Below are 57671 nucleotides of genomic sequence, written 5' to 3' on the forward strand. Positions count from 1 at the left end.
GGTTTGCTCAAATCGGGGCTCAACGGACATCGGTTGGTCTCCAGCGTGAGTGGATACAGCAACCTCACTCTGCCAGAGAGTGGACCGCTATCCACCCCCATAGGATCTGTAGTGCTAGTCGGCAGCGCCATAACGATTGCGGTCGCAATCCTGGGCTTCGCGGCAATCGCGCAGCAGACGGGCTCGGACGGCAATCAGCCGCCCGCCGCAACGCCGCCGTCACCGGCACCTCCCGCAAACGGATCACAGCCGCAGGTCGACGAATCCGCTTTGCGCTATTTTGCATCGCAGGGCGACACTCGCCGCGTGAATGCGGAAATCGCACGGTTGCGGGCGCTCTATCCCAACTGGTCTCCCCCGAGTGACCTATCGCAGCTCTCGGGCAATCCCGGGGCCGCGGCACCCGACCCGCTCATCGAGCGGCTGTGGAACCTCTATCGCGAAGACCGGATCGCCGAGGTCCGCGCTGCCATCGCCGAGCGTCAGACCTCCGATTCGAACTGGAAGCCCCCCGAGGAGCTGATCGCCGCTCTCGAGACGGTCGAGGCGCGCCGCCGCCTGACCAATGCGTCGGACACGGGCCAGTGGCGCACGGTTCTGCAGGTCGCCACGGAAGCGCCCAGTCTTCTCACCTGCGTCAATGTGGACGTGCTCTGGCGAGTGGCGGAAGCTTTCGCCCGAACCGACCAGGTGAACAGGACGAGGGACGTCTACACCTATCTCCTGCAGAATTGCGCCAATCCGGGCGAACGCCTGGCCACCCTGCAGAAGGCCCTGACCCTGCTTCCCGAGGCCCAGGTGGCCGCTCTGCTCCAGTTCGAGCGCAAGACCGGGGAGGCACCGGACGATTTCAGCTCCATCCGCGACGAACTGGCCCGTCGCCGTGTCGAGCGAGCCTCCCTCGACAGCAAGATGACAGCCTCGGCCGAGGACCTCGCCGTGGTGGAGAGGCTGATCCAGAATTCGAGCGATGCCGGCCCTGTGCTGATCCTCGGGTGGTACAATTACCACCACGGCAACCCCGCGCGTGCCCTGGAACTGTTCAAGACGGCCCTTGGCCGGAACGGCGGAACCAAGGCGGCGGAAGGCTATGCCATGACGCTGCGGGCCCTTGAGCGGATCTCGGATGCGGAAGCCTTCGCCTATGAATGGCGGGAGCGCGCGCCCGAGAACATGAAGATCTATCTCGACGTGGCCACGGCTCTCCTCAGCCAGGATCCGCCTCCACGCCTCGAACCGCAGGTGCTTGCACGGATCGTCCCGGTCGTCACGGCGCAGCGCTTCCCCGACGCGGCCCAGTCCCTGGGCTGGTATTCCTACAACACCCAGCAGATCCGCACGGCGCGGGACTGGTTCCGGACGGCCCTGACCTGGAAGGCCGACGACGAGCCCTCCGCCTATGGATTGGCCCTTACGACCCAGCGTCTCAACGACCGGGCGGGCTTCAACGCCGTGGTCGCTCAATGGCGGAGCCGCTCGCAGCGGATCGCGGACCTTGCGGACGGGATCGGCACACCCGGACGACAGCCTGCCGCCACGCCCGTGGTCGCTGCACCCATTCCGATGGCGCAGCCTGGCGAGACCACTCTGCCGACCGTTCAGCCCCGGCCGGCGTTGCGTCAGGTGACGGTCGAACAGGTCGAGACCGAGCAGACCTTCGCCCGGACCGAAGTCAATGTCCGACGCCGGCAGACCCAGGCCCGCTCAGCCCTCGGGCGCAACTGCGCCATGACGCGCAATCCCGCCGGGCTGACCGGCGACAGCGCCCTCAGCGGCTGGTGCCTCATGGAGATCAACCGACCCATGGAGGCCGTAGCCGCCTTCGATCAGGCCCTCTCCACCGGCAGCAGCCGCACCCGCGAGGAGGCTGCCTACGGCAAGTCCCTCGCATACCTGCGCAAGAACCTGACGTCCGAAGCGGCCATCGCTGCCGCCGAGGCCCCGCAGACGCGGGAGCGCCGCGCTGAACTCGGCGCCTCGATCCTGACGCAGCGGGCGTTGGCGGCCTACCGTGACGGTCGTTATGTGGAAACCCTCCTCGCCCTGAGCGAGCGGGCCCGGATCGTTCCGGAACAGAACGATCTTCTGCTCATTCGAGGCTGGTCCTATCTCAAGCTCGGTCGCTACGACGACGCGGAGAAGGTTTTCCGTGCCGTTCAGCAAACGGGCTATTCCGAGGAAGCTGCCGCCGGACTGAATGCCATCGCCGAAGTGACCGGCCAGATGCGCTATTAGAGCATCGGACGGGCCCAGAGGGCCGCGCCAGTGAAAAGTGGATCCGGTTTTCGCTGGCGCGGCCCGCTGGGTCCGTTCTGACCGATGCTCTCATTCAAGAAGAATGCATCGGATGGATCCCAAAAGTGCAAGTCCACTTTTGGGTCCGATGCTTTAGAGGGTTAGGCGCAGGCGGTTGTCTGGCCGAGGTTTGCGCCTATCTAACGGTCGAATGGGCTCTCGGCCCCCTCATCCTTCCCTCATCGATCCGAATCCATGGCGAACCCGCAGATCATCCTGTTCGACGTATGTGGCACCGCGTGTGCCCTGGACCGGACCGCTGCACGCGAGTTCCTGCCGCTGCCGCACCTGTGGCGCCCACCGGTCCTGCCTCGCCCGGTGGCCGGATTCTTCAACCTGGGCGGCCATGCGGTTCCCGTACTCCACCTTGGCGTCCTGTTCGGACTTCAGCCCGTTGACGATGGCCAAGAGGCGGATCTTTATCGACATCTGATCCTGATCGACCGGCTCGGTGCATCCGGGGGAACGGCGCTCCTCGTCGATCGGGTTCTCGATGTGGCCAGCGTGGATACGTCCCAGTTCTCACCCGTCCGGGAAGAAGGCTCCCTCAACGGCTGCGTCGAGGCGGAGGTCATGTGGGATGGGCGCCTCGTCCATCTGCTTTCGGTCGATCGCATCCTCCTTGCCGAGGAGCAGCAGGTTCTGGCGGAGCTCGGACGCCAGGCCCAGAACCGGCTCGCGCAATGGGTGGTTCCGGCCTGATGGCCGCACGCGCTTCTGCCGTCCCGCCGATCGATGCCGGCTTTCCTGAACTGAAAAGCCGTATCATCGAGCGCACGGGGCATTTCTACTACCAGGACAAGGACGAGCTGCTCTGGGAGCGCGTCCGCAAGCGCCTGCGCGCCACGGGGCTCCCCGATTCAGGTCAGTATCTGAACCTCCTGGACGATGCCATCTCCGGCTCTGCCGAATGGGCCAAGCTGGAAATCGAGATCACCATCGGGGAAACCTTCTTCTTCCGCTACGCGGAACAGTTTGCGGCCCTGCGCGAGACGATCCTGCCCGAGATCATCGGGAGGAAAACCGCCACGCGGCGGCTGAGGATCTGGAGCGCTGGCTGCTCGACCGGGGCGGAACCCTATTCCCTTGCCATCCTCGTCAACGAGATTCTCGGCGAGAACCTTGGGACCTGGCGTGTCAGTATCGTCGGCACGGACATCAACGACAGCTTCCTCACCCTGGCCAGGCAGGCGAAGTTCGGCAAATGGGCGCTTCGGTCGATGCCGGCTCCCGAGCGGGAACGCTACTTCCTGGACGCCGGAAAGGACCAGTGGCAGGTGCGGCCTGAATTCCGCTCCCTGGTCCGGTTCGAAAAGCACAATCTGCTGAGCCTTCTCGACGGCACCTCGCCCCTGGAACTGACCGATTTCGACCTGATCCTCTGCCGCAATGTCCTGATCTACTTTCATCCGGATACCGTGATCCGGGTCGTCGAAGCCCTGCGCGACCGCCTCTCTGAGGAAGGTTGGATGCTGCTGGGTCACGCGGAGCCGAATCCGTCGTTCTCGGTCATGATGCAGGCCCTGAATCTGCCCGGGACGGTGGCCTACCGGCCCCGCTCAGGCGACACGCCTCCGTCGCCGTCTGCGTCCGAGCCGGTTCTGAAGGATTGGGTGCCGCTCCTCCCGGCTCCGAAACCCGCCGAACAGCCGAAACGGCAGCCCCCGCCACGCCCCGTCCCAACGCCATCGACACACCCAGCACCACCTGCGGTCCCGGCCCCGGGAGCCCTGCTGGACGAGATCCGAGCCCTGGCCGACGGCGGTGCCTTCGCGGCAGCCGATGCCCTGTGCAGGCAAACCCTCGCCTCTCAGCCCCTGAACGCTGCCCTCCACTTCTATCAGGGTCTCGTCCTGCAGGCGCTGAGACGACCCGATGCGGCCGAGAAGAGCTTTCTTAAATGCATCTACCTCGCTAAAAGCTTTGCCATGGCTCACTACCATCTCGGACTGCTGCTGCTCGCGGAGGGGCGATCCGATCCCGCCCGGCGTGCCCTGACCAATGCCGCCCGCATCGCGGCGGCGATGCCCGATGATCGGCGGCTCGAGGAGGCGGACGGCCTCACCGCTCTGGAGCTGCGGAATCTGGTCCGCACCCATCTCGACGCGGCAAGGCCGCCCAGGCCCCGGAGATGAGCATGGCGAGATCGGTGCGTCGCAAGCTGAGGCAGATCGAACGGGCCCGGGTCCGAACCGTTGAGGAGCGCACGCAGCAGATCTTGGACGAGCGGACGGAACGTCTTGCGGCCCGACGGGACGCCGCGGATGCCCAGACGGAAGCTTTCCACCGCGTCCTGCTCTGCGGCGCGGGCCGGGAACTCTTCGGTCTTCCGATCGATGCCGTAGCGGAGGTTCTGCCGCCCCAAAACTGCATGCCCGCTCCTGACGGACCGCCGGCTCTGTTCGGCTTGTTCGGGCGGAGCGGCAGGCTCGTGAGCGTGATCGATCTCGGCCTGGCGCTAGGCCTTGAACAAGCCTCCCCGGATCACGAGAACCATCATTTCGTCCTGCTGCGTCGGGAACACCCGCAAGTCGCCCTCCGGGTCGAGCGGGCCCATGCCGTGGCGGACGTTCTTCCCCTAATGGGAGAGGAGGCTGCAAGCTTCCGCAACGACGCCGTCACCGGGTACGGAAAGGTCCGGTCCGGGGATGCAGATCGTGAGGAAACGCTCTCTCTTCTCGATCTCGAGGGCCTTTTGCGCCCCTTCCTGCCTACAGCTTCTGTTCCTGGAGTCTAACGTGACGATCTCGATCGCCAACCGCATTCTTCTCGGCTTCGCCGTCATCGTCGCGCTGATGGTCGGCCTCGGCATCTATGCCATCAATCAGCTCGACGACGTCCGACAATCGACGGAGACGATCGTGACACGCGATCTCGCCGTGATGCGTCAGATCGAAGATCTCGGCGATCTTCAGAACAACATGCGTGGACTGCGAGAGGAAATCCTCTCCCGCTTCTACCTGCGCTCCCTCGGACAGCAGCAGGCCGCCGGGGACGATCTGGCGCGCTCCTGGGAGCAGCAGGCCGCCGCGACCGAAGCCTCCATGGCGCAGGCGCTTGCGACCGTGAGCGATTTCGCTGCGCGCTCGATCACCTCCCAGAGAGCGGAAGCCTGGCGTCGCATCACCGAGATCCTCAACCGCGCCAGCGGAGACCTGCGCCAGCTCCGCTCATCGACGGAGAGGCAGTTCGCAGCGGAGCAGAGCAATGATCTCGCAGGGGTGGCGGCGACTCAGAACGCTCTGAACGCCAGTCGCGAGTCCTGGAACAGAAACCTGGTCCAGGCCCGCAGCGTGCTGGGCGAAGCGATCACGATCGGACAGAGGCGGATTGGTGAAGTCTACGAGCAGAGCCGGATGTCCATCATCCTGGCCGTGGCGGGCGCGGCCCTTCTCAGCATCCTCATCACCTACGCCCTGCGCTCGTCCATCACAGGTCCGCTCGGCGCGTTCATGAACTTCGTCGAGCGGGTTGGGCGCGGCGAACTGGGCGGCCAGATGGCCGTCACAGGCAAGGACGAGATCGGACATCTCGGCGCAACCCTCAACGGCATGGTCGAGGGCCTGCGCCAGCTCGCCCAGCAGAGCCGTGAGGCGACAGAGAACCTGAACGCGGCCGCTGCGGAGATCCGAGCCTCGACCCAGGAGCAGGCCGCCTCCGTCGAAGAGCAGTTGGCAGCCGTTCAGGAAACCGCCGCGACCGTGGACGAGATCACGCATTCGGGCACCCAGATCGGCAAGCGTGCGCAGGAGGTCATCGCATCCGCGCAGGCTGCTGCGCAGACCAGCATCTCAGGATTGCAGGCCGTGGAGGAAACCGCACGTGCAATGGATGCCATCCGCGAGCAGGCGGAGGCTGTGGCGGAAAACATCGTTGCCTTGAGCGAGAAGACGCAGGCGGTCGGCGAGATCATCGCATCGGTCAATGACATTTCCGAACGCACGCATCTTCTCGCCCTCAATGCAGCCATCGAGGCTGCTGCAGCGGGAGAGAACGGCCGCAGCTTCGCAGTGGTGGCGTCTGAGATGAAGACGCTTGCCGATCAGGCCAAGGACGCGACCCTGCAGGTGCGCTCGATTCTGGGCGACATTCAGCGCGGCATCAACTCGTCCGTCATGCTCACGGAGGAGGCGGTTAAGCGCGTTGCGGCCGGCAAGGAGCGGACGGACATCACCCAGCAAACCATTACTGGAATCTCCGGCCAGATCCAGGAGAGCGTCCAGACCTTCCAGCAGATCATCGCCTCGACGAACCAGCAGCAACTCGGCATCGAACAGGTGATGGGGGCTCTCCAGAACATCCGCCAGGCCAGCCAGCAGACCGCCGCCGGCACCCGCCAGCTCGACACGGCGGCCGCCAACCTGTCCAGCCTTGCGCAGCAACTGCTCGGCCTCGCCGAGCGCTACCGTCTGTAACCGGCCGAGCGATGGCGAGGCCCGTATCGTGACGGATATCCGCAAGCAGCTGCTGGCAGCCTTCGAAGTGGAGCACCGCGAGCATCTTCAGGCGATCCGGAGATCCCTCGACCACATGGGCGGCGGGGAGATCGACCTGACGGATGTCTTCCGCCGGGCGCAAGCCTCAAGGGCGCCGCCCGCGCCGTCGACCTGCCGGCCGTGGAGGAGGTCGCCCACCAACTTGAAGCGCTCTTCTCCCACGTGCTCGACGGGCAGCAATCCCTGGACGAACCGACCGTCGCGACGGTGCGGCAGAACCTCGATCTCATCGAGGACCTCGTTGCGGACGTCCTCAAGCCGGAGCCGACACGACCTCTGTCGGCTCCGGGGCCGAAACCGGCACCACCCGGAGCCGACTCGAGAGCTCCTGCGACAGACACCGCCGATGCCGGGTCAGGATCTTATCTTCGCGTCGGCGCCGAACAGATGGAGGAACTCTCCGATTCCATGCACCAGCTTCTGTCAGAGCTACAAGCCGATGCGGGAATCGACGACGCGTTGCGGCAGATCGAACTGGAGATCCGCGGCCTGAGGAGAAGCTGGGATCACCTTCACGCACAGGTGAACGCCCTGCCATCTCCTATGGGGCAGAGCCGCAGCAAACCATCATTCCTCCCACGCCTGCGCGATTTCGATCAAGATCTGAAAGCGTTATTTCGCAAGGTGTCTGCGCTTTCGCGCGACAGGCGGCAATCCAGCTGGTCGATCGAACAGGCCGCCCGTCAGGTCCGCGACAATATCGACCGGGTCTCCCTGGTCTCGGCGGAGACGGTCTTCGGCGGATTCGGCCATATGGTGCGCGAGATCGCGCGCAAGGCCGGCCGGGATGTGAACGTGCGCAGCATCGGCCTCGACGTCCAAGTGGACCGGCAGGTGCTTCAGGCCCTCAAGGATCCCGTGATGCACCTCCTGCGCAATGCGGTGAGCCACGGGGCCGAGCCGCCCGACGAGCGAAGAGCCGCAGGTAAGGCGGAACGGGCCGAGGTGACCCTGGAACTCGCCTCCCGTGGCGGACGGCTCGCCATCAGCATCCGTGACGACGGACGCGGCCCGGATCTCCGTCGGATTGAGCGGGTCGCGGTCGATCGCGGGCTGCTCCAAGCCCGCGATCCAGGCCAACCTCCTCCCATGATCGACCAGTTGCTGTCCCTCGTCTTCACGCCTGGCTTCTCGACTGCGGACGAAGTCGATCGGTTGTCAGGCCGGGGGATCGGTCTCTCCGTCGTTGCGGAGGCTGTCCGAAAGCTGCAGGGTTCCGTTCTCCTCAGGCCGCGCTATCCCCATGGAACGGAGGTTCTGCTGAACGTGCCCCTCACGGCAGCGCGCCAGCCTCTTCTCCTCTTGGAAGCCGAGGGGCGGATGTTCGGCCTGCCCTCCCATGCGGTGGAGCGCCTCCTGCGGCTGCCCGCCAATGCGCTGGAAAGTGTGGAGGGCCGCCCCACGGCGCGAATCGAGATCGGGGGGCAGGACGTTGTCGTTCCAGTCGTCACCCTGGCCGCCCTGACAGGATCCCCGAATGCCCCCCTCCCCTCCGAGGCAGGACACGTGAAGGCCGTGCTCGTCCGCCATGGTTCGCGCACCTGCGCGCTCGCCGTCAATGCCTTCCACGATGTCCGTACGATGCTGGTCAGCGATGTCCAGGCGATCGGGCTGTCCGAACTGGTCTCAGGCACCACGTTTCTTGACGATGAGCTGCCGGCTCTCGTCCTGAGCCCGGACAGGTTGGTCGAGCACTGGATCCGCAACGAGAGCAGGCTTGCCGCGGGCGGTCTGGGGATCGCCCACCGGGCTCCCGAGGAGGAGCGCCGGGCAAGGACCATTCTCGTGGTCGACGATTCCATCACGACGCGCACCCTTGAGAAGAGTATCCTGGAAGCTCAGGGCTATGAGGTTCTCCTCAGCGTTGACGGAATCGATGCCCTTCACGTGCTGCGCTCGGGTGAGGCCATGATCGATCTCGTGATCGCCGATGTGGAAATGCCCCGCATGGACGGGTTCGGTCTGCTGCAGGCGATCAAGAACGATCCGCGGTTCTCCACCCTTCCCGTAATCCTCATGACGTCGCGCGCGGACCCCGAAGACGTCCGCAGGGGTCTCGATCTGGGCGCGAGCGCCTATATTACCAAGCAGAAGTTCGATCAGCGCGAGCTTTTGGCGACGATCGGGCAGGTATTGTGAGTGTCAGGCGATGAGTATGGCGCCTCCTTCGCGGATCCGGGTGATGGTTGTCGAGGATTCCCTCGTCGTCCGGCAGCTGCTCGTCCATATCATCGCCAGCGATCCTCGCCTCGTGGTCGCCGCTGCCGTCGGCTCCGCCGAGGAGGCGCTGCGGGAAATCGGACGCGTGCAGCCTGACGTTGTATCGATGGATATCCGCCTTCCGGGGATGGATGGGCTGGAGGCAACGCGCCGGATCATGTCGGAGCACCCGACGCCGATCGTCGTCATCGCCGACAGCATCGAGGATTCCTCCCTCAAGATCTCGATGAACGCGCTCCGGGCCGGCGCACTCACGGTCGTGGAGAAGCCTGTCGGTCTTTCGAGCGACGGCTATGCCGGAATTGCCAGCACCATCTGCACCCAGCTTTACATCATGAGCCAGGTGCCTGTGGTCCGGCAGCGCTCGTTCGCACCCTGGCGGGAGAGGAGCACCGCCTCCGCTCCCGGGCGCGATCCCGAATGGAGTGCGATGCGCCCGAGCATCATGGGGATCGCCGCCTCCACAGGCGGTCCGCCCGCTCTTGCCAAAGTCCTGGGTGCTCTCCCTGAGGACTTTCCACTGCCGATCCTCCTCGTCCAGCACATGGGGGCTCCGTTCATGGAGGGCTTCGCCTCCTGGCTGAACGGGCTGATGCCTCTGAAAGTCCGCTTGGCGCAGGACCAGGAGATCCCGACGGCCGGCCATGTCTATGTGGCCCCCGGCGACCGCCATCTGCTGCTGTCTCCTGCCGGCACCCTGAGGGTGAGCGTCGAGCCGCCTCTCGGCAATCAGCGGCCGTCCGCCACCATGCTGTTCCGGTCGATGGCGAGATCGGCAGGCCGACGGGGGCTCGGGGTCATTCTCACCGGCATGGGTGAAGACGGCGCGCAGGGCCTCGTCGAGTTGCGTCAGGCGGGAGGCTATGGGCTGGCGGAGGATGAGAGCACCGCCGTCGTCTATGGCATGCCGGCCGCTGCGGCCCGGATGGGCGGCGCCAATGTGAGCCTGCCCCTCGACCTGATCGCCCCCCGGATTCTAAGGCTCGCGCGAGGACAGGGCGAATGAGCACGGGATCCCTTGCGCAGGCCGCCGCGATCCTCCTGGTGGAGGATTCCGAGACTCAAGCCCTGCAGCTGCGCCACATGCTCGAGACGAACGGCTTCAGCGTGTCCTGGCGTTCCACGGCCGAAGCAGCCCTCGACAGTCTGAACGAGAAGCTGCCCGACCTCGTCATCGCCGATTATCATCTGCCCGGCATGAATGGGGACGAGTTGACCCGCCAGATGCGCCTCAACGTGCGCACGCGGGCGATTCCTGTGATCATGCTGACCGAAGCGCGGGAACGGGGCGTCGAGCGTCAAGGCCTGGAAAGCGGGGCGGATGCCTACATCTCGAAATCCGCCGAGCAGGAGTTGATCATCCTGCGGATCAAGGCATTGCTGCGCCGGCGCTCATCCCCCCTGAGCGATGCCAGAGACGAGCGGGAATCGCCGAGCTTCGGCACCTTTCGCCGGGCTTGCATCCTGATCATCGACGACAGCCTGACACAGCGGACCTACCTTCAGAACATGCTGGCCCATGAAGGTTATGCCGTGACTCCGGCCACGGAGCCGGCCGAGACCCTCCGTCTGGTTCGCGCGCCGAATGCCACATGGGACTGCATTCTGGTCAATCTGCTGAGCCCAGGCTTCGATGGGGTCGAATTGTGCCGTCAGCTCAACCTCTATCGCGGTCTCGCGCCGCTTCCGGGCACGGATGCACCGAGCTTTGCCATTGTCGGCTTAGGCAATGAAGAGGGCGGGGATCTGCTTGCGCGTGCCTTTGCGGCCGGCGTGGACGATATCGTTCCCTCGACGGTGGAAGCCGATGTGATGCGGGTGCGCATCCGCGCGCTCGTCCGGCGCAAACTGATGCAGGACGAGAATTGGCGGATCGAGGCGGAGCTAAGCGAGCGGGAGCTGGCTCTCGCAAAGGCGCGGGCGGAGGCCGCCTCGGCGGAAGCGCTGGCCAAAGCCAACAGTGAGCTTGCCGAAGCCAACGATCTCCTGAAAGGCACCCAGGCACAGCTGGTTCAGGCCGCCAAGATGGCCTCCCTCGGGGAACTGGTGGCGGGAATCGCCCATGAGATCAACAATCCGCTTGCCTTCATTCAGGCGCATCAGGGAACCGTCGAGAGGCTTCTTGCCGAGATCGCCGCGAAACTCCCTCCAGAGGCAGGACTGGAGCGGCAGGTGCAGAAGTCGCGCGATCGGGTAGCCGCGATGAAGCTCGGCCTTGCCCGCATCCAGGAGCTCGTGCTCAATTTAAGACGATTTTCCCGCCTGGATGAGGGCGACTTCCAGACCGTCAATGTTCCGGAGTCCATCGAGACCGTCCTGGCCCTCCTGGGGCACAAGCTTGGCACCCGGATCGACGTGCGGCGCCATTACGATGCCGTCCCCGACCTGTATTGCTCGCCGGCTCTTCTGAACCAGGTCGTCATGAACATCGTCGGCAATGCTGCCGATGCGATCAAGGGAACCGGCGGCATAGACATTGAAACTGAGAGCAACGAGACAACCTATACCATCAAGATCAGCGATACGGGGCCGGGCATTCCGGGGGAATTGCGGGAGCGCATCTTCGAACCGTTCTTCACCACCAAGCCCGTCGGGTCTGGAACTGGACTCGGCCTGGCGATCGCATATAGCGTCGTTCAGGCCCACAAAGGGTCGATTGCGGTGGATTCTGGCTCCCTGGGAGGCGCCCGCTTCACGATCACGATCCCGAGGCATACTGTTTGATGACCTTGCCGAGCGAGATGACTTCAACCCATGGCACGATTCTGGTCGTCGACGACGAGCCGGACATCCTGATCGCGCTCGAAGATCTGTTCGAGAACGACTACCGGGTCCTGACGGCCTCGTCGCCGGTCCAGGCGCTCGACATCATCCGGCAGGAGCCTGACATCGCCATCATTATCTCGGATCAGCGTATGCCCGAGATGCAGGGTGACGAGTTCCTGGCCAAGGCCCGGCACGAGACCGATGCGGATGCGATCCTTCTCACCGGCTATGCGGATCTCAAAGCGGTGATCGGTGCGGTGAACAAGGGTCGAATCATGGCTTATGTTCCAAAGCCCTGGGATCCAGCCGCCCTCTCGAACATGGTCGCTGCGGCCTACCAGCGGCGCGTGCTGGCCCGCAAGCTCGATACGGAGCGCGCACTCCTGCGCGGGCTGATGGAAAGCACCGGCGACCTCATCTCGTTCAAGGATCTGGACGGGCGTTTCGTCCGCCTCAACGCCAGCAAGGCACGAAGCCTCGGCTGCCATTCGGAAGACTGCCTAGGGCGCAAGGAGCGGGACTACGTGGCACCGGAACGGGCCACGATGATCGAGGAGGCGGAGCGGCGAGCGATCGCAGCACGAATTCCCGATGAAGTGATCGAGGAGCGGATTGCTCCCGACGGTACGACGCAATGGTTCCTGATCAATCACATCCCGATCCTCGACGAGGCGGGACATGTGACCAATCTCGCGACCATCGAGCGCGACGTCACCGAGCGCAAGCTGATGGAGATGCGTTTGCGGCAGGCGGACAAGATGCAGGCCCTGGGAACGCTTGCCGGCGGCGTCGCGCACGATTTCAACAACCTCCTGATGGCCGTCCTCGGCAGTCTGGATCTCGCCTCGCGCCGTGCACCCGACGACCCCCGGCTGACCCGCCTGCTGCAGAATGCCACCTATGCGGCGGAGCGCGGCGCCTCCCTGACCCAGCGGCTGCTCAGCTTCAGCCGCCAGCGCGACCTGCGGTTGCAGACCGTGGACGTGAACCAAGTCATCACCGGCATGAACGACTTGCTGACGCGAACCCTCGGCGGCGTCATCCGGATCGAGCGGCGCCTTCAAGACGGTCTGTGGACCGCCATGGTCGATCCGGATCAACTCGAACTCGCGATTCTCAACCTGTGCATCAACGCCCGTGATGCCATGGCTGAAAACGGGGTTCTTACGCTCTCGACCCGCAACGAGACATTGGACGAAGGACGGATCCCCGAATTGAGCGGAGGCGAGTATGTGGTGATCTCCGTCACGGACACCGGAAGCGGGATTCCACCGGAGGTGCTGACCAGGGTGCTCGAGCCGTTCTTCACCACCAAGGAGGTCGGCAAAGGAACAGGTCTCGGTCTCCCGATGGTCTATGGACTGGCCCAGCAATCCGGCGGCACCGTCACGATTCGAAGCACGGTCGGAGAAGGGACGACCGTCGAGCTTTTCCTGTCCCGGGCGGTTGTCGAGCCTGAGGAGGGAGCCCGCGAGGAAGAAGCTGTTGCGGCGGATTCCCCTAGGGTGCGCATCCTGCTCGTCGATGACGATGCGGAAGTAAGAACCGTGACTGCCGCCTATTTGACCGAATTGGGACACCGTGTCGTTGAGGCCGCCGACGGATCATCGGCCCTCGACATCCTCAAGGCGGACAATCGGCTCGACCTCCTCATCGCCGATTTCGCAATGCCCGGCATGACCGGAACCGACTTGGCCGATCAGGCACGCGGGATTCGGCCCGACTTGGGCATCCTGCTCGTGACCGGGTATGCCGATCCCAAACGGCTTCCGGAGAGCTATCTGCGGCTCCACAAGCCCTTCAGCCGCGCCGACTTGGCGCTGAAGGTGGCCGAAGCGGCCCGTCTGGGGCGGGATGGAAGCGCAACAGCCTGAGGGATGCTCGGGCGGATTGTGCAAAGTCGCTCTTGAGCCAATTCGACCGAAAACAGACCAAAATCGCGGAAATTTGACGCTCTGGCGTTCGATTCCGGCTGCCGTCACGGCAGAAAATGGTTAATTTTCTTTAAAAGTTATCCATTGTTGCATGGACAGATTGACATTATCGGGGCTTCGCACCTTAACTCCGTCACAGAACGGCCACGAGTAGAGCCGTCTCAGAGGACTAGGTAATGAAAAAATCAGCCCTTTTCGCAGCCATCTGCGTTCCGGCCTTCTTGGCCGGCGCTCCGCTGGCCGCCAAAACCCTCGTCTACTGCTCCGAGGGCAGCCCGGAAAACTTCTATCCCGGCATCAACACCACCGGCACGTCGTTCGACGTGAACGAGCACATCTACGACAACATCGTGGATTTCGAGCGCGGCGGCACCCAGGTGGTTCCCGGCCTCGCCGAGAAATGGGACATTTCGGCTGACGGCACGGTCTACACCTTCCACCTGCGCAAGAACGCGAAGTTCCATTCCAACAAGAACTTCAAGCCGACCCGCAACCTGAACGCCGACGACATCGTGTTCATGATCGAGCGTCAGTGGAAGGAAGACAATCCTTACTTCAAGGTCACGAGCCCGAACCATTCCTACTTCACCGACATGGGCATGCCGTCCCTGCTGAAGTCGGTGGAGAAGGTCGACGACTACACCGTCCGCATCACGCTCAACCGGCCTGAGGCCCCCTTCCTGTCGAACCTGGCCATGCAGTGGGCCGGCGTCCAGTCGAAGGAATACGCCGACGCCATGATGAAGGCCGGCACTCCGGAGAAGATCGACCAAGAGCCGATCGGCTCGGGCCCGTTCTATCTGGTCCAGTACCAGAAGGATGCCATCGTCCGCTTCAAGGCCTTCCCGGAATATTGGGGCGGCAAGGCGAAGCTCGACGATCTCGTGTTCGCGATCACCCCGGACGCCTCCGTCCGCTGGGCGAAGCTCCAGAAGGGCGAATGCCACGTCATGCCGTATCCGAACCCGGCTGACCTCGAGGCCATGAAGAAGGATCCGAACGTCACGGTCATGGAGCAGGCCGGCCTCAACATCGGCTACCTCGCTTACCAGACCACGAAGAAGCCGTTCGACGATGTTCGCGTCCGCAAGGCCTTCAACATGGCCATGAACAAGAAGGCGATCGTCGACGCTGTGTTCCTCGGCTCGGGCGTTCCCGCCACGAACCCGATCCCGCCTTCCATGTGGTCGTACAACAAGTCCATCAAGGACGACGAGTACAACCCTGAAGCGGCCAAGAAGCTCCTGGCCGAAGCTGGCTATCCCAACGGTCTCGAGACCGATCTCTGGGCCATGCCGGTTCAGCGCCCCTACAACCCGAATGCGCGCCGCATCGCCGAGCTCATGCAGGCCGACCTCGCCAAGATCGGCGTGAAGGCCGAGATCAAGAGCTTCGAATGGGGCGAGTACCGCAAGCGGGCCCAGGCCGGCGAGCACCAGATGGCTCAGCTCGGCTGGACCGGCGACAACGGCGACCCGGACAACTTCCTGCACACCCTGCTCGGCTGCGCCTCGGCCCAGAGCGCTTCGGGTTCGAACATCGCCAAGTGGTGCTACAAGCCGTTCGACGATCTCGTCACGAAGGCGAAGGTCGTGACCAACCAGGCCGAGCGCACCAAGCTCTACGAAGAAGCTCAGAAGATCTTCAAGGAGCAGGCTCCCTGGTTCACGATCGCTCACGCCGTGCAGCTGAAGCCGGTCCGCAAGGAAGTCGTGGATTTCAAGCTCTCGCCGTTCGGCCGCCACACCTTCTACGGCGTGGACCTCAAAGGCAAGTAAGCTAATCCCTTCAACCCTATGGCGGAGCGGCTTCTCGAGCCGCTCCGCCTTTTTACGTTCAGACGATGCTCAGATTCATTTTGACCCGCGTCAGCCTGATCATTCCGACCTTCATCGGGATCACGCTGCTGGCCTTCTTCCTGATCCGCCTGGTGCCGGGCGACCCGATCGAAACACTCGCCGGCGAGCGCGGCATCGACCCCGCCCGCCACGAACAGCTCCGTAAGGAATACGGCTTCGACAAGCCGATCATCGTTCAGTACGGTATCTATCTCACGCGTGTCCTGCAGGGCGATCTCGGCAAGTCGATGATCACGCAGGAACCCGTCATCAACGAGTTTTCGTCCCTGTTTCCGGCAACCGTCGAGCTGGCGCTCTGCGCCATCATCTTCGCTCTCGTGTTCGGTCTGCCGGCAGGCATCATCGCGGCCATCCGACGAAATTCGATCTTCGATCACGGGGTGATGGGCATCTCGCTGACCGGCTATTCCATGCCGATCTTCTGGTGGGGCCTCATCCTCATCCTCGTGTTCTCGGTGCAGTTCGACCTGACGCCCGTCTCGGGCCGGATCGACGTCCTCTATTACATCGAGCCGATCACGGGCTTCCTGCTGATCGACACGCTGCTCTCCGACGAGCCGGAGGCCTTCTGGTCGGCGGTGAACCACCTGATCCTGCCCACCATCGTCCTCGGCACCGTCCCCCTGGCCGTGATCGCCCGCATGACCCGCTCGGCCATGCTGGAGGTGCTCGGCGAAGACTACATCCGCACCGCCAAGGCCAAGGGCCTCCCGCGGCTCCGGATCGTGGCTCTGCATGCCCTGCGCAACGCCCTCATTCCGGTCGTGACGGTGATCGGCCTGCAGGTGGGCGTGCTGTTTACCGGCGCTATCCTGACGGAAACCATCTTTTCCTGGCCCGGGGTCGGCAAATGGCTCATCGATGCCATCTTCCGGCGCGATTATCCGGTGCTGCAGGGCGGCGCCCTTCTGCTCGGCGTTGTCGTCATGAGCGTGAATCTTCTCGTCGACCTTGCCTACGGGCTCATCAATCCTCGCATCAGGCATACGCGATGACCACTGAAACCATGGAAGCCCCGGCCGTCGCCGCTCCCACGGCCACCCCTCCCCACCCTCTCCGCGAGTTCTGGAGCTACTTCAGCGCCAATCACGGGGCCGTCGCCGGCCTCGTGGTGATCGTCGCTGTCGTGCTCGTGGCGCTCCTCGCCGACGTGCTCGCGCCTCACTCGCCGTACCTTACGGACACATCCATCGCCCTGAAGCCTCCGTTCTGGCAGGAGGGCGGCTCGCTGACCTATCCGCTCGGGACGGACCCCATCGGCCGGGACATTCTCTCGCGCATGATCTACGGGGCGCGGCTGTCCCTCCTCATCGGCATCGTGGTGGTGGCGGTCTCCATCGTCCTGGGAACGGTGCTCGGCCTCGTGGCGGGCTTCTTCCGGGGCCTGACCGAGATCTTCATCATGCGCCTGATGGACATCGTCCTCACCCTGCCGAGCCTCCTGCTCGCCATCGTGATCGTGGCGGTGCTGGGTCCGGGCCTGATGAACGCCATGCTGGCGGTGGCCCTGGTGATCCTGCCGCATTACGTGCGTCTGGCCCGTGCGGCGGTGATCACCGAGACTTCGAAGGACTATGTGACGGCAGCCCGCGTCAGCGGCGCGGGAACGTTGCGCCTGATGTCAAGGAGGTGCTGCCGAACTGTACCGCTCCGCTGATCGTGCAGGCGTCGCTCGGCATCTCGACCGCCATTCTGGACGCGGCGGCGCTCGGGTTTCTCGGCCTTGGCGCGCAGCCCCCGTCTCCGGAATGGGGAACCATGCTGGCGGATGCCCGCGAATTCGTGCTCCGCGCCTGGTGGGTCGTGACCTTCCCGGGACTGGCCATCCTCATCACGGTGCTTGCCTTCAATCTTCTGGGCGACGGGTTGCGCGACGCCCTGGATCCGAAACTGAAAAGGTCCTGATCATGGCACTTCTCGAAATCGAGAATCTCGTCGTCGAGTTCCAGACTTCGGCCGGCATGTTCCGGGCAGTCGACGGCGTCTCGCTCAAGGTCGACGAGCGCGAGGTTCTGGCCATCGTCGGCGAATCCGGCTCGGGCAAGTCCGTTTCCATGCTCGCCGTCATGGGGCTCCTGCCGTGGACGGCCAAGGTGACCGCCGACAAGATGGCGTTCAATGGCCGCGATCTTCTGCGGATGTCGGATTCCGAGCGCCGCAAGATCGTCGGCAAGGATATTGCGATGATCTTCCAGGAGCCGGTCGCAAGCCTCAATCCTTGCTACACGGTCGGCTTCCAGATCGAGGAGGTGCTGCGTTTCCACCTTGGTCTCGGACGATCGCAGCGGCGTGCGCGGGCCATCGAACTGCTGACGGCGGTCGGTATTCCCAATCCTGCCGAGCGGCTGAACTCGTTCCCGCATCAGATGTCGGGCGGCCAGTGCCAGCGCGTGATGATCGCCATGGCGATCGCATGCAATCCGAAGCTGTTGATCGCCGATGAACCGACCACGGCCCTCGACGTCACGATCCAGAAGCAGATCCTCGACCTGCTCGTGAAGCTTCAGGCCGAGCACGGCATGGGCATGATCATGATCACTCACAACATGGGCGTGGTCGCAGAAACGGCCGATCGCGTCGTGGTCCAGTACAAGGGGCGCAAGATGGAAGAGGCCGACGTGCTGTCGCTGTTCGAGAATCCGCGAAGCAACTACACGAAGGCTCTCATGGCCGCGCTGCCGGACAATGCGACGGGCGACCGTCTGCCGACCATCGCCGATTATTTCAAGGACGGAACCGAGATCGCCGGAGCGGCCGTATCATGAGTGTTGTTCTCGAAGCTCGAAACATCGTCCGGGACTATCATGTCGCCGGCAGCCTCTTCTCCAAGGGCAGGACCGTTCACGCGGTCAAAGGCGTGAGCTTCACGGTGGACAAGGGCAAAACCCTCGCCATCGTCGGGGAGAGCGGCTGTGGGAAATCGACGCTCGCACGCATTCTCACCCTGATCGATCCGGCCACCTCCGGTGATCTCTTCATCCAGGGGAAGAAGGTCGATATCGCGAAGGGCGACCTCACGAAGGACCTTCGGCGCGAAGTGCAGATCGTGTTCCAGAATCCCTATGGCTCGCTCAACCCCCGCCAGAAGATCGGCGACGTGCTGGGCGCTCCGCTGGTGATCCACGGCAACGTCCCGGCGGGCGAGCGGCGGGACCGGGCCATGGCCATGCTGAAAAAGGTCGGACTCGGCGAAGAGCATTACAACCGCTATCCGCACATGTTCTCCGGCGGTCAGCGCCAGCGCATCGCGATCGCCCGGGCCCTGATGCTCAATCCGAGCCTGCTCGTTCTCGACGAGCCGGTTTCGGCCCTCGATCTTTCGGTCCAGGCTCAGGTATTGAACCTGCTGGCGGATCTCCAGGACGAGTTCAACCTCACCTATGTCTTCATCAGCCACGACCTTTCGGTGGTCCGCTACATCGCCGACGAGGTGATGGTGATGTATTTCGGCGAGGCGGTCGAATACGGCACGCGCGACGAGGTGTTCTCCGATCCGAAGCACGACTACACCAAGACGCTCTTCGCGGCGACGCCGCGGGCGGATCCCGCGAGCATCAAGGCGCGGCTGGCGCGCAAGCGGGCCGCCTGAGAGCGATCACGCCGGCAGCGGCAGCCGCCTGGCTGCCGTTGCCTCTTCGACGGCGGACGTATTGGCCCCCTCCGGCACCTTTTCCTCGCCGCTCGCCACTTTCAGGCACTGCACCACTGCATCCCTCAGCGACGAGACATAGTAGTCGGCGCCGAGCGTGGCGCGCATCGTCTCGCTTTTCAGCACCGCGTCCTCCGCCGGCCAGAGACCGACCAGGGTCGGGGCTTTCGCCTTTTGCTTCAGGCGCCGCAGCAGATAGCGCAGATGGGCCGGCGTTCCGCTGATCTCCAGATAGCTGATGCACACCATCTGCACGTCTGTCATGTCGAGGTTGAAGATCTCCCGGCGTGACACGGCCGAATGCGGCACGACCCGGGTGCCGAGCCCATGCTTGCTCAGGAGCTGCGCGAGCATCTCGGAGGCGGCCTCGTCGAGCGGCCCGCGGCCGGCAACGCACAGGACGGCCCCATCGGCCCGCCAAGCCTCGGGGATATGTCCCTCCGGCGGCATCGGCGGCACCACCGCCGGCTCCTTGATGGCAGGCTTCTCGCTGGCGGGCGCCGCGACCGGATCGTCCTTCGTCTCGCGCGGATGAGGATCCACATCGTCGTGGGGAGCGAGATCCTGCACGAGGGCCCGGATCACGTCCTTGACCTGATCGAGCTGGCGCTGGGTGAGAACCCCGCGCGTCGCATCGTTTGCGGCGAGCTGAAGCCCTCTTAACGCGACCTCGTCGTAGTAGGAGGTCAGGGAACGCTCCTTCAGCAGGAGCTCCGCCGAATCCAGCGCCGTCCGGATCGCCGGCCAGCATGCGCTGGTACAGGTTCTCGGCCGGCGTCAGAGCGGGCCTGTCGCCCAGAAGGACATCGAGAAATTCCAAGCGCTCCACATGCCGGCCCAGGACCACGAGGCAAAGGGTCAAGGGCGTGGCGATGAGAAGGCCCACGGGCCCCCAGAGCCAAGTCCAGAAGATCGCCGAGATCACGACCGAGAAGGGCGAGAGACCCGTGCTTTGCCCATAGACGACGGGCTCGATCACATGGCCCATGAGGGGTTCGCCGATCAGGAACAGGGCCATGGCCATCAGCGCCATGGACCAGCCGGGATCGACGGCAGCGGCCAGGAGGATGGGCGGCAGGGCTGCGACGAACGACCCGATATAGGGCACGAACCGCATCAGCGCGGCGAAGACGCCCCACAGGATCGGGCTCGGCACGCCGATGGCCCAGAGGCCCAGGGCCGCCACGACGCCGAAGGAGGCGTTCAAGGCGAGCTGGGTCAGGAAGTACCGGCTGAGCCGGCGCGCAGCATCGTCCATGGCCACCGTCGTCCGGTGGAGGTCGCTCGCCCCGAACAGGCGAATCATCCGGTCGCGCAGATCTTCCCGCTGCATGAGGATGAAGACCAGGACCACGAACACGATGCCCGTCGTGGCCAACGGCTCGAGCACCGGAAGCAAGACGTCCCGGGCCATCTGCATCGGTGTGGGCTCGGGTTCATGGACCTCGACCGGAAGGGGGCCGGCGTCCTGAGGCTCCTGTGCCGGTGCCGCCGTAGGAGCCGGCGACGCGGGCGCCTGGCCGGGCGGCGGCTCCGCAACGGCCCGGTCGAAGCGACGGCCGAAATCTTTCAAGAGGCTCGGCAGCTTTCCGAGCGTTCCCTCGCGCAGGGACCCGATCTTCGATTCGATCGTGGTCTGATAGCGCGGCAGGTCGCTGGCGAGACCCGCCAGCTGGAAGCCGATGACGGTGCCGAGGGAGATGATGATTCCAAGGGCGACCAGCACCGCGATGATGACGGACGGGACGCGTCCGAGGCGCCACCGGCGCAGCACCTCGACGAAGGGCGCCAGCACGAACGCGAGGAGGATCGCCATCACGACAGGCAGGAAGACGTCCTGTCCCACATAGAGCGCAGCCAGCACCACGACCCCGACGGCCAGGGTCATGAGGCCGGAGAGGCCTGGGACGCCGGGAGGTTCGATCTCCGTCTCCGTGGGGGGCGTGGTGTTGGGGCCAGGGCGCATTCGAGGGATCTCTGCTGAGTCGCGAGACACTCTCGCCGACGTGCAAACAACGCCCTCGGCGGCCAAACGATCCTTGAGCGTAGCAATATGGCCCGACGGCTGGCGGGACGCTGGGACCTTTTGCCATCTGAAAGCACGGGGATCCGGTCCCCATCTCAACGGAACCCCATCGGATCCCCGACCCTCGACATCCATGCCGCTCACCCGACGCAATCTCCTGATCGGTGCAGCCCTGGCTGCCTCTCCGACCGCCCACGCCCTCCAAAGCAAGCCCAGCGAAATGCCCGTCATCACCCAGCGAAACAGTTTCAAGAGCGGCGGCAAGGCCATTGCCGTCGAAAACTTCCAGATGGATGGGACCGCCTCCCGCCCGGCCGTTCTCATGCTGCATGGCGCAGACGGCCTGAGCTATAACGGCCAATATCGTGAGGGTGCGCGGGACGTCGCGGCCGCCGGCTATCAGGTTCATCTCGTCCATTATCTCGACCGCACCGGCGAAAGGCGGGCCTCGTTCGGCACCCTGTTTCAGAACTTCATGCCCTGGATGAGCACGGTTCAGGATGCGCTCGCCTTCGCGTCGGGTCATCAGGGTGCCGACCCACACCGGATCGGCATCGTCGGGATCTCGCTCGGAGCCGCGCTGGGCCTTGCGGTCGCGAGCACGGATCCGCGCGTGAAGGTCCTTGTGAACTATTTCGGACCGCTGCCGCAGGGTGCGATCGCCACGACGTCCCGGCTGCCGCCGACCCTGGTCCTGCATGGCTCCGCCGATCCGATCGTCCCGGTGGCGAACGCCTATGCGGTCGAGGCGCTTCTGCGCCAGCAGAACGTGCCATACGAGATCAAGGTCTATCCCGGACAGGGCCACGGCTTCAGGGGTGCGGCGCATGACGACGCGACGGCGCGATCCCTGGCGTTCCTCCGGCGGCATCTCGCCGGCACGACGGCTCCGGCGGACACCGGCCCTCTTCCCGCAGACGGATGACGCAATTAAGACTAGAGCATCTTGAAGCGGCGTATCGTTCGGGGCGGACCCAGAGGGCCGCACGATGCGCTAGACCCTCGATTCAAAGACAGGAGCGATCATGACGGCTTCAGACGCGGCACTCGCGGGCAACCCCCTTCTCACGCAGTGGACCACGCCCTTCGGCCTTCCTCCGTTCGAGAGCATCGCGCCGGAGCATTACAAACCTGCCTTCGATGCCGCGCTGGCCGAACAGCAGGCACAGATCGCCGCCATTGCGGACAATGCGGAGGAGCCCACCTTCGCCAACACCATCGAAGCCCTGGAGACGAGCGGGCGGACGCTGAAGAAGGTCGGCGGCGTGTTCTTCAATCTGGCGGGCTCGCACACCAACGACGCGATTCAGGCGGTGGAGCGCGAGATGGCGCCGATTCTCGCCAAGCACCGCAACAGCATCTTCATGAACGAGGCGCTCTACAGGCGCGTGGCGGCGCTCTACGAGAAACGCGACAGCCTCGGGCTCTCGGCCGAGCAGGCTCGTGTCCTCGACCGCTACCACACCATCTTCGTGCGCGCCGGAGCAAGGCTCGAGCCTGACGAGAAGAAGCGGCTCGCCGCCATCACCGAGCGGCTCGCGAGTCTCGGCACGCAGTTCTCGCAGAACGTCCTGGCCGATGAAAAATCCTACCAGCTCGTCCTCGACGGCGAGGCCGATCTCGAAGGCCTGCCCTCCTTCCTGCGCGAGGCGGCCGCGCAGGCTGCCGAGGAGCGCGGGCTGAAGGGCAAGCATGTGATCACCCTCTCCCGGTCGAGCATTGAGCCGTTCCTGCAATTCTCCAAGCGGCGCGACCTGCGCGAGCAGGCCTTCAAGGCCTGGGCGGCGCGCGGCGACAACGGCGGTGCGACCGACAACAAGGCGATCATCGCCGAGACGGCGGCCCTGCGGGCCGAACGCGCGAAGCTCCTCGGCTACGAGACGTTCTCCGACTTCAAGCTCGCCGACACCATGGCCAAGACGCCCGACAACGTGCAGAAGCTCCTGAACGACGTCTGGTCGCCGGCGATCGCCCGCGCCAACGCGGAGCGGGACGATCTGCAGGCCCAAGCTCAGGCGATCGGCGACAACATCGTCATCGAACCCTGGGACTGGCGCTACTATGCCGATCAGGTCCGCATGGCCCGCCACAACCTCGATGAGGCGACCATCAAGCCCTATTTCCAGCTCGACCGGATCATCGAGGCGTCCTTCGAGACGGCGCAGCGCCTCTTCGGTCTCAGCTTCCAGGAGCTGAAAGACTTCCCGCGCTACCACCCGGACATCCGCGCCTGGCAGGTCGTGGATGCAGGCGGCCGCCCGATCGGCACCTTCATCGGGGATTACTTCGCACGGCCTTCGAAGCGCAGCGGCGCCTGGATGAGCGCCTTCCGGTCGCAGGAAAAGCTTACCGGCGATGTTCGGCCGATCATCGTCAACGTGATGAACTTCGCCAAGGGCGCTCCCGGCGAGCCGTCGCTCCTGAGCTTCGACGATGCCCGCACGCTGTTCCATGAATTCGGCCACGGCCTGCACGGCCTGCTCTCGGACGTGACCTATCCGCTGCTCGCGGGCACGGCGGTATCGACGGATTTCGTCGAGCTGCCGTCGCAGCTCTACGAGCACTGGCTCTCGCATCCAGGGATCCTTCGCCGCTACGCGACCCATTACCGGACCGGCGAGCCGCTCCCCGAGGAGCTGCTCGAGCGCCTCATGGCCGCGCGCAACTTCAACCAGGGCTTTGCCACGGTGGAGTACCTGGCCTCGGCCTTCGTCGATCTCGCGCTTCACCGGCGCCGGGATCTGAGCAACCTCGACGTCTCGGCTTTCGAGGCGGAGACGCTGAAATCTATCGGCATGCCGCGCGAGATCATCATGCGCCACCGCACGCCGCACTTCACGCACGTGTTCTCCGGCGACGGCTATTCCTCGGGCTATTACAGCTATCTCTGGTCGGAGGTTCTGGATGCGGACGCCTTCATGGCCTTCGAGGAGACGGGAGACGCCTTCGACTGGGACATGGCGGCCAAGCTGAAGCGTTTCATCTACGCGGCCGGAAACCTGCGCGATCCGGCCGAGGCCTATATGGCCTTCCGCGGGCGCCTGCCCACGGCGGACGCTCTTCTCGCCAAGCGCGGATTGGCTCCGGTGGTCGAAGATGCGTGATCGTGGCCGACGGGCCTGAAAAGGCCCGTCACACCGACCCTGCTGTGAGTTCTTTCGACCGTCTCAGGGCGTAGAAGCGGATCTTGACGATGCGGGACGCCTCCCTGGGAGGCGCCTGAGGGGTCGGGACAGGACGCAGAACGCTCTTCAGGAAAGCCGCTCCCTTCGGATCGATCTCCAGGGCTTTCGCATCGAGCACCGGCATGAGGGACTGTCCCTTCTTGGTTCGTGTCGGACCGGAAACGCAACGCCTACAAAGAAGAACAATTCTGTTACAGCAAAGTTCCCGTCATCAGCCGACAAACCGGAGTTCGCTCACCTGCCGGGACACCTGGCCGGGCGGCAGGATAGACGATGGAAAATGGGCTTTATTGGGGCTGTCGGGGAAACGCTGCGGCTCCAGGCAGAGCCCGCCATGGCGCCCGTACCGGGCACCGTCCAGTCCCTGGACCGGGAGGTCGATGAGATGGCCGTCATAGAACTGGACGCCGGGCTCCGTCGTCCACAATTCCATGGCGAGACCGTTCCGGCGTGAAGCGAGGGTCGCGGCATGGCGAAGCTCGCCATAGGGTCCGCGCAGAACGTAGTTGATGTCGTAGAGGGTGTGCTGATTCCCGTGGACCGGCCTCGGAGCCGTGAAATCGTAGTCGGTCCCGGCAACGGCCGTGATCTCCCCCGTCGGAATGAGATCGGGCCGGGTGGGCGTGATGAAATCCCCTGCGATCGTCAACTCGTGCGAGGAAATGTCCGGGCTGCCGTCGAGATTGAAATAACCGTGCGTGGTCAAATTGACCGGGGTGGGCTTGTCGCTCGTCGCCTCGAGGGCGATCCGGAGGCGCGATCCAGGCAGGAGCATATAGGTGCAGGTCGCCACGAGGCGGCCCGGATAGCCCATGTCGCCATCGTCGGAGACGAGGCCGAGGGTCAGGCTGCCCGCTCCGTGATCGAGGATGCTCCACAGGCGCGTGCCGAATCCCATCGTGCCGCCGTGAAGCTGGTTCTCGCCTTCGTTCGCATCGAGCCGGCAGGTCTCGCCGTTCAGGGTGAATTGCGCCTTCCCGATGCGGTTGCCATAGCGCCCGACGATGGCGCCGAAATAGGGAGAATGGGCGACGTAATCCTCGATGGAATTGAGGCCCAGCACCACGCGCTGGGAGCCTCCCGCCAGGGGCACCGTCAGGTCCCGCACCACGGCGCCCCATGTGAGGACCTTCATGCCTATGCCGTCGGGTCCCTGCAGAGAGACCTGGAAAACATCTTGGCCGTCGAGGGTGCCGAAACGTTCGATCGTCATGATTCCTACCCCTCGAAGAGATGAGCCTGCAGGCCGCGGATCCCGGTCTCGACCTTGAAGAGGTGGCCGGCCATCACGTCGATATGCGGATCGCGGCCGATGGAGGCCGTCGTGATGTACAGGGTGGTCAGGTCCGGCCCGCCGAAGGCGCATTTCGTCACCTGGGCGGTCGGAACCGGTACGATGCGCTCGATGGACCCGTCCGGCGCGAAGCGCGTGACGCGCGAGGCGCCCCAATGGCAGACCCAGACATGGCCCTCTGCATCCACCGCCATGCCGTCCGGATGGGCCCAGCCCTCCTCGAAGCGGACGAAGGGGCGCGGCTCGCCGATCCGCCCTCTCTCCGCGTCCAGGACATACACCGTCCCGTCGATCGTATCGGTCGCATAGAGCCTCCGCCCGTCGGGGCTGAAGGCCGGTCCGTTGGTGACGATGATGCCGGAATGGAACTGGGTCAGTTCCTTGCCGTCCCAGCGCCAGAAGGCGCCGGAGCCCTCCTTCTCCTCGTCGTCCATGGTGCCGAAATAGATGGCGCCGTCCGGCCCCACGTGACCGTCGTTGATGCGGTTGTTCGGCTTGTCGCTGTCGGGGGACACGAGGGGCTGCACATCGCCGGTCCTGAGGTTGAACCGGGCAAGGCCCGACTTGAAGCCCGCGATGACCACGTCCTCATCGGGCGTCAGCGCGATGAAGCCCACCCGCTCGGGCGCGTCGACGCGGAAATGCTCCTTTGTTTCGGGATGGTAGCGCCAGACGCCCGGGTTCTTGATGTCGACCCAGAAGAGCGTGTTCGAGCGGTGGTCCCAGACCGGCCCCTCGCCCAGGACGCAGGCGCTCGCGACCGCCACATGGGGCGTTTCCGGATGAACGGCTGGATGTGTCATGATTTTCCCCTTGTGAGGCGGTGTGTGCTTCCCGGCTCCTGCCGGTAACTCCGGCCGCGCGGGATGGGTCCCGTCAGTCGGCTGCGCCGTCCGCGATTCGCTGCGCCAGAGTGACGAGGCTCATGTCGGAACCGGCGGGCCCCATGAGGGACAGCCCCAGCGGGGCACCCGAGCGGGAGGCCAGTGGAATCGACACCTGGGGCAGGCCCGACAGGACCGACAGGCAGAGCAGATTCAGGGCGTTGTTGCGATAGTCGTTCAGCGCCTCGTCGCTCTCCGAGAGCAGCGGCGCGACATCCGGCATGGTCGGCAGGATCAACACCGCATCGGGGGCGAGGAGCGCGCCGAACCGCTTGCGGAAGGCCGCCCGGATCACCTGGGCTTCCGTCACCTGGACGTCGGTCACGGCCTGCGAGAACGCGAACCGGTCGGCCACGCCCGGACCAAGAGGCGGCCTGTAGCGCTCGATCATCGGACCGTCGACGGTCCAGGCTTCCCGGCTCTGGATGTAGCGCATCGTCCAGTAGAGCGCCGTGAAACCTTCCGTCGCCGCCTCGACCGGCTCGGGGGTGCCCAGCACGGCCTCCGTCCGGCGCAGGGCCGGCGCCAGGGCGTCCTGGACCTCTCTGCCGAGCAGAGCGAACGCATCCCGGGCCAGGAGCACCCGCGGGCTCTGCGGCAGGGGATGGCGGTCGGGGCCGAGCAGGACCTCGCCGACTCTGGCGAATGTGGCGCCGTCGCGGGTGAAATAACCGCAGGTGTCGAAGGAAGGCGCCAGATCATGACAGCCCTCGAGGCTCACCCGCCCGTGGGTGGGACGGATGCCGAAAAGACCGCAATGGCTCGCCGGTGCCCGGACCGAGCCTCCGGTGTCGGTGCCGAGGGCAAAGTCGCACAATCCGTTCGAGACGGCCGCGGCCGATCCCGAGGACGAGCCGCCGGGAATGCGATCGGGCGCCCCGCCGTTCACCGGAGTGCCGAAATGGGCATTCTTGCCGCTCATGGAAAAGGCAAGTTCGTCCGTGATGGTCTTGCCGACGAGACGGGCGCCCGAATCAAGGAGCGTCTGCACCGTGGGGGCCGTCCGGGTCTTGATGCCCGACATGGCGAGCATGTGGGGCGATCCCGCGCTGGTGGGATAGCCCGCCACGTCGAACAGGTCCTTGGCCGCGAAGGTCAGACCCGACAGCGGCCCGCTAGGGGCGTGGGGGACTGGAACGGCCGGATAAGGCATGAAAGCCCGGGCAGGGTCGCGGTCAAGGAGCATGGGACCTGTCGATGTTCAAGGAACGAAGGCGGCGAATGTGTCATTGCTCCCCGGGCTCGAGCAAGGCAGGAATTCACGGAGCTTGGCAATTTGGTCTTTCTTCGAACCTGGATTGGCCCTAAATCCACGCAGGCTCTCGATGGCAAGGAACACGCAATGGTGAAGATTTCCGCGATTCGCTGGCTGGCGCTCGGCGCAGTGCTCGCGCTCGGAGCACCGGCGGTCCACGCGCAACAGGCTCCGATCAAGATCGGCGAGCTGAATTCCTACGCCCGGCAGGCGGCCTTTACCGTCCCCTACCGCAATGGCTGGCAGCTCGCCCTCGACGAGATCAACGCCAAAGGCGGCGTTCTCGGCCGCAAGATCGAAATCGTCTCCCGGGAGGACGGCGCCACCACCGGCGACGCCACCCGCGTGGCCGACGAGCTCGTGACCCGCGAGGGTGCGATTCTCCTTTTCGGCTCGTTCCTGTCCAATGTCGGCGTCGCGATGGCCGATTATGCCAACCAGAAGAAGATCGTCTACATCGCGGCCGAGCCCCTGACCGATGCCATCACGATGGCGCAGGGCAACCGCTACACCTTCCGCATCCGGCCCAACAACACCATGCAGGTAGGCATGCTGGTCGATCAGGCGAAGGCCTCGGGGGCAAAGCGCTGGGCCATCGTGGCGCCCAATTACGAGTATGGCCAGTCGGCCGCGCAGGCGTTCAAGCGTCTCATCCAGGAGCGCGTGCCCGGCGCGCAGATCGTCGTCGAACAATATCCGGCGCTCGGCAAGATCGAGGCCGGCGCGACCGTCTCCGCCATCGAACAGGCCAAGCCCGACGGCATCTTCAACGTGCTCTTCGGCCCGGATCTCACCCAGTTCGTCCGCGAGGGCAACACCCGCGGGCTCTTCGAGGGCGCAACGGTCCTCTCGCTCCTCACGGGGGAGCCCGAATGGCTCCTGCCCCTGAAGGACGAGGTGCCGGAAGGCTGGACCGTGACCGGCTATCCCTGGGACCAGATCACGGAGCCGAAGCACAAGGCCTTCGTCGACGCCTACCGGGCCAAGTACAACGACACGCCCCGCCTCGGCTCGCTCCTCGGCTACATGGTCGTGTACATGATCCGCGACGCCGTCGAGCGGGCGGGCTCGACGGACACCGAGGCGATCATCAAGGCGCTGGAAGATGCGAAGTTCGACACGGTCATCGGCCCTGTCACCATGCGCGGCATCGACAACCAGTCCAGCATGGGCGCCTGGGTCGGCAAGCTTGTGCTCAAGGGCGCCGCCGGCGGCATGGCGGACTGGGCCTACAAGGACGGCACGTCGTTCATGCCGACCGAGGCCGAGGTGAAGGCGGTGCGGAAGGACTAGAGGATTGCTGGCGCTGGATCCCTCCTTTCTCGCCGTCCAGGCCCTGAGCGGCCTTTCCAGCGCTTCATCGCTCTTCATCGCGGCCTGCGGCCTGACCATCGTGTTCGGCGTCACGCGGATCGTGAACTTCGCGCATGGTTCGCTCTACATGATCGGCGCCTACACGGCCGCCACCCTGATACCGCGCCTGCTCGATCTCTCCTTCGGGCCCATGACCTTCTGGGCCGGCATCCTGGCATCGGCCCTGATCGTCGGCCTCATCGGCGTCATCATCGAGGTCCTGCTCCTGCGCCGCATCTACGGCGCGCCGGAACTCTTCCAGCTGCTTGCCACCTTCGGGGTCGTTCTGGTGGTGCAGGATCTCGTGGTGCAGGTCTTCGGGCCCGAGGACATTCTCGGACCCCGAGCCCCGGGCCTGCGCGCCCCCGTTGAAATTCTCGGCAGGCGCTTCCCGTCCTACGAGCTCGTGCTGATCGCGGCCGGCCCCGTCGTCCTCGGGCTCGTGTGGCTCCTCCTGCGCAGGACGCGGTTCGGCGTGCTGGTGCGGGCGGCCACTCAGGATCGGGACATGGTGGCGTCGCTCGGCGTCAACCAGGCGATGCTGTTTACCGGCACGCTGTTCCTCGGCGCCTTCCTGGCCGGCCTTGGCGGCGCGCTGCAGATCCCGCGCGTCTCGGCCCATACCGGCATGGACCTGTCCATCATCGCCGAGGCTTTCGTCGTCACCGTGGTCGGCGGCATGGGCAGCGTGCCCGGCGCGTTCCTGGCCGCGCTCATCATCGGGCAGCTGCAGGCCTTCGGCATCCTGATCGTTCCGAAGAGCACCCTCGTGGTGGTGTTCCTGCTCATGGCCGTGGTGCTGGCGATCCGGCCCTACGGCTTCTTCGGGCGCGCCGAGGTCGTCGGCGGGTCCCATGCGGTGGGAATCGCCAGCCGCAAACCCTTGCCTGGCCGCTTCGCCATGCTGCTCGCCGTCGTGGCGGGGCTCGCCTGTCTCCCGCTCGTGGCCGACGCCTATCTGCTGAAGGTCGCGACCGAAATCCTGATCTTCGCGCTCTTCGCCTTCAGCCTGCAGCTCCTCATCGGCGTCGGCGGTGTCGTGAGCTTCGGCCACGCGGCCTTCTTCGGTCTTGGCGCCTACGGCGCAGCGCTCGCCGTGAAGTGGTTCGGCCTGTCCATGGAGGCCGCCCTTCCCGCCGGGCTCGCCCTGGCCGCTTTGGGCGCCGGACTGATCGGCGCTTTCGTGGTCCGCCTGTCCGGCATCTATCTCGCCATGATGACGCTCGCCGCCGCGCAGATCCTCTATGCGGTCGCGTTCCAATGGGTGGAGGTGACCGGCGGCGATAACGGCATCGTCGGCGTCTGGCCGGCGAGCTGGGCCGGCGGACCGGTGCCCTACTATCTCTTGACCGCCGCGCTGACCGTCGTGGCCGTGCTGCTCCTGAGACGGATCATCGACGCGCCCTTCGGCTATGCCCTGCGGGCCGCTCGCGACTCGGAAGCCCGCGCGGAGGCGATCGGCCTGACGATCCGCCGGCACCGTTGGCTCGCCTTCATGATCGCCGGCGCGGCAGCCGGGCTCGCGGGCGGGCTCTATGCCTTCTCCCGCGGCTCGGTGGATCCGAGCCTGCTCGGGATCTCGACCTCCGTCGATGCGCTCACCATGCTGCTCCTCGGCGGCATCCAGACCGTCATGGGCCCGCTCGTCGGGGCGGCCGTCCTGCACGCCTTGCGAGACTGGGTCATGCCGCTCACGTCGCTCTGGCGCCTGATGCTGGGCCTGAGCATCATCGCCATGGTGCTGATCTTTCCGCGCGGCCTCGTCGGCACGGTTCGGGATTGGTGGGAGGCGCGCGAATGACGCTTCTTTCCGTGAGCGGCCTGCAGAAATCCTTCGGCGGCGTGGTGGCGGCCCGCGACGTGGAATTCACCGTCGCGCGCGGCGAGATGCTCGCCGTCATCGGCCCCAACGGCGCGGGCAAATCCACCGTGTTCAACATGGTCGGCGGCCAGCTGCGTCCGGATCGCGGCCGGGTTCTGCTCGACGGTCATGACATCACCCATGCCTCGCCGCAGAAGCGCTTCCGCCGCGGTGTGGGACGCACCTTCCAGGTAGCCCAGACCTTCCTGTCGATGAGTGCCGCGGAAAACATCCAGATGGCCCTGATCAGCTGCCGGCGGCAAAGCGGCGGCCTCTGGTCGCCGGCCCGGGAGCGTCACCGCGAGAAGGCGGTCCAGCTCCTCGCCCGGGTCGGGATGGCGGAGGCCGCGGATGTCCCCTGCTCGGCCCTGGCCTATGGCGACGTGAAGCGGGTGGAACTCGCCATCGCGCTGGCCGGAGAGCCCAAGCTCCTTCTGATGGACGAGCCCACGGCCGGCATGGCGCCCCGCGAGCGGACGGAACTGATGGATCTCACCGCGTCCATTGCCGACACGCAGGGGATCGGCGTCCTGTTCACGGAGCACGACATGGACGTGGTCTTCGGCCATGCGGCCCGGGTTCTCGTGCTTCTGCGCGGCCGGATCATCGCAGCCGGCGCGCCCGACGAGATCCGCCGGAACGAGGAGGTCAAGCGGGCCTATCTCGGGGACGAGCATGCCCTGGAGCGACCAAAGGGAGCAAGGACCGCATGAGCAAGCCGCTGCTCGAGATCTGGAATCTCTGCGCCTTCTATGGCCGCGCCCAGGTCCTCTTCGACGTGACGTTCCGGCTTCATCCCGGCGAGGTCATGGCCCTGGTCGGCCGCAATGGGGCCGGCAAGACCACGACCTTGAAGGCGATCATGGGGCTGGTTTCGGCCTCAGCCAAGCAGGCTACCTTCAAGGGGCACTCCCTCGACCGGCTGCCGACCTACAGAATCGCCCGCCTGGGGCTCGGCTACGTGCCAGAGGACCGGCGCATCTTCACGGATCTCACCGTCGAGGAGAACCTGGAGACGGGACGGCGCCCCGCCGGGGCCGGCCGCTCGCCCTGGACGCCGGAGCGGCTCTTCCGCCTGTTTCCCAATCTCGCCGAGATGCGGGGACGGCGCGGCAACCAGATGTCGGGGGGCGAGCAGCAGATGCTGTCCATCGCCCGCACGCTCATGGGCAACCCGGACGCGATCCTGCTCGACGAGCCCTCCGAGGGCATCGCGCCGGTCATCGTCCAGACGATGGCCGAGGCGGTCCGGGCCATGAAGGCGGAGGGGGTGGCGGTCCTCCTGTCCGAGCAGAACTGGGCCTTCGCGGCCGGCATCAGCGACCGCGCCTGTGTCATCGAGCGCGGCGAGATCCGCTTCCAGGGCTCCATGGCCGAGCTCATGGCCGATGAGGCCCTGCGGGCGGAAACCCTCGGGGTTTGATGCCCTAAACCGTTGACGGAGCGGGCCGAAAGGACGATATCAGCCCATCCGGCGCAGCCCCTTCCGCGCCCCATCCCAGATTACACGCAAGAGGAATTCCCGCTTCATGGGCGTCATCCATGTGACCGACCGGGCCGGCCAGCGCCACACCCTCGAGGCCATCGAGGGCTGGCGGGTGATGGAGATCATCCGGGACTGGGGCCTGCCCATCGAGGGCCTGTGCGGCGGGGCCTGCGAATGCGCGACCTGCCACGTCTTCGTCGCCGAAGAATGGCTCGGCAGGCTCTATCCGCCCACCGAGGAGGAAGAGGACCAGCTCGACACCGTGATGACGCAGCCCAATTCGCGCCTCTCCTGTCAGATCCTCTGGACTCCCGAACTCGACGGCCTGGAGGTCACCCTCGCGCCGACCGGGGCCTGACCGTCACCCTGCCACATTGCCAAAGCTGAAGAGACCGTGTTTCGAAAGGGTCTCTCGAAGGAGCCTGTTCATGACCGACCATATCGAAACGGACGTCGTCATCATCGGTGCCGGGCCCGTGGGCCTGTTCGCCGTGTTCGAACTGGGCCTCCTCGACATCAAATGCCACCTCATCGACATCTTGCCCAAGGTGGGCGGGCAATGCGCCGAACTCTATCCGGAAAAGCCGATCTACGACATCCCCGGCTTCCCGATGGTGACGGGCCAGGGCCTCGTCGACAACCTGATGGCGCAGATCGAACCGTTCCATCCGACCTTCCACCTGAACGAGATGGTGGAGAGCCTGGAATCCATCGGCACCCCCGAGGCGCCCCTGTTCCGGGTCAGGACGTCCGAGAACGGCACCACCTTCACCTGCAAGGCCGTGATCATCGCGGCCGGCGGCGGCTCGTTCCAGCCCAAGAAGCCGCCGATCGAGAACATCGAGGCCTATGAGGGCACCGGCGTGTACTACGCCGTGCGCAAGATGGAGATGTTCCGCAACAAGAAGGTGCTCATCGTGGGCGGCGGCGATTCCGCCCTCGACTGGACGGTGAACCTCCAGCCCATCGCCAAGCGCCTGACCCTCCTGCACCGCCGCGACGCCTTCCGGGCCGCGCCGCACACGGTGGAGAAGATGCGCTCTCTCGTGGCCTCCGGCGACATGGATCTCCATCTCGGCCAGGTGACCTCTCTCAAGGGCGAGGAGCCCGTCCTGGAAGGCGCGGTGATCCGAAAGGACGACGGCTCGGAGTTCACGGTCGATTGCGACGTGATGCTGCCGTTCTTCGGGCTGACCATGAAGCTCGGTCCGATCGCCGACTGGGGTCTGAACCTGCACGAGAACCTGATCCCGGTCGATACGGAGAAGTTCGAGACCAACGTGCCCGGCATCTTCGCCATCGGCGACATCAACACCTATCCGGGCAAGCTTAAGCTCATCCTCTCGGGCTTCCACGAAGGCGCGCTGGCAGCCCAGAAAGTGCACCGCTACGTGTATCCGGAGAAGAAACTCCTGTTCCAATACACGACCTCGTCCACGAGCCTGCAAAAGAAGCTCGGCGTCGCGGCCTGAGGCCTTTCACGCCGCGTTTCGCCGACAGATTCTGCATGTCATGGCCGGGCTCGTCCCGGCCATCCCGATCGGGAAGCGTTGCGCTTCACGCCATCCGGATCGCCGACACGGGGCCGGCGAGGCAATCGCTCTTCCTCTTGCGAAGCAGGCCGGTTCCTGAAACTCTCCGGTCCATGACCAGCACGACAGATCTCACCCTCGGCCGCCGCGTGATGGCGATGATCGAGGATCTCGCCCAGCATACGGACGAACCCGGCCGCCTCACCCGCCTCTATCTCTCCGACGCCCATCGCCGGGCGGCGGACGCCACGCTCCGCCTGATGCGGGAAGCCGGTCTGAACGCCCATATCGATGCTCTCGGCTCCGTCATCGGGCGGATCGAGGGCACCGATCCGGAAGCCCCTGCCCTCCTCATCGGCTCCCATATCGACTCCGTGGTCGATGCCGGCCGCTACGACGGCAATCTCGGGGTCGTGCTCGGCATCGCCGTGGTCGAAGCCTTGCGGCGGCAGAACCTCGCCCCCTCCTGCCCCATCGAGGTCGTCGCCTTCGGTGACGAGGAGAATGTGCGCTTTCCGAGCAACCTCTCCACGTCCCAGGCGCTTGCGGGCCGCTTCAACCGGGCCTGGCTCGACGGCCGGGACCGGGACGGGATCACCTTCCGCGAGGCGCTGATCCGCTTCGGCGGCGACCCGGATGGAATCGCGGCGCTTGCCCGCGACCCGGCGCGGTACCGCGGGTACCTGGAGGTGCATATCGAGCAGGGACCGCTTCTGGAAGCAAAGGACCTTCCAGTGGGCATCGTGTCGGCGATCAACGGCATCACGCGGGCGCGCTGCAGCGTGATCGGTGAAGCGGGCCATGCGGGCACCGTACCGATGACCATGCGCCGCGATGCGCTCGCGGCCGTGGCCGAGATGATCGGCATCGTCGAGCGCGCAGGCTCGACACGCACCGACACGGTGGCGACCGTGGGCGCGGCGCAGGTGCAGCCCGGCGCGATCAACGTCATTCCGGCGCGGGTCGATTTCACCCTCGATGCCCGGTCCCCGGACGATGCGGTGCGGCTTGCGATGATGCAGGACATCGTGACCGAGTGCCAGGCCGCCGCGCAGAGGCGGGGTGTGGCGTTCACCATCGAGCCGTTCATGGAATCGCCCGCGACGCCCATGGACAAGGGTTTGGCCGGGGAACTCGAAGAGGCCGTGAGGAGCCTCGGCCTCGAGCCGCTGCATCTCTCCTCGGGCGCCGGTCACGACGCGGTCGCGATGGCCGGACTCTGCCCGTCCGCCATGCTCTTCGTGCGCTGCAAGGGCGGCATCAGCCACAACCCGGCGGAGTCGATCACCGTCGAAGACGCGGATGTGGCGGCCCGCGTGCTGATGGACACGGTCAAGCGGGTTGCCGCGTGAGATCCGCGTGATGAAACAGGTTCCGACAATCGCGTTCGTCGACGATGCCTCCGCGCTGCATCCGATCGTCCTGGAGGGCGTGCGGGACTTCAACAGAACTCTCTTCACCGGCCTTCCACCGGGCCGCGATCTCGCCATCGCCCTCCGGGATCCCGACAGCAACGAGCCTGTCGGGGGGCTCTGCGGCCGCATGAACGGCGGCTGGCTCGCCATCGAGCTCCTTTTCGTGCCCGCGGCCTTCCGCGGCATGGGCCTTGCCACGCGGCTGATCGCGATGGCCGAGGACGAGGCCCGAAGCAAGGGCTGCCACTCGGCCTGGATCGACACGCTCAACCCCAAGGCGCTCGAACTCTATCGGCGCCTCGGATACGAGATCTTCGGCGAACTCGAGAATTATCCCGTCGGCGGCAGCCGCTTCTTCCTGCAGAAGAAGCTCGGGCCCGTGACCTGACGCGGATCATCCGCGCCACTCATCCGCGAGCACGGCCCAGCGCTCGTGATCGCGCCATTCCCCGTTGATCTTGAGATAGCGCGGTGAATAGCCTTCCTGGCGAAAGCCGAGCCGCGTGACGAGCGCTCGGGACGGTCCGTTGCCCGGCTGGATGTTGGCTTCGATGCGATGCAGGCCGAGTTCGCCGAAGGCATGCGAGACGACGAGTCCCACCGCCTGGCTCATGAGCCCGCGCCCGCTCATGCCGGCCATGCCGTAATAGCCCATATAGGCGCTCTGAAAAAAGCCCCGCACGATCTCGCTCAGATTCACCACGCCGACGATTTTGCCGCTCGCCCGCTCACGGGCGATGAAGCCGATGGAGCGGTCGCCGTCGCAGCGGTTGAGATAGCCGAGGAAGCTCGCATGATCGCGGCAGGGAGAGACCCAGGGTTCATGCAGGTCGATGCTGGCGAGATTCCCGGCAACCAGCTCGGCCGCGTCGGAGACGTGAACGGGACGGATCATAACGCGTGACGACATGAGGTTCATTCCAGCTTCAGGAACCATGGCATACACACATCGTTGTCGTCAGCCCCTCCTCACAACATAAGGAATGGTCCATGCGAGCCATCATTCTCCCCGCCTTTGCCCTTGTCCTCGGCGCCGGCTTCCTTGCTGCACCGCAAGAGGCGCAGGCCCGTTTCGGCGCCGAGCAGCTGCAGGCGCCGACCCTTGTGGACAATGTGCAGTGCGTCACGCGCCGCGTCCGCACCGTTCTCCCGAACGGCCGGGTGGTCTTCCGGACCGTGCGGGATTGCGGCGTGCGGCCGGGCTGGGGCCGGGTCGATCGCTGCCGCACGGTGCGCGAGCGCGTGGTGCGGCCCAATGGACGCATCGTGTACCGCGAGGTTCGCCGCTGCCGCTGATCAAGCGCAGCACCGATGAATCGAGGGCCCGGTCGCACCGGGCCCTTTTTCCTTACTCGAGTTCGCCGACGGCGCTCTCGACGGCTTCGACCACCGCGCCGGACCGTACCAGGTCGAGCGCCTGGCGCATCTCGGTCGCGTACCAGCGATCGCCTTCGAGCGCCGGCGGAATCACGGCCCGTATGGCCTCCATGGCGGCGCGCGAGCCCTTGCCGAGCGGATGATCCGTCGCGAGCGGCTCCACGAGCGTGAGCGCCTGCGCGGCCATCAGCAATTCGCCGGCCACGATCTGCTCCACGTTCTCGACGACAATACGCGCCTTGCGCCCGCACCAGGTCGAGTTGGAGACGTGATCCTCGGCATTCGACTTGCCGGGAATGGAGTCGACCGAGCCCGGCGTCGCCAGCCCGCGGTTCTCCATCACCAGCGCCGACAGGGAGCACTGCACGGTCGCAAATCCCGTGTTGAGACCGCGCTTGCCGGCGAGCAGGTTGCGCGGCAGCCCGTAGGACATGGTAGGGTCGATCAGGCGCGCGAGGCGCCGCTCGGAGATCGCCCCGAGATCCGCCATGGCGATGGCGAGGAAGTCCATCGCCTGCGCCATGTACTGACCATGGAAGTGCCCGCCCGAGATCGACACGTAGCCGCCCTGGCCGTCGTCGAAGATCAGCGGGTTGTCGGTGGCAGAGTTCATCTCCGTGCCGATGATGCGCTCCACGTATTCCACCGCCTCGATGGCGGGCCCGTGAACCTGCGGCGTGCAGCGCAGGGAATAGACGTCCTGCACGCGGGGAGCCGCCGGGGCTCCGGGCTGACGCGGCTCGTCGGGAAACACGACGTCGCGCGCGGCCTGCGAGCAGCGCTTCGTGCCGTCGAGGATGCGCAGCAGGTTGCGGGCCACGCGGGCCTGTCCCGGATGAGGACGCGCCCTGTGCACGCGGGGATCGAAGGCCGCGAGCTCGCCGCGCATGGCCTCGAGCGACAGGCACATGGCGATGTCGGCCTGCTTCAGCAGGCGGCGCGCGTCGTGCGTGGCCAGCGCCCCGAGGGCGAGCGACGTGGTCGAGCCGTTGATGAGAGCGGAGGCATCCTTCGCGCCGAGTTCGAAATCGGGATCGAAGCCGGCCGCCCGGATGGCCTCGCGGGCCGGCATCCGGCGGCCGCGATAGATCATCTCGGCCTCCTCGAAGCCGCAGACCGCGCCGGCCATGTGGGCGAGCGGCGCAAGATCGCCCGACGCGCCGACGGAGCCTTTTTGCGGAATGACCGGATGCAGGCCCGCGTTGACGAACGCGATGAGGCGCTCGACCAGTTCGACGCGCGGGCCGGAATAGTTCGACGCGAACGCATTGGCCCGCAGGAGCATCATGGCGCGGGTCACGTCCTCGGCGAACGGCTCCCCGACCCCGGTGGCGTGGGCATAGACCGTCTTGCGCTGGTAGGCCGCCATGTCGCTGATGAGGACGCGCTGGTCCTTGAACAGGCCGACGCCCGTGTTGAAGGCATACATGAGCGGCGCGTCATCGTGCATCCAGGTGCGGTCGATGTAGTCCCGTGTCGCCGCAATGCGCTCGCGCGCCTCCGGCGCCAGGGTGGCGGGCGCAAAGGCTCCGCTGGCATCGGGGCGCGCCACGCGCACCACATCCTGAATGCCGAGAGTGGCGCCGTCGAGCTTGACCGTCATCGCTGTTCCTCACGTTGAAGGAAAAGGGATACCCAGGCTTCGAACGCCGTGCAACCGCCTCGACGTCGTCACCGGGACAGGCCCGGTGATGGCGTGGAGGGTGAACACCCGGTCCGGCACTGACACCCTCCGCACGTCATGGCCGGGCTTGTCCCGGCCATCCCGATCCGAAAAGCGCGGCGTTCCAAGTCATCGGGATCACCGGCACGAGGCCGGTGATGACGTTGAGGGCCAGCCATGACGTGGAGCGTGCCAGCACGCGCCGAGGAAGCCGGTCCCGTGGCGCGCAACCGACGCCCCTGGCCATTACCCTTCCCTCCGGGGCGCACGGGTGCCATCCTTCGGGACGGGCCTGCGGCCCGCCTCGCGATGAGGGTGGAGACGGGGCGAGGGGCATGACGGCGCCCGCACGGCGAAAGGGCCCCGAGCTCAAAGCCCGGGGCCCCTGGTCTCCATGACGGCCGGCTCGGCGGCCGGGAGGTCAGGCCTTGCCGAGACGGCGGGTGGTCTGGGGGTCGAAGAGATGGACGTTGGCCGGGTCGACCGACAGGGTCAGCCGGCGGGTCTCGGCCGGGATCTGACCGGTGGAGGCCTGAACGACGAAGTCGGCGCCCGCGACCTTGCCGTGGAAGAGCTGGGTCGCGCCGAGTTCCTCCACGAAGTCCACATCCATGGAGAGAGAGCTCGAGCCGGCGCCGCCCGCCTGGACGTCCTCCGGACGCAGGCCCACCTCGATGGCAGAGCCCGGCGTAAGGCCGTCGCGCATGTCCGTGACCGTGATCACCTGTCCGCCGACCGACACCCGGCCGGGCCCCTCGACCTTGCCGGGCAGGATGTTCATGGGCGGCGAGCCGATGAAGGTGGCGACGAACCGGGTCTCGGGCCGGCGGTAGACGTCCGACGGGGTGCCGACCTGCTCGATCTGACCGCCGGACATCACCACGAGCTTGTCGGAGAGCGTCATCGCCTCGACCTGGTCGTGGGTCACGTAGATCGACGTCACGCCGAGAGCCTTCTGCAGGCGCTTGATCTCGACCCGCATCTGCACACGCAGCTTGGCGTCGAGATTCGAGAGCGGCTCGTCGAACAGGAACACCTGGGGCTTGCGCACGATGGCGCGGCCCATGGCGACGCGCTGGCGCTGGCCGCCGGAGAGCTGTCGCGGCTTGCGGGTGAGGAAGGATTCGATGGCCAGGATGCGGGCCGCTTCCTTCACGCGCTTCTCGATCTCGTCCTTCGGCGTGCCGCGGTTCTTCAGGCCATAGGCCATGTTGTCGTAGACGGTCATATGCGGGTAGAGCGCATAGTTCTGGAACACCATGGCGATGTCGCGATCGGCCGGCTCGACCTGGTTCACGACCCGGTCGCCGATCTTCACCTCTCCGTCGGAAATCGTCTCGAGGCCCGCGATCATCCGGAGCAGCGTGGACTTGCCGCAGCCGGACGGGCCGACGAGGACGCAGAAGGAGCCGTCCTCGATTCCGAGAGAGACGCCCTTCACGGCCTCCACATTGCCCGCATAGATCTTCCTGACGGTATCGAGTGTGACCCCTGCCATCGTTTCGTTCCTTTTATCGTTGCCCGCGCCGCCCTGGGCCGCAGGCGAAAATTTCGATGATGTGAGAAGGAGCCCCTCCGCCGAAACGGAAGGGCCCTGCGCGTTTCCCGCGTCACTTCTCCGTTTCGACCAGACCCTTCACGAAGAGCCTCTGCATGAAGATGACGACCAGCACCGGCGGCACCATCGCCAGCACGGCCGTCGTCATGGCGATGTTCCACTCCGTGAGCGCATCGGTGGTCGTGATCATCTTCTTGATGCCGATGACGATGGTCTGCATCGAGCTTTTCGTGGTGATCAGCAGCGGCCAGAGATACTGGTTCCATCCATAGATGAACTGAATCACGAAGAGTGCCGCGATCGTTGTCATGGAAAGCGGAAGCAGCGTGTCCTTGAAGAAGCGGAACGCGCCCGCGCCGTCGATCTTCGAGGCTTCCAGAAGCTCCTCGGGAATGGTCATGAAGAACTGCCGGAACAGGAGCGTGCCGGTCGCCGACGCGATGAGCGGCAGGATGAGACCGGAATAGGTGTCAAGGAGGCCCAGATCCGCGACGATCTTGTAGGTCGGATAGATACGCACTTCGACCGGAAGCATCAGGGTGATGAAGATGACCCAGAACGCCGTCCTGCGGAACGGGAACCTGAAATACACCACCGCATAGGCCGACAGGATCGAGATCAGGATCTTCCCGAATGCGATTCCCAGCGCGACGATCATGGAATTGATCATCATGCCCATCACCGGCTCGCGAGCCGTCTTGCCCCCGTAGAACAGCGCCCGGGAGTAGTTTTCCAGCGTCTGATCGCCCGGGGTCAGCGGCATGTTGCCGTTGATGATGGTGGCGGTGTCGAAGGTCGACGCCATGATCGCGAGATAGACCGGAAAGGCCACCAGGATGACGCCGATGACCAGCGTCAGATAGGCCATGAAGTCTCTAAAGGGACGGTTCTCGACCATCAGTACTGTACCTTGCGTTCGACATAGCGGAACTGGATGGCGGTCAGCGCGATCACGATGACCATGAGGACCACCGACTGGGCGGCCGACAGGCCGAGATCGCCACCCGACCGGCCGTCCGCATAGACCTTGTAGACGAGGGTCGTGGTCGTTCCGGCCGGACCGCCGCCCGTCACGGCATCGATGATGCCGAACGTCTCGAAGAACACGTACACGATGGTCACGACGAGAAGGAAGAAGGTAGTCGGCGACAGCAGCGGGAAGATGATCGTCCAGAAGCGGCGTATGGGCCCTGCGCCGTCGATGGCGCCAGCTTCGATCACGCTTTTCGGAATCGCCTGCAGGCCGGCGAGGAAGAAGAGGAAGTTGTAGCTGACATGCTTCCAGGTGGCGGAGAGCACGAGCAGGATCATGGCGTCCTTGCCGTCGAGCATGGGATTCCAGTTGAATCCCATGATGTTGAGCGGGCGTCCGAGCGTGCCGAGCGTCGGGTGGAACATGAACATCCACAGGACGCCCGCAATGGCGGGAGCCACCGCATAAGGCCAGATCAGCAGCGTCTTGAACGCGTGGCCGCCCCGCAGGGTCTTATCGGCCTGTGTGGCGAAAAGGAGCGCGACTGCGAGGGAGAAGAACGCCACCAGGGTCGAGAAGATCACCGTCGTGACCATGGCCCGATAATATTCAGGCTGCTCGAACACGGAGCTGTAGTTCTCGAAGCCGACGAATTCGGAGCTGAGACCGAAGGCGTCTTCCCGCAGGAACGACTGCCAGATGGCCTGCGATGCAGGCAGATAGAAGAAAATGATGGTGATCGCCATCTGCGGAACGATCAGCAGAAGTGGCAGCGTCCAACCTGAAAAATGAGCTCGTTTTTCCATCGCGATTACGGCTGTCCGGATGATGGGGGCAGATGGCGGCGGCAACCGGTCTGCGAAGGTGATCCATAAGATCATCCCGGGCAGCGGGGCCGCCCGGGATGAAAAGTCGTGCGGTCAGATCGCTTAGCGGCTGACGGAACGCTCGAACTGGCGCAGAATCTGGTTGCTGCGCGTCACGGCTGAGTCGAGAGCGTCCTTGGCTGGCTTCTGACCGGCCAGGGCAGCCTCGATCTCTTCCGACACCACGTCGCGGATCTGAACCATGTTGCCGAAGCGCAGACCGCGGGAGTTTTCGGTCGGCTCCTTGTTGGTCAGCTCCAGCAGCGGGGTCTGCAGGACGGGGTTCTTCTCATAGAAGCCCGAAGCCTTGGTCTTCTCGTAGGCTGCCTTGGTGATCGGAAGGTAGCCCGATTCCTGATGCAGCTTGGCCTGGCGGTCGGTGTCCGACAGGAAGGTGAAGAACTTGGCCACGCCCTTGTACTCTTCAGGCTTCTTGCCGCCCATGACCCACAGCGAAGCGCCGCCGATGATGGAGTTCTGCGGAGCGCCCTGGATGTCCGGGTAGTAGGGCATCGGCACGGACGTGAAGTCGAACTTCGCGTTGGCCTTCACGTTGCCGTAGAAGCCCGACGAGGTCAGGAAGATCGCGCATTCGCCCGAGGTGAAGCGGCCTTCGCTCTTCGAGTCGCGGCCCGAATAGTCGTAGGTCTTGTCCTTCTGCAGGTCGACGAGGTTCTGCAGGTGCTTCACGTGCGCCGGAGAGTTGAACTTCATCTCCGTGTCGAAGCCGTCGAGACCGTTGGCCTTGGTGGCCATCGGGATGTTGTGCCAGGCGGAGAACTGCTCGATGTTGGCCCAGGGCGCCCAGGCGTTCGAGAAGCCGCAGGTGTCGTGGCCGGCCGCCTTGAGCTTCTTGCCGGCTTCGAACACTTCCGGCCAGGTCTTCGGGATCTCGTTGACGCCCGCCTTCTTCAGCTCGTCCTTGTTGATCCACATGACCATCGAGGAGGAGTTGAACGGGAAGGACAGCATCTCGCCCTTCGCCGTGGAATAGTAGCCGGTGATCGCCGGCAGGTAGGCCTGCGGGTCGAACTTCTCGCCGGCTTCGGCCATCAGCTGGTAGACGGGCTTGATCGCCCCGCGGGCGCCCATCATGGTCGCCGTGCCGACTTCGAAAACCTGCAGGATGTGGGGAGCGTTGCCCGCGCGGAACGCGGCGATGCCGGCGTTCAGGGTGTCGGCGTACTGGCCCTTGTAGCTGACGACGACCTTGTATTCGTTCTGGGACTTGTTGAACTCGTCCGCCAGACGGTTCACGACGTCGTTATTGGCACCCGTCATGGCGTGCCACCACTGGATCTCGGTCTGGGCGAAGGCGGAGGTGCTCGTCGCCAGGCCGATGGCCAGAGCGCCGAGGAGGGACTTCTTCATCATAGTAATCTCTCCCATGTCATCCCGTCGGGGACGTTCTTGTCGTTCATCACCCCGGCATTAAGGCCGGATGACGTTTCTATGACGAAAACATGACAATCATAGCCGGCTTCAAAATGGAAGCCCTTTCATCCAAAAGACTTAACGGCCGATGTCGGGAACAGCCCGGAACACCTCTTCGTTGAGGGAGTAACTTAACGGAAGAAACCCATGCCCCAGATGATCGCCGCCCTGTTCAGGGATCCCGCCCAGGCCCACCAAGCCCTGCAATCCCTGCTGGAAATGGGCATCGCCCAGAACCGAATCGTCGCCGCCGGCAATGCGGAGGCCCGCGAGATCTCGTCGATCTCCGGCTTCCGCAGCCTGTCGGCCCGGGACGACACCCTCGACGCGCTGCACGACCTGAACCTGCCGGACTCCGACAAGCGCCTCTTCGAGCAGGGCCTGCGGAGGCATTGCGTCCTGATCGCCGCTCAGGTCGACCGGGACAATGTCGAGGAGGCCGTGCGGGTGCTGGAGATGTTCGATCCGGTCGACCTCGACGGCAGCAGCCGCGAATGGCTCGAGGGGAGCGGGTCCGACCGGGCGGGAGCCGATACGGGGGCGCCCCTGGCGGCCGGGATCACCGGCGGATCGGGCGCCGGCACGACCACCACGGGCACGCTGCCCGGCATGGGCCTCATGGCGGATGGCTCGGACGATCTCGGCACCGCGGACCTGAGGACGGACGCGTTCGCCCAGACCGACCAGGGCTCGGGCACGACGGTCGGCACCGGCGCGCGCCGCGCCGAGGAGCGGGCCGACCGGGAGGGTGTCAACGAGCTTGCCGTCGACACCCGGCCCGATGCGGACCAGCCCGGACTGATGCAGCGCCACATGAATCGGGGCGGCCGGATCTGGGCCTATCGCACCGCCGACTAGACGGGTCTCTAAAGCACCGAGAGCAAGGACCCCGAAAGGGGCAGGCCCGTTCCGGGCCGTGGCTCAGATCACGTTGCGTTCGAGCAGCGGACGATTGGCGAGAACGCGCTCGTAGCCGAGCTCGGACAGATCGAGCGTCCGGTAGCCGCCGTGGACGATCAGCTCGGCCAGGCCCCGGCCCACCGCCGGGGCCTGCTGCAGGCCGTGGCCGGAGAAGCCGTTGCAGAGGTAGAAGTTCGCGAGCTCGCCGGCCTGGCCGATGATCGCGTTGTGGTCGAGGAGGCTCATGTCGTAGGGACCGGACCATGCCCGGCCCGGCCGGATCGCCTCGAAGGCCGGGACGCGGTTCGCCAGGTTCGGCCAGATGAACTCCTCGAAAAACGCGTGATCGATCTCCTGGCTGGCCGGATCCTCGTCGGACCAGTCGGGATCGAGATCCGCCTCGGGGGAGGCGCCGCAGATGAAATGCCCCTCCCCTTCGGGCCGCACATAGGCGCCGGAGGTATCGATGAGCAGCGGGCAGTTCTCGACCCGCTCCTTGCAGGAGAAGGTGAAGACGTAGCGGCGCTTGGCCTGGACCGGAATGTCGAGCCCGGCCATGGCCGCCACGGCGCGTCCGCCGGAGCCCGCGCAGTTGACGAGCGTGCCGCAGGGGATGCGGGTGCCGTCCTTCAGCCGCACCGCGACGATCGCGCGGCCGTCCCGTTCGACCTCGGCCACCTCGCCCTTCACGTATTGGGCGCCGAGCGCACGGGCCTTCTTGCGGAAGGCCTGGAGCAGGCCCCAGCCGTCGAACCAGCCCTCCCCCGAACGCCCCCAGGTGCCCGCCGCCAGGTCCTCCACGTTGAGCCAGGGGAAGCGCTCCTTCAGGGCGGACGGGTTCAGGAACAGGATGTCCGCCCCCTCGGCCGCCTGGAGCGCCTGGTTCTCCGCCAGGATCGAGGCGCCGGCCTCCGACGCGCAATAGAGATAGCCGCCTTCCTTCAGGCCGATCTCCGGCCGGTCGCCGTCGACGGTCAGGTGATCGGCGATGCCGCGCAGGAACTGGATTCCATAGAGCGAGATGCGGATGTTCACCGCGCTGGAATATTGCTGGCGGATCGAGGCCGCCGACAGGGCCGAGGCGGAGAGCTGGTAGGTCGGATCCTTCTCGATGACGACCACGCGTCCCTTGAAGCCGGAATCGGCGAGCAGGTGATAGGCCGCGGAGGAGCCCATGACGGCGCCGCCGACGATCACGACATCGGCGGAAAGAGAGACTGAAGAGGTCATCGTTCGAATTTCGTTGAGAGAATGATGGAGGATTGCGTGCGCTCCACCCCGTCGAGGGCGCCGATCCTGTCGATGGCGGCATCGAGGGAGGGAACGTCCTCAGCCTCTACCACCGCCAGAAGATCGAATACACCCGCGACCGAATGAAGCGCGCGCAATTCTGGCATGCGCTGCAGCGCCGAGACCACGCCGCCGGAGGCCTTGGGCGCCACCACGATGGTCACGTGCGCCCTCACCATGCGGCTCGCGACCTCTTCGGCAAGGCGCAGGGTATAGCCGGCGATCACCCCACGGCGCTCCAGGCTCTCGACCCGGGCCTGCACGGTGGTGCGGGAGAGCCTGAGCCGTCGCGCCGCCTCCGCATGGCCGATCCGGGCATTCTCCCGCAGGAGCGCAATCAAGGCACGATCGGTGGCGTCGAGCATCATTGTGACCAATCGAAATGGCAATATGCCGAAAACTACCCGTCCTTTCGTCAGCTTGTCCATGGCGTTCTGCACGGCTTTGCCGTTTTCTGAGAGAACCACAGGGAGATTTCCATGCACTCGATCCTCGTCATCGGGGCCGGCAAGATCGGCTCCACCATCGTCGACATGCTTCACGAGACCGGCCACTACAGCGTCACCGTCGCGGACGCTTCGGACGCCGCCCTCGAGGCCGTCGCCAAGGATGGGGTGAAGACGCTTCAGCTCGACTTCAATGACGCGGTCGCCCTCCAGAATGCGCTCAAGGGCCATTTCGCGGTCCTGAGCGCCGCCCCCTATCACCTGACCGGCCACGTGGCCCAGGCGGCCCGCCTCGCGGACGTCAACTATTTTGACCTGACCGAGGACGTGGCCACCACCCGCATGGTGAAGGAGCTCTCCGAGGGCGCCGCCACGGCCTTCATCCCCCAATGCGGCCTCGCCCCCGGCTTCATCTCCATCGTGGCGCACGACATCGCGCGCCGCTTCGACAAGCTCGACACGGTGCGCCTGCGCGTCGGCGCCCTGCCGCAATACCCGTCGAACGCCCTGTCCTACAATCTCACCTGGAGCACGGACGGCGTCATCAACGAGTATATCGAGCGCTGCGAGGCGGTGGTCGACGGCAAACTGCGCGAGGTTCCGGCCATGGAGGAGCTCGAGGAGTTCTCCCTCGACGGCACCCGCTACGAGGCCTTCAACACCTCCGGCGGTCTCGGCACCCTGTGCGAGACGCTGGAAGGCAAGGTGCGCAACCTGAATTACAAGACCATCCGCTACCCCGGCCACTGCGCCCTGATGCGGGTCCTCCTCAACGACCTGCAGCTGCGCAACCGCCGCGAGATCCTGAAGGACATCCTGGAGAATGCGGTTCCGGCCACCATGCAGGACATGGTCATCGTCTTCGTGACCGTGACCGGCGAGCGCGGCGGACGCTACGTGCAGGAAACCTATGCCCGCAGCGTCTACGGCCAGAAGGTCGCCGGCGTCCAGCGCACGGCCATTCAGGTCACCACCGCGGCCGGAATCTGCGCCATGCTCGACCTGCTCGTGGAAGGCAAGCTGCCGAAACAGGGTTTCGTGCGCCAGGAGGAGATCGATCTCGACACCTTCCTGGCCAATCGTTTCGGCCGCGTCTATGCGGGCGAGCGCCTGGACGAGGGCCACGAGCCGGCCGCGAAGAACATCCGCCTCGACTCGGCGGCATGAGGAACTGGACTGGGCTCCCGCTTCACGGGAAGCGGGAGCGTTCCGAGTTCTTGACCATTTGGCATGACCCTATTCGGGAAAAGCAGTTCCCAGCGCGTCCGGTCATGCATTAAGACGGTGGCATGAAAGCCGCCGTCGTTTCGTTTCAACGACAAGCGAAGGTGGCGGGCCGGCATGTGCCCAAGCCCGCACCGAGGGAGACCCACCATGACCGCGAGCCTGAAACCCGTATCCTCAACGCCCGACTCCGTCGCGGACGAGGCCCGCGCCATTCTCGCGCGCCTCGGCGTGCCGGAGAGCGCCTTCGCGGCCGCCGGCCGTCCGGCCCGGTCGCCGATCACCGGCGAAGTGATCGCCCATGTGCGCGAGACCACGCCCGAGGAGGCCAAGGCCGCCATCGGCCGGGCGGATGCCGCCTTCAAGGCCTGGCGCAAGGTCCCGGCACCCAGGCGCGGCGAGTTCATCCGCCTGCTCGGCGAGGAGCTGCGCGCCGCCAAGGACGATCTCGGCCGCCTCGTCACCCTGGAGGCGGGCAAGATCGTGTCCGAGGGTCTCGGCGAGGTTCAGGAGATGATCGACATCTGCGACTTCGCCGTCGGCCTCTCCCGCCAGCTCTACGGTCTTACCATCGCGACCGAGCGCGCCGATCACCGCATGATGGAGACCTGGCATCCGCTCGGAATCTGCGGCGTCATCTCGGCCTTCAACTTCCCGGTGGCCGTGTGGTCCTGGAACGCGGCGCTCGCCCTCGTGTGCGGAGACAGCGTGGTGTGGAAGCCTTCCGAGAAGACCCTGCTCACGGCGCTCGCCACGCACGCCATCGTCGAGCGCGCCGCCAAGCGCTTCGGCGGCGTGCCGGAGGGCCTGTGCGAGGTGATTCTGGGCGGCCGCGAGGTCGGCCAGGTTCTCGTCGAGGACAGCCGCGTGCCGGTTCTCTCCGCCACCGGCTCCACCGCCATGGGCCGCCAGGTCGGCCCGAAGCTCGCCGAGCGCTTCGCCCGGGCGATCCTGGAGCTCGGCGGCAACAACGCCGCCATCGTGGCGCCCTCGGCCGACCTCGATCTCGCCCTGCGCGGCATCGCGTTCGCCGCCATGGGCACGGCGGGCCAGCGCTGCACGACCCTGCGCCGTCTCTTCGTGCATGACAGCGTGTACGACCAGCTCGTGCCGCGCCTCGCAAAGGTCTATGGCAGCGTAAAGATCGGCGATCCGCGTACCGAGGGCACGCTGGTCGGGCCGCTGATCGACAAGGCGGCCTTCGACGGTATGGAGCGCGCCCTCGACGAGGCCCGCGCGGCCGGCGGCAAGGTGCATGGCGGCGGACGCTACACCGACCTGGCGAATGACGGTTTCTATGCCCGTCCTGCGCTCGTCGAGATGCCGAGCCAGACCGGCCCGGTGACGCGCGAGACCTTCGCGCCGATCCTCTACGTGATGCGCTACTCGGATTTCGACCAGGTGATCGAGCTGCACAATGCGGTCGGTGCCGGTCTCTCCTCGTCGATCTTCACCCTCAACCTGCGCGAGGCAGAGGCCTTCGTGTCGGCCGTCGGCTCCGATTGCGGCATCGCCAACGTGAATATCGGCCCCTCGGGCGCCGAGATCGGCGGAGCCTTCGGGGGCGAGAAGGAAACGGGCGGCGGACGCGAGTCCGGCTCGGACGCCTGGAAGGCCTATATGCGCCGCGCCACCAACACGATCAATTACGGCTCCACGCTTCCGCTCGCCCAGGGCGTGAAGTTCGACGTCGACGCCTGATCCTGTCAAACTCATCGAGCGGAGGGCACTAGCCCTCCGTTTTGTTGTCGACCCTCTTAATTCACGAGCCTTCCATGACAGCGCCCTCCCGCACCGGCGGCCAGATTCTTGTCGATCAGCTTAACCTGCATGGGGTCGATCACATCTTCTGCGTGCCGGGCGAGAGCTATCTGGCCGCCTTGGACGCCTTGCACGATGCGAACATCACCGTGACGGTCTGCCGCCAGGAAGGCGGCGCCGCCATGATGGCGGAGGCCTACGGCAAGCTCACCGGACGCCCGGGCATCTGCTTCGTCACCCGCGGCCCCGGCGCAACGAACGCCTCGCCCGGCATCCATATCGCCAAGCAGGATTCCACCCCGATGATCCTGTTCGTCGGCCAGATCGAGCGCGGCATGCGCGAGCGCGAGGCGTTCCAGGAACTCGATTACCGGGCAGCCTTCGGTCCGCTCGCCAAATGGGCCACCGAGGTGGACGATCCGGCACGCTTCCCCGAGATCCTTTCGCGCGCCTTCCATGTGGCGACCTCCGGCCGCCCCGGTCCGGTCGTGATCGCGCTGCCGGAAGACGTTCTCACCGAGATGGCCGCGGTCGCCGACGCGCCGCGCTACCAGGTCATCGAGACCCATCCGGGACTGACGCAGATGGCGGAGCTGCAGAAGCTGCTGCACGGCGCGAAGAAGCCGATCGCCCTTCTCGGCGGCAGCCGCTGGTCCGAGGTCGCCGTCCAGCGCTTCGTACGCTTCGCCGAGCGCTTCGAGCTGCCCGTCGCCTGCACGTTCCGCCGCCAGATGCTGTTTCCGGCCGATCATGCCTCCTATATCGGCGACCTCGGCCTTGGCGTGAATCCGAAGCTTCTCGCGCGCATCAAGGAGGCCGACCTCGTCCTGCGCGGACGCCTGTCGGAGGTTCCGAGCCAGGCCTATACGCTCCTCGACATTCCCGCGCCGCAGCAGACCCTGGTGCATGTCCATCCAGATCCGAGCGAGCTCGGCCGCGTCTATGCTCCGCACCTTGCCATCAACGCCTCGCCGGTCGCCTTCACGGCGGCGCTGGAAGGCGTGCATCCGCCGGCCTCTCTGCCCTGGAGCGAGGGCACGCAAACCGCCCATGCGGACTATCTGGCCTGGAGCGATCCGAGCGCCATCCGCACCGCCGGCGGCCTGCAGATGGGCGAAGTGATGGCTCACCTGCGCAAGGTGATGCCGTCCGACACGATCTTCTGCAACGGCGCCGGAAATTTCGCCACCTGGGTGCACCGTTTCTGGCCCTTCCGCGAGTACGGCACGCAGCTTGCGCCCACGTCCGGCTCCATGGGCTACGGCGTCCCCGCCGCGGTCGGCGCCAAGCGCATCCGGCCCGACAGCCCCGTGGTGGTGTTCGCCGGCGACGGCGACTTTCTCATGAACGGGCAGGAATTCGCCACCGCCGTGCAGTACGACTTGCCGATCCTGGTGATCCTGCTCGACAACGGCATGTACGGCACGATCCGCATGCACCAGGAGCGGGAATATCCCGGCCGTGTCTCGGCCACCATGCTGAAGAACCCCGACTTCGCGGCCTACGCCAAGGCCTTCGGCGGCTATGGCGAGCGGGTGACGAACACGGAGGAGTTCGGCCCCGCCCTGCAGCGTGCGCTCACCTCCAGCAAGCCGGCGATCCTCCATTGCATCATCGACCCGGAAGTCATCACGCCCACCATGTCGCTCTCGTCGATCCGCGACAAGGCGCTGGCCGGGAAGAAGTAGGCGCCGTCCTTGCAAAGGCCTCGGACCAAGTCCGGCCGGGAACTCACACGCACGTCATCACCGGGCTTGTCCCGGTGATCCCGATTGCCTGAAGCGCCGCGCCCCACCGCGCTAGAGCATCGGACGGAAAAGTGGATCCGGTTTTCGCTGGCGCGGCCCGCTGGGTCCGTTCTGACCGATGCTCTCGTTCAAGAAGAAAGCATCGGATGGATCCCAAAAGTGCAAGTCCACTTTTGGGTCCGATGCTTTAAGATGGCCGGGATGAGTCCGGCCATAAAGCTGTGAGATATCGAAGATCTCCGGTCAGCCGTTCCCGGCCTTCGCTGCGCGGCCCGGGCACGATTCCATCGCAGCCTCGAAGGCCTCGCTCGCCGGCCTGACCCGGATCGCGGCGTTTCCGGCATCGAACCCGTCGAGCAGAGTGTTGTGGTGATCGACGATCAGCGATGGCATGTCGGCCGTGGTATGGGCGTCGGCCACGAGCGTGACGTCATAGCCGAGGCTCACGGCGCGCCGGCAGGTGGTGTCGACGCAGTACTGCGTCATGAGACCGGCGACGACGAGATGCCTGACGCCCCGGCCTGCAAGAACCGCCTGAAGATCCGTCTTGTAGAAGGAATCGCAGGCCGTCTTGCCGACCACGAGATCGTCGGCCGTCCGGCCGAGATCCCCGCAGATCTCCCAGCCGGGCGTGCCGGTTTCGAGACGATGCCCAGGCTCTCCGGCATGCTGGACGAAGATGATCGGCACACCCTGGCGCCGGGCCTCGCCCACGAGCCCGAAAATCCGGCGTCGCACCTCGTCGAAGCGCTGCCGCACCGCAGGACGCTCCGTGCCCTTGGCGGGACGAATTCCCGCCTGCACGTCGATGATGACGAGAGCCTTCGCCATCGCGATCAGGCCGCCTTGGCTTCCTCGAGGCGCCGGGCCACGAGGGTGCGCAAGGAGCGCAGATCCTTCACGAAGGAGCGGATGCCCTCGGCGAGCTTTTCGGTCGCCATGGCGACCTCGTTCAGGGCGAAGCGGAAGCTCTTCTCGTCGAGGCGGGCGGGCGGCTGGATCGTCTCCACATCGTCCGGCGACAGCCTGCGCGGCAACTCGCCCTGCGCGTTCGCCAGCTCGTCCAGAAGCGCGGGCGAGATGGTGAGGCGGTCGCAGCCGGCCAGCGCCTCGATCTCGCCGATATTGCGGAAGGAGGCGCCCATCACGACGGTCTTGATGCCCTGCGCCTTGTACGACGCATAGATGTTGCGCACCGAGACCACGCCCGGATCGGTCTCGCCCGTATAGGGCCCGCCGCCCGCCTTCACGTGCCAGTCCAGGATGCGGCCGACGAAGGGGGAGATCAGGAACACGCCCGCCTCCGCGCAGGCCTGGGCCTGAACCTGGGAGAACAGGAGCGTGAGGTTGCAGTCGATGCCTTCCTTCTGGAGGATCTCGGCCGCGCGGATACCCTCCCAGGTCGAGGCGATCTTGATCAGGACTTTCTCGCGCGAGACCCCGCGCTCCTCGTAGTCCTTGATGATGCTCCGCGCCGTCTTCACGGTGGCGTCCGTGTCGAAGGACAGGTCGGCATCCACCTCCGTCGAGACCCGGCCCGGCACGATCCCGGCCAGCTCGGCCCCGAAGGCGACAGCGAGCCGGTCGCAGATCGCCGCCACCACGGCCTCGCGGGCACCGCCCTGCTTGCGGCCCCAGGCGAGGGCCTCCTCGAGGAGGTGCCCATAGGCCGGAATTTCGACCGCCTTCAGGAGGAGGGTCGGGTTGGTGGTGCAGTCCTGCGGCTTGAGGCGGCGCACCGCGTCGAGGTCGCCCGTGTCGGCGACGACGACCGTCATGGCGCGCAATTGGTCGAGCTTGGAGGGCATCGGGGATCTCCGTGGGTTTGTCCTTTGGGTCTGACTTAGTCCCATAACAAGGCGACGTGAAGCCCTTGAGACTGTGACACCCATTTTCCGTCACCCTGACGATCAAACCTCCCCGTTGGGGCCGGGCTTGTCCCGGGCATCCCGATTCAGAAATACGCGGCGCGCCGAACGATCGGGATCACCGGCACAAGGCCGGTGATGACGTAGCGGCAGGAAGCAGCCTCTCACACGAACAGCCCCCGGTTGGCCCGGACCCGGCTCAGGATGAAGGAATAGACCTCCTCCACCCGGCGCAGGGACCGCACGTCCGCATGGGTGACCAGCCAGTAGGTGCGCAGGTAGGACACTTCGGGCAGCACGACCCGGAGCTCCGGGAACTGGCGGACCGCGTAGTCATGCAGGATGCCGATGCCCACGCCGGCGCGAACCGCTTCGGCCTGCGCCACCACGCTGGCGCACTCGAACCGGCGAGCGGTGTATTTCTCCAGGGCGGAGAAGTAGTCGAGCACCGGGCTGTAGAGCAGGTCCGCCACATAGGTGACGAGGGTCTTGCCGGACAGGTCGGCGAGCTCCGTCAGCGGCCCGTGCCGGTCGAGATAGGCCTGCGAGGCATAGAGCCTCAGGCGGTAATCGGTGAGCTTGCGCGACACGAGGCGCCCTTCGGTCGGCTGCTCCAGGGTCACGGCGATATCGGCCTCGCGCTTGGAGAGCGAGAAGGTGCGCGGCAGCGCCACGAGCTGCAGGGTGAGGCCCGGATGGCGCTCGGCCAGGGCCCCGAGCTCTGGGGCGAGGAAATAGGTGCCGATCCCGTCCGGCGCGCCGATGCGCACGGTGCCCGACAGTGCGAGATCCGCGCCGCCGAGCTCGCTCGCCACGGAGAGGGCCTGGGTCTCCATGGTTTCGGCATGCTTCAGGAGCCGCTCACCCTGCTCGGTCAGGGTGTAGCCCTGGGGGCTGCGTTCGAACAGCTTGGCCTTCAGGGCCGCTTCGAGGGCCGAAATGCGCCGGGACACGGTGGTATGGTCGGCCTCGAGCTGGCGCGCCGCCACGGTGAGTCGGCCGGCGCGGGCGACAGCGAGGAAGAAGCGGAGGTCGTCCCAATCGAATGCGCTCATGCCGCCCCCGGACACATTGGCGTTTTCGCACAACGGTGCTTCGGTTTCACCCATAGTCGTGCGATTTCAACAATGATAGAAGAGGCTCACGAAAAGATATCCTTGAGGAGGAAACGCCATGCGCGAGGTCGGACATTTCATCGGCGGCAAGCAGGTTCCCGGCCAGTCGGGACGGACCACCGAATTCTTCCAGCCCATGACCGGCGAGGTCCTCGGCCGGGTGGCGCTCGCCTCCAAGGATGAGCTGCGCCAGGCGGTGGAGAACGCCAAGGCCGCGCAGCCGGCCTGGGCCGCCACCAACCCGCAGCGCCGCGCCCGCGTGATGATGAAGTTCCTCGAGCTCATCGCCAAGGAGACCGATTCGCTCGCCGACATGCTCGCCCGCGAGCACGGCAAGACCATTCCCGATGCCAAGGGCGACATCCAGCGCGGCGTCGAGGTGGCCGAGTTCTGCACCGGCATTCCGCATCTCCTGAAGGGGGAGTACACGGAAGGCGCCGGCCCGGGCATCGACATGTATTCGATCCGCCAGCCGCTCGGCGTCGTTGCCGGCATCACGCCGTTCAACTTCCCGGCCATGATCCCCCTGTGGAAGCTCTCGCCGGCCATCGCCTGCGGCAACGCCTTCATCCTGAAGCCTTCCGAGCGCGATCCCGGCGTGCCGATGCGCCTCGCCGAACTGATGCTGGAGGCGGGCCTGCCGGCCGGCATCCTCAACGTGGTCAACGGCGACAAGGAAGTGGTGGACGCGATCCTCGACGATCCGGACATCAAGGCGGTGGGCTTCGTCGGCTCCTCGCCGATCGCGCAATACGTCTATTCCCGCGCCACGGCGCACGGAAAGCGCGCCCAGTGCTTCGGCGGCGCCAAGAACCACATGATCATCATGCCCGACGCCGATCTCGACCAAGCGGCGGACGCCCTTATCGGCGCCGGCTACGGCTCGGCCGGCGAGCGCTGCATGGCGGTCTCGGTGGCGGTGCCGGTCGGCAAGGCCACGGCCGATGCGCTCATGGACAGGCTGATCCCGCGCGTGGAGAGCCTGAAGGTCGGCCCCTCCACCGATCCGTCGGCCGATTTCGGCCCGCTCGTCACCCGGGCACACCTCGACAAGGTGCGCTCCTACGTGGATCTCGGCGTGCAGGAAGGCGCCAAGCTCGTGGTCGACGGGCGCGACTTCAAGATGCAGGGCTACGAGAACGGCTTCTACATGGGCGGCTGCCTCTTCGACGAGGTGACGCCGGACATGCGCATCTACAAGGAGGAGATCTTCGGCCCCGTCCTGTCGGTGGTGCGCGCCAGGAACTACGACGAGGCCTTAGCGCTGCCCTCCGAGCACGAATACGGCAACGGCGTTGCGATCTACACCCGCGACGGCGACGCCGCCCGCGACTTCGCCGCCAAGGTGAATGTCGGCATGGTCGGCGTGAACGTGCCGATCCCGGTGCCGCTCGCCTACTACACCTTCGGCGGCTGGAAGGCCTCGGGCTTCGGCGACCTCAACCAGCACGGGCCCGATGCGATCCGTTTCTACACCAAGACCAAGACGGTCACCTCCCGCTGGCCGTCCGGCATCAAGGAAGGGGCGGAATTCTCCATTCCGACGATGAAGTAAGTCGGCACGCATGGCCGGGGGCTCGCTCCCGGCCATTGTGTTTCTAGATCCAAAGTCGGGGTGCACAACCTCCGGCGCCATGACGATTGAGGACCATGACCCAGTTCTCCCTCACCGACGATCAAATCGCCGTCCGCGACATGGCTTTGGCCTTCGCGGCGGACAACCTTGCTCCTCACGCCCTCGAATGGGACGAGAAGAAGCATTTTCCCGTGGACGTGATGCGCGAGGCGGCAGCCCTCGGCATGGCGGCGATCTACACCCGCGACGACGTGCGGATCGGGCATGACGCGCCTCGACGCGGCGCTGATCTTCGAGGCGCTCGCCACCGGCTGCCCGGCCGTGTCGGCCTATCTGTCGATCCACAACATGGCAACCTGGATGATCGACCGGTACGGCTCCGAGGAGCAGCGCCAGCGCTACATCCCGCGCCTCGTCACCATGGAGCTGATCGCGAGCTACTGCCTGACCGAGCCGGGCTCGGGCTCCGATGCGGCCGCGCTGAAGACCAAAGCGGTGCGCGACGGCGACCATTACGTGGTCAACGGCGTCAAGCAGTTCATCTCCGGCGCCGGCACCTCCGACATCTACGTCACCATGGTGCGCACGGGCGAGGATGGCCCGTCCGGCATCTCGACCCTCGTGATCGAAAAGGACATGCCGGGCGTGTCCTTCGGCGCGCAGGAGAGGAAGATGGGCTGGAACGCGCAGCCCACCGCCGCGGTGATCTTCGAGGACGTGCGGGTGCCTGTCGCCAACCGCCTGTCCGACGAGGGCATGGGGTTCAAGATCGCCATGTCGGGCCTCGACGGCGGACGCCTCAATATCGGCGCCTGCTCGCTCGGCGGCGCTCAGGCGGCGCTCGACAAGGCGCTTGCCTACACGGCGGACCGCAAGGCCTTCGGCAAGCGCATCGGGGACTTCCAGGCGCTCCAGTTCAAGCTCGCCGACATGGCCACCGAGCTCGAATGCGCGCGCACTTTCCTGTGGCGCGCAGCCTCTGCGCTCGATGCCAAGGCGCTCGATGCCACGAAGCTCTGCGCCATGGCCAAGCGCATGGCGACCGACGTGGGGTTCCAGGTGGCGAACGACGCTCTGCAGCTCCACGGCGGCTACGGCTATCTGGCCGATTACGGCGTCGAGAAGATCGTGCGCGACCTGCGCGTGCATCAGATTCTCGAGGGCACCAACGAGATCATGCGACTGATCGTGGCGCGCGATCTGGTGGGGCGCGGCAATCGATGATGGTGCGGTCGCTCGGCCTCGGCGTCGGCATCGCGGCGGCGATCCTGGCGCTGTTCTGGCTGGCGGGACCCTTGTTCTTCCAGGACGGGCGGCGCCCGTTCCAGCTCAACTTCACCGCAGGCGCCGTGCTGGGATCGGGCCTCGGCCTGATGATCGGCCGTATCCTGCAGGTGCCGCGCAAGGAAGCCGGCCATGCCATGGCTCTGACGGCCGTGCCGGGCATGCTGGTCATGGCCGCTGTGGGATCGCATTTCGCCGTGTTCTTTCCGCAGCTCGACCCGGCCCTCGACAAGGTCTTCGGCTCGCTGATGCTGTGGTTCTACGGCTTCGCGCTCACCGGAGCCCTCTGGGTGGCGCGACGCCCATGACGGGCCGGGACGCATCTTCGGGGCTGCCTTGGCGGGAGCCGAGCACCTGGCTCGTTGCCGCCTTGGCGGGAGTGTTCGTCCTGCTGGGGCTCCTCTTCGTCTTTGCGCCGCGTGCCGGCGCGGCTTTGTTCGGGATCGCCGCTCCTGAGGGCTCGGATCTGGCCTACGTCTCGGCCATCGGGCTGCGCGATCTCGCCTTCGGGACCTATCTCGCCGCCCTGGCGCGTCTGGCGACGCAACGCATCGTCGGCACGGTGCTCGGGCTCACGGTTCTCATTCCGGCTGGCGACATGGTTCTCGTCTTTCTCGCACGGGGTTTCGAGAGCCCCGGCCATCTCCTGATTCATGCCGGCAGCGGCCTCGTCATGGCGGCCGGCTCGTTCTGGCTTCTCGGCCGGGCGTCACATCACAACAAGGGAGGATCTTCATGACCACCATCGCCTTCATCGGCCTCGGCAACATGGGCGGCCCGATGGCCGCCAACCTCGTCAAGGCCGGTCACAGCGTCACCGGGTTCGATCTGTCGCCGGCCTCCTGCGATCAGGCCCGCGGCGACGGCGTGGCCATCGCCGGATCGACGGTCGATGCCGTGCGGGACGCGGAGATCGTCGTCACCATGCTGCCGGCCGGCAAGCACGTGCTCGCCGTCTGGACCGACATTCTCCCTTCGGTGAAGGAGGGTGCGCTGCTGATCGACTGCTCCACCATCGACGTGGAGAGCGCACGCAAGGTGCACGGCATGGCGCGCGAGCAGGGGCGCAACCTCGCGA

The 57671-nt window shown here is 65.7% G+C and carries 47 protein-coding genes and 3 pseudogenes (1 of these 50 running past the window's edge); 34 read left to right on the top strand and 16 right to left on the bottom strand.

Going from position 1 to position 57671, the window contains the following annotated elements; all coding sequences use genetic code 11:
- The first annotated feature begins 111 nt into the window (after positions 1 to 111).
- The 14 genes and pseudogenes from NF876_RS19775 (at position 112) to NF876_RS19840 (ending at position 19159) form a co-directional block, all read left to right on the top strand.
- The gene (locus tag NF876_RS19775) at positions 112 to 2235 is read left to right on the top strand and encodes a tetratricopeptide repeat protein (RefSeq protein ID WP_262270361.1); all 2124 of its coding nucleotides are present in this window, start codon (positions 112 to 114) and stop codon (positions 2233 to 2235) included.
- A gap of 255 nt (positions 2236 to 2490) precedes the next feature.
- Entirely contained in the window at positions 2491 to 2997 is a 507-nt protein-coding gene (locus NF876_RS19780) for a chemotaxis protein CheW (protein ID WP_262270362.1), read from the top strand.
- Positions 2997 to 4430 carry a CheR family methyltransferase gene (locus NF876_RS19785; RefSeq protein ID WP_262270363.1) on the top strand — a complete coding sequence of 478 codons (1434 nt, stop codon included), beginning with the start codon at positions 2997 to 2999 and terminating at the stop codon, positions 4428 to 4430. The genes NF876_RS19780 and NF876_RS19785 overlap by 1 nt, the downstream gene beginning before the upstream one ends.
- A gap of 2 nt (positions 4431 to 4432) precedes the next feature.
- Positions 4433 to 5032, top strand: coding sequence for a chemotaxis protein CheW (locus NF876_RS19790; RefSeq protein ID WP_262270364.1), 600 nt, complete (start codon positions 4433 to 4435; stop codon positions 5030 to 5032).
- A gap of 1 nt (position 5033) precedes the next feature.
- Positions 5034 to 6710 (top strand): methyl-accepting chemotaxis protein, encoded by a 1677-nt coding sequence (locus NF876_RS19795; RefSeq protein ID WP_262270365.1) that lies wholly within the window; start codon positions 5034 to 5036, stop codon positions 6708 to 6710.
- Between the two features lie 201 nt (positions 6711 to 6911).
- Positions 6912 to 8930, top strand: coding sequence for a hybrid sensor histidine kinase/response regulator (locus NF876_RS19800; RefSeq protein WP_315975055.1), 2019 nt, complete (start codon positions 6912 to 6914; stop codon positions 8928 to 8930).
- A gap of 10 nt (positions 8931 to 8940) precedes the next feature.
- Positions 8941 to 10017 (top strand): chemotaxis-specific protein-glutamate methyltransferase CheB, encoded by a 1077-nt coding sequence (cheB, locus tag NF876_RS19805; RefSeq protein ID WP_262270366.1) that lies wholly within the window; start codon positions 8941 to 8943, stop codon positions 10015 to 10017.
- Positions 10014 to 11735: a response regulator gene (locus NF876_RS19810; protein ID WP_262270367.1), complete on the top strand. Its 1722-nt coding sequence runs from the start codon at positions 10014 to 10016 to the stop codon at positions 11733 to 11735. Before cheB ends, NF876_RS19810 begins: the two co-directional genes overlap by 4 nt.
- Before the next feature lie 17 nt (positions 11736 to 11752).
- Positions 11753 to 13651, top strand: coding sequence for a response regulator (locus NF876_RS19815; protein ID WP_262270368.1), 1899 nt, complete (start codon positions 11753 to 11755; stop codon positions 13649 to 13651).
- A gap of 236 nt (positions 13652 to 13887) precedes the next feature.
- Positions 13888 to 15489 carry an ABC transporter substrate-binding protein gene (locus NF876_RS19820; RefSeq protein WP_262270369.1) on the top strand — a complete coding sequence of 534 codons (1602 nt, stop codon included), beginning with the start codon at positions 13888 to 13890 and terminating at the stop codon, positions 15487 to 15489.
- A 65-nt stretch (positions 15490 to 15554) separates the two neighbouring features.
- A complete protein-coding gene (locus NF876_RS19825) occupies positions 15555 to 16565 on the top strand; it encodes an ABC transporter permease subunit (RefSeq protein ID WP_173949440.1) in 1011 nt (336 codons plus the stop codon).
- Positions 16562 to 17475: pseudogene (locus tag NF876_RS19830) on the top strand (ABC transporter permease subunit). Before NF876_RS19825 ends, NF876_RS19830 begins: the two are co-directional and overlap by 4 nt.
- 2 nt (positions 17476 to 17477) lie before the next feature.
- On the top strand, positions 17478 to 18335 hold the full coding sequence (locus tag NF876_RS19835) for an ABC transporter ATP-binding protein (protein WP_262270370.1): 858 nt from the start codon (positions 17478 to 17480) through the stop codon (positions 18333 to 18335).
- Positions 18332 to 19159 (top strand): ABC transporter ATP-binding protein, encoded by an 828-nt coding sequence (locus NF876_RS19840; protein ID WP_262270371.1) that lies wholly within the window; start codon positions 18332 to 18334, stop codon positions 19157 to 19159. The genes NF876_RS19835 and NF876_RS19840 overlap by 4 nt, the downstream gene beginning before the upstream one ends.
- 6 nt (positions 19160 to 19165) lie before the next feature.
- On the opposite strand, the pseudogene NF876_RS19845 reads toward NF876_RS19840, so the two are convergent.
- A pseudogene (locus tag NF876_RS19845) lies at positions 19166 to 21185 on the bottom strand (AI-2E family transporter).
- A 193-nt stretch (positions 21186 to 21378) separates the two neighbouring features.
- On the opposite strand from NF876_RS19845, the gene NF876_RS19850 reads away from it, so the two are divergent.
- On the top strand, positions 21379 to 22170 hold the full coding sequence (locus tag NF876_RS19850; protein WP_262270372.1) for a dienelactone hydrolase family protein: 792 nt from the start codon (positions 21379 to 21381) through the stop codon (positions 22168 to 22170).
- 100 nt (positions 22171 to 22270) lie between these two features.
- Entirely contained in the window at positions 22271 to 24349 is a 2079-nt protein-coding gene (locus tag NF876_RS19855) for a M3 family metallopeptidase (protein WP_262270373.1), read from the top strand.
- A gap of 28 nt (positions 24350 to 24377) precedes the next feature.
- On the opposite strand, the gene NF876_RS19860 is transcribed toward NF876_RS19855, so the two are convergent.
- The 4 genes from NF876_RS19860 to NF876_RS19875 form a co-directional block, all read right to left on the bottom strand.
- Complete coding sequence (locus NF876_RS19860) at positions 24378 to 24554, bottom strand: hypothetical protein (RefSeq protein ID WP_262270374.1); 177 nt, start codon at positions 24552 to 24554, stop codon at positions 24378 to 24380.
- An 87-nt stretch (positions 24555 to 24641) separates the two neighbouring features.
- Complete coding sequence (locus tag NF876_RS19865) at positions 24642 to 25643, bottom strand: aldose epimerase family protein (RefSeq protein ID WP_262270375.1); 1002 nt, start codon at positions 25641 to 25643, stop codon at positions 24642 to 24644.
- A 5-nt stretch (positions 25644 to 25648) separates the two neighbouring features.
- Positions 25649 to 26527: an SMP-30/gluconolactonase/LRE family protein gene (locus tag NF876_RS19870; RefSeq protein WP_262270376.1), complete on the bottom strand. Its 879-nt coding sequence runs from the start codon at positions 26525 to 26527 to the stop codon at positions 25649 to 25651.
- A 73-nt stretch (positions 26528 to 26600) separates the two neighbouring features.
- Positions 26601 to 27794, bottom strand: a complete 1194-nt coding sequence (locus NF876_RS19875) for an amidase (RefSeq protein ID WP_262270377.1) — start codon at positions 27792 to 27794, stop codon at positions 26601 to 26603.
- 156 nt (positions 27795 to 27950) lie between these two features.
- On the opposite strand from NF876_RS19875, the gene NF876_RS19880 reads away from it, so the two are divergent.
- The 8 genes from NF876_RS19880 (at position 27951) to NF876_RS19915 (ending at position 35898) form a co-directional block, all read left to right on the top strand.
- Complete coding sequence (locus NF876_RS19880) at positions 27951 to 29156, top strand: ABC transporter substrate-binding protein (RefSeq protein ID WP_262270378.1); 1206 nt, start codon at positions 27951 to 27953, stop codon at positions 29154 to 29156.
- 13 nt (positions 29157 to 29169) lie between these two features.
- Positions 29170 to 31017: an ABC transporter permease gene (locus tag NF876_RS19885; RefSeq protein WP_444939749.1), complete on the top strand. Its 1848-nt coding sequence runs from the start codon at positions 29170 to 29172 to the stop codon at positions 31015 to 31017.
- On the top strand, positions 31014 to 31790 hold the full coding sequence (locus NF876_RS19890; protein ID WP_262270380.1) for an ABC transporter ATP-binding protein: 777 nt from the start codon (positions 31014 to 31016) through the stop codon (positions 31788 to 31790). Before NF876_RS19885 ends, NF876_RS19890 begins: the two co-directional genes overlap by 4 nt.
- Positions 31787 to 32500, top strand: a complete 714-nt coding sequence (locus NF876_RS19895) for an ABC transporter ATP-binding protein (RefSeq protein ID WP_262270381.1) — start codon at positions 31787 to 31789, stop codon at positions 32498 to 32500. The genes NF876_RS19890 and NF876_RS19895 overlap by 4 nt, the downstream gene beginning before the upstream one ends.
- Positions 32501 to 32606: 106 nt before the next feature.
- The gene (locus NF876_RS19900) at positions 32607 to 32921 is read left to right on the top strand and encodes a 2Fe-2S iron-sulfur cluster-binding protein (protein WP_173949453.1); all 315 of its coding nucleotides are present in this window, start codon (positions 32607 to 32609) and stop codon (positions 32919 to 32921) included.
- A 70-nt stretch (positions 32922 to 32991) separates the two neighbouring features.
- Positions 32992 to 34035, top strand: coding sequence for an NAD(P)/FAD-dependent oxidoreductase (locus NF876_RS19905; protein WP_262270382.1), 1044 nt, complete (start codon positions 32992 to 32994; stop codon positions 34033 to 34035).
- A 173-nt stretch (positions 34036 to 34208) separates the two neighbouring features.
- The gene (locus NF876_RS19910; RefSeq protein ID WP_262270383.1) at positions 34209 to 35447 is read left to right on the top strand and encodes an allantoate amidohydrolase; all 1239 of its coding nucleotides are present in this window, start codon (positions 34209 to 34211) and stop codon (positions 35445 to 35447) included.
- A gap of 10 nt (positions 35448 to 35457) precedes the next feature.
- Positions 35458 to 35898 (top strand): GNAT family N-acetyltransferase, encoded by a 441-nt coding sequence (locus tag NF876_RS19915; protein ID WP_262270384.1) that lies wholly within the window; start codon positions 35458 to 35460, stop codon positions 35896 to 35898.
- Positions 35899 to 35904: 6 nt separating this feature from the next.
- On the opposite strand, the gene NF876_RS19920 is transcribed toward NF876_RS19915, so the two are convergent.
- Positions 35905 to 36420 carry a GNAT family N-acetyltransferase gene (locus NF876_RS19920; protein WP_262270385.1) on the bottom strand — a complete coding sequence of 172 codons (516 nt, stop codon included), beginning with the start codon at positions 36418 to 36420 and terminating at the stop codon, positions 35905 to 35907.
- A gap of 80 nt (positions 36421 to 36500) precedes the next feature.
- Here NF876_RS19920 and NF876_RS19925 point away from each other — a divergent pair, with 80 nt between their 5' ends.
- A complete protein-coding gene (locus NF876_RS19925) occupies positions 36501 to 36806 on the top strand; it encodes a hypothetical protein (RefSeq protein ID WP_262270386.1) in 306 nt (101 codons plus the stop codon).
- Positions 36807 to 36858: 52 nt separating this feature from the next.
- Here the strand turns inward: NF876_RS19925 and NF876_RS19930 are convergent, their stop codons facing one another.
- The 5 genes from NF876_RS19930 to ugpB all read right to left on the bottom strand — a co-directional run bounded on the left by NF876_RS19930 (position 36859) and on the right by ugpB (position 43321).
- Positions 36859 to 38490: an HAL/PAL/TAL family ammonia-lyase gene (locus NF876_RS19930; protein ID WP_262270387.1), complete on the bottom strand. Its 1632-nt coding sequence runs from the start codon at positions 38488 to 38490 to the stop codon at positions 36859 to 36861.
- A 481-nt stretch (positions 38491 to 38971) separates the two neighbouring features.
- Entirely contained in the window at positions 38972 to 40048 is a 1077-nt protein-coding gene (locus NF876_RS19935; protein WP_262270388.1) for a sn-glycerol-3-phosphate import ATP-binding protein UgpC, read from the bottom strand.
- Positions 40049 to 40160: 112 nt separating this feature from the next.
- Positions 40161 to 41006: a sn-glycerol-3-phosphate ABC transporter permease UgpE gene (gene ugpE, locus NF876_RS19940; protein ID WP_262270389.1), complete on the bottom strand. Its 846-nt coding sequence runs from the start codon at positions 41004 to 41006 to the stop codon at positions 40161 to 40163.
- Positions 41006 to 41887, bottom strand: coding sequence for a sn-glycerol-3-phosphate ABC transporter permease UgpA (gene ugpA / locus NF876_RS19945; protein ID WP_262270390.1), 882 nt, complete (start codon positions 41885 to 41887; stop codon positions 41006 to 41008). Before ugpA ends, ugpE begins: the two co-directional genes overlap by 1 nt.
- A 123-nt stretch (positions 41888 to 42010) precedes the next feature.
- Entirely contained in the window at positions 42011 to 43321 is a 1311-nt protein-coding gene (ugpB, locus tag NF876_RS19950) for a sn-glycerol-3-phosphate ABC transporter substrate-binding protein UgpB (RefSeq protein ID WP_373371387.1), read from the bottom strand.
- 207 nt (positions 43322 to 43528) lie between these two features.
- Here ugpB and NF876_RS19955 point away from each other — a divergent pair, with 207 nt between their 5' ends.
- Entirely contained in the window at positions 43529 to 44239 is a 711-nt protein-coding gene (locus NF876_RS19955; RefSeq protein ID WP_262270391.1) for a hypothetical protein, read from the top strand.
- 63 nt (positions 44240 to 44302) lie between these two features.
- Here NF876_RS19955 and NF876_RS19960 read toward each other — a convergent pair whose 3' ends face one another.
- Together NF876_RS19960 and NF876_RS19965 are read right to left on the bottom strand one after the other, a co-directional pair.
- The gene (locus tag NF876_RS19960; RefSeq protein ID WP_262270392.1) at positions 44303 to 45511 is read right to left on the bottom strand and encodes an NAD(P)/FAD-dependent oxidoreductase; all 1209 of its coding nucleotides are present in this window, start codon (positions 45509 to 45511) and stop codon (positions 44303 to 44305) included.
- The gene (locus NF876_RS19965; RefSeq protein WP_262270406.1) at positions 45508 to 45939 is read right to left on the bottom strand and encodes an Lrp/AsnC family transcriptional regulator; all 432 of its coding nucleotides are present in this window, start codon (positions 45937 to 45939) and stop codon (positions 45508 to 45510) included. Before NF876_RS19965 ends, NF876_RS19960 begins: the two co-directional genes overlap by 4 nt.
- Positions 45940 to 46050: 111 nt before the next feature.
- Here NF876_RS19965 and NF876_RS19970 point away from each other — a divergent pair, with 111 nt between their 5' ends.
- From NF876_RS19970 to NF876_RS19980, 3 genes are all read left to right on the top strand, one after another.
- Positions 46051 to 47184 carry a saccharopine dehydrogenase family protein gene (locus NF876_RS19970; protein WP_262270393.1) on the top strand — a complete coding sequence of 378 codons (1134 nt, stop codon included), beginning with the start codon at positions 46051 to 46053 and terminating at the stop codon, positions 47182 to 47184.
- A gap of 207 nt (positions 47185 to 47391) precedes the next feature.
- Positions 47392 to 48942, top strand: coding sequence for an L-piperidine-6-carboxylate dehydrogenase (gene amaB, locus NF876_RS19975; RefSeq protein WP_262270394.1), 1551 nt, complete (start codon positions 47392 to 47394; stop codon positions 48940 to 48942).
- A 74-nt stretch (positions 48943 to 49016) separates the two neighbouring features.
- Positions 49017 to 50690 carry a thiamine pyrophosphate-binding protein gene (locus NF876_RS19980; RefSeq protein WP_262270395.1) on the top strand — a complete coding sequence of 558 codons (1674 nt, stop codon included), beginning with the start codon at positions 49017 to 49019 and terminating at the stop codon, positions 50688 to 50690.
- A gap of 303 nt (positions 50691 to 50993) precedes the next feature.
- Here NF876_RS19980 and NF876_RS19985 read toward each other — a convergent pair whose 3' ends face one another.
- The 3 genes from NF876_RS19985 to NF876_RS19995 all read right to left on the bottom strand — a co-directional run bounded on the left by NF876_RS19985 (position 50994) and on the right by NF876_RS19995 (position 53673).
- Entirely contained in the window at positions 50994 to 51581 is a 588-nt protein-coding gene (locus tag NF876_RS19985) for a cysteine hydrolase family protein (protein WP_262270396.1), read from the bottom strand.
- Between the two features lie 5 nt (positions 51582 to 51586).
- Positions 51587 to 52558 carry a transaldolase gene (tal, locus tag NF876_RS19990; protein ID WP_262270397.1) on the bottom strand — a complete coding sequence of 324 codons (972 nt, stop codon included), beginning with the start codon at positions 52556 to 52558 and terminating at the stop codon, positions 51587 to 51589.
- Between the two features lie 224 nt (positions 52559 to 52782).
- On the bottom strand, positions 52783 to 53673 hold the full coding sequence (locus NF876_RS19995; protein ID WP_262270398.1) for a LysR family transcriptional regulator: 891 nt from the start codon (positions 53671 to 53673) through the stop codon (positions 52783 to 52785).
- 118 nt (positions 53674 to 53791) lie between these two features.
- Here NF876_RS19995 and NF876_RS20000 point away from each other — a divergent pair, with 118 nt between their 5' ends.
- The 5 genes and pseudogenes from NF876_RS20000 to mmsB form a co-directional block, all read left to right on the top strand.
- Positions 53792 to 55288: a CoA-acylating methylmalonate-semialdehyde dehydrogenase gene (locus NF876_RS20000; RefSeq protein ID WP_262270399.1), complete on the top strand. Its 1497-nt coding sequence runs from the start codon at positions 53792 to 53794 to the stop codon at positions 55286 to 55288.
- A 95-nt stretch (positions 55289 to 55383) separates the two neighbouring features.
- Positions 55384 to 56533: pseudogene (locus tag NF876_RS43490) on the top strand (isobutyryl-CoA dehydrogenase).
- Positions 56530 to 56901, top strand: coding sequence for a DUF5367 family protein (locus tag NF876_RS20015; RefSeq protein WP_262270400.1), 372 nt, complete (start codon positions 56530 to 56532; stop codon positions 56899 to 56901). The pseudogene NF876_RS43490 and the gene NF876_RS20015 overlap by 4 nt, the downstream one beginning before the upstream one ends.
- Complete coding sequence (locus tag NF876_RS20020; RefSeq protein ID WP_262270401.1) at positions 56898 to 57332, top strand: DUF4267 domain-containing protein; 435 nt, start codon at positions 56898 to 56900, stop codon at positions 57330 to 57332. Before NF876_RS20015 ends, NF876_RS20020 begins: the two co-directional genes overlap by 4 nt.
- Positions 57329 to 57671: the 5' end (the start) of a 3-hydroxyisobutyrate dehydrogenase gene (gene mmsB / locus NF876_RS20025; RefSeq protein WP_262270402.1), read on the top strand. 548 nt of this gene lie beyond the right edge of the window; only the first 343 of its 891 coding nucleotides appear in the window; it begins with the start codon at positions 57329 to 57331; the stop codon falls past the right edge of the window. The genes NF876_RS20020 and mmsB overlap by 4 nt, the downstream gene beginning before the upstream one ends.

This window comes from Microvirga yunnanensis, assembly GCF_025460875.1.

Excerpts from the sequence above, each read along its gene's own strand:
- NF876_RS19780 (WP_262270362.1), top strand. The coding sequence starts at position 2,491 with ATGGCGAACCCGCAGATCATCCTGTTCGACGTATGTGGCACCGCGTGT.
- NF876_RS19785 (WP_262270363.1), top strand. The coding sequence starts at position 2,997 with ATGGCCGCACGCGCTTCTGCCGTCCCGCCGATCGATGCCGGCTTTCCT.
- NF876_RS19790 (WP_262270364.1), top strand. The coding sequence starts at position 4,433 with ATGGCGAGATCGGTGCGTCGCAAGCTGAGGCAGATCGAACGGGCCCGG.
- cheB (WP_262270366.1), top strand. The coding sequence starts at position 8,941 with ATGAGTATGGCGCCTCCTTCGCGGATCCGGGTGATGGTTGTCGAGGAT.
- NF876_RS19810 (WP_262270367.1), top strand. The coding sequence starts at position 10,014 with ATGAGCACGGGATCCCTTGCGCAGGCCGCCGCGATCCTCCTGGTGGAG.
- NF876_RS19815 (WP_262270368.1), top strand. The coding sequence starts at position 11,753 with ATGACTTCAACCCATGGCACGATTCTGGTCGTCGACGACGAGCCGGAC.
- NF876_RS19820 (WP_262270369.1), top strand. The coding sequence starts at position 13,888 with ATGAAAAAATCAGCCCTTTTCGCAGCCATCTGCGTTCCGGCCTTCTTG.
- NF876_RS19825 (WP_173949440.1), top strand. The coding sequence starts at position 15,555 with ATGCTCAGATTCATTTTGACCCGCGTCAGCCTGATCATTCCGACCTTC.
- NF876_RS19835 (WP_262270370.1), top strand. The coding sequence starts at position 17,478 with ATGGCACTTCTCGAAATCGAGAATCTCGTCGTCGAGTTCCAGACTTCG.
- NF876_RS19840 (WP_262270371.1), top strand. The coding sequence starts at position 18,332 with ATGAGTGTTGTTCTCGAAGCTCGAAACATCGTCCGGGACTATCATGTC.
- NF876_RS19850 (WP_262270372.1), top strand. The coding sequence starts at position 21,379 with ATGCCGCTCACCCGACGCAATCTCCTGATCGGTGCAGCCCTGGCTGCC.
- NF876_RS19855 (WP_262270373.1), top strand. The coding sequence starts at position 22,271 with ATGACGGCTTCAGACGCGGCACTCGCGGGCAACCCCCTTCTCACGCAG.
- NF876_RS19860 (WP_262270374.1), bottom strand. The coding sequence starts at position 24,554 with ATGCCGGTGCTCGATGCGAAAGCCCTGGAGATCGATCCGAAGGGAGCG.
- NF876_RS19865 (WP_262270375.1), bottom strand. The coding sequence starts at position 25,643 with ATGACGATCGAACGTTTCGGCACCCTCGACGGCCAAGATGTTTTCCAG.
- NF876_RS19870 (WP_262270376.1), bottom strand. The coding sequence starts at position 26,527 with ATGACACATCCAGCCGTTCATCCGGAAACGCCCCATGTGGCGGTCGCG.
- NF876_RS19875 (WP_262270377.1), bottom strand. The coding sequence starts at position 27,794 with ATGCTCCTTGACCGCGACCCTGCCCGGGCTTTCATGCCTTATCCGGCC.
- NF876_RS19880 (WP_262270378.1), top strand. The coding sequence starts at position 27,951 with ATGGTGAAGATTTCCGCGATTCGCTGGCTGGCGCTCGGCGCAGTGCTC.
- NF876_RS19890 (WP_262270380.1), top strand. The coding sequence starts at position 31,014 with ATGACGCTTCTTTCCGTGAGCGGCCTGCAGAAATCCTTCGGCGGCGTG.
- NF876_RS19895 (WP_262270381.1), top strand. The coding sequence starts at position 31,787 with ATGAGCAAGCCGCTGCTCGAGATCTGGAATCTCTGCGCCTTCTATGGC.
- NF876_RS19900 (WP_173949453.1), top strand. The coding sequence starts at position 32,607 with ATGGGCGTCATCCATGTGACCGACCGGGCCGGCCAGCGCCACACCCTC.
- NF876_RS19905 (WP_262270382.1), top strand. The coding sequence starts at position 32,992 with ATGACCGACCATATCGAAACGGACGTCGTCATCATCGGTGCCGGGCCC.
- NF876_RS19910 (WP_262270383.1), top strand. The coding sequence starts at position 34,209 with ATGACCAGCACGACAGATCTCACCCTCGGCCGCCGCGTGATGGCGATG.
- NF876_RS19915 (WP_262270384.1), top strand. The coding sequence starts at position 35,458 with ATGAAACAGGTTCCGACAATCGCGTTCGTCGACGATGCCTCCGCGCTG.
- NF876_RS19920 (WP_262270385.1), bottom strand. The coding sequence starts at position 36,420 with ATGTCGTCACGCGTTATGATCCGTCCCGTTCACGTCTCCGACGCGGCC.
- NF876_RS19925 (WP_262270386.1), top strand. The coding sequence starts at position 36,501 with ATGCGAGCCATCATTCTCCCCGCCTTTGCCCTTGTCCTCGGCGCCGGC.
- NF876_RS19930 (WP_262270387.1), bottom strand. The coding sequence starts at position 38,490 with ATGACGGTCAAGCTCGACGGCGCCACTCTCGGCATTCAGGATGTGGTG.
- NF876_RS19935 (WP_262270388.1), bottom strand. The coding sequence starts at position 40,048 with ATGGCAGGGGTCACACTCGATACCGTCAGGAAGATCTATGCGGGCAAT.
- ugpE (WP_262270389.1), bottom strand. The coding sequence starts at position 41,006 with ATGGTCGAGAACCGTCCCTTTAGAGACTTCATGGCCTATCTGACGCTG.
- ugpA (WP_262270390.1), bottom strand. The coding sequence starts at position 41,887 with ATGGAAAAACGAGCTCATTTTTCAGGTTGGACGCTGCCACTTCTGCTG.
- ugpB (WP_373371387.1), bottom strand. The coding sequence starts at position 43,321 with ATGATGAAGAAGTCCCTCCTCGGCGCTCTGGCCATCGGCCTGGCGACG.
- NF876_RS19955 (WP_262270391.1), top strand. The coding sequence starts at position 43,529 with ATGCCCCAGATGATCGCCGCCCTGTTCAGGGATCCCGCCCAGGCCCAC.
- NF876_RS19960 (WP_262270392.1), bottom strand. The coding sequence starts at position 45,511 with ATGACCTCTTCAGTCTCTCTTTCCGCCGATGTCGTGATCGTCGGCGGC.
- NF876_RS19965 (WP_262270406.1), bottom strand. The coding sequence starts at position 45,939 with ATGATGCTCGACGCCACCGATCGTGCCTTGATTGCGCTCCTGCGGGAG.
- NF876_RS19970 (WP_262270393.1), top strand. The coding sequence starts at position 46,051 with ATGCACTCGATCCTCGTCATCGGGGCCGGCAAGATCGGCTCCACCATC.
- amaB (WP_262270394.1), top strand. The coding sequence starts at position 47,392 with ATGACCGCGAGCCTGAAACCCGTATCCTCAACGCCCGACTCCGTCGCG.
- NF876_RS19980 (WP_262270395.1), top strand. The coding sequence starts at position 49,017 with ATGACAGCGCCCTCCCGCACCGGCGGCCAGATTCTTGTCGATCAGCTT.
- NF876_RS19985 (WP_262270396.1), bottom strand. The coding sequence starts at position 51,581 with ATGGCGAAGGCTCTCGTCATCATCGACGTGCAGGCGGGAATTCGTCCC.
- tal (WP_262270397.1), bottom strand. The coding sequence starts at position 52,558 with ATGCCCTCCAAGCTCGACCAATTGCGCGCCATGACGGTCGTCGTCGCC.
- NF876_RS19995 (WP_262270398.1), bottom strand. The coding sequence starts at position 53,673 with ATGAGCGCATTCGATTGGGACGACCTCCGCTTCTTCCTCGCTGTCGCC.
- NF876_RS20000 (WP_262270399.1), top strand. The coding sequence starts at position 53,792 with ATGCGCGAGGTCGGACATTTCATCGGCGGCAAGCAGGTTCCCGGCCAG.
- NF876_RS20015 (WP_262270400.1), top strand. The coding sequence starts at position 56,530 with ATGATGGTGCGGTCGCTCGGCCTCGGCGTCGGCATCGCGGCGGCGATC.
- NF876_RS20020 (WP_262270401.1), top strand. The coding sequence starts at position 56,898 with ATGACGGGCCGGGACGCATCTTCGGGGCTGCCTTGGCGGGAGCCGAGC.